57 protein-coding genes and 1 riboswitch (1 of these 58 cut by a window edge) are annotated in these 57367 nt (G+C 53.9%); of the genes, 9 read left to right on the top strand and 48 right to left on the bottom strand.

The genetic code is table 11. The features are described 5' to 3' along the window. Positions 1 to 103 precede the first annotated feature (103 nt). The 9 genes from K325_RS18745 to K325_RS0114625 all read right to left on the bottom strand — a co-directional run bounded on the left by K325_RS18745 (position 104) and on the right by K325_RS0114625 (position 8784). Positions 104 to 337 (bottom strand): hypothetical protein, encoded by a 234-nt coding sequence (locus tag K325_RS18745; RefSeq protein WP_029655019.1) that lies wholly within the window; start codon positions 335 to 337, stop codon positions 104 to 106. Then, a complete protein-coding gene (locus tag K325_RS0114660; protein ID WP_211218162.1) occupies positions 321 to 1118 on the bottom strand; it encodes a leucine-rich repeat domain-containing protein in 798 nt (265 codons plus the stop codon). The genes K325_RS18745 and K325_RS0114660 overlap by 17 nt, the downstream gene beginning before the upstream one ends. Before the next feature lie 930 nt (positions 1119 to 2048). Further along, positions 2049 to 2702 carry a leucine-rich repeat domain-containing protein gene (locus K325_RS0114650; protein ID WP_051146669.1) on the bottom strand — a complete coding sequence of 218 codons (654 nt, stop codon included), beginning with the start codon at positions 2700 to 2702 and terminating at the stop codon, positions 2049 to 2051. A 92-nt stretch (positions 2703 to 2794) separates the two neighbouring features. Further along, positions 2795 to 3958, bottom strand: coding sequence for a hypothetical protein (locus K325_RS0114645; protein ID WP_029655015.1), 1164 nt, complete (start codon positions 3956 to 3958; stop codon positions 2795 to 2797). Between the two features lie 287 nt (positions 3959 to 4245). Next, positions 4246 to 4788, bottom strand: coding sequence for a DinB family protein (locus K325_RS0114640; RefSeq protein ID WP_029655014.1), 543 nt, complete (start codon positions 4786 to 4788; stop codon positions 4246 to 4248). Positions 4789 to 4973: 185 nt separating this feature from the next. Next, positions 4974 to 5489, bottom strand: coding sequence for a YbhB/YbcL family Raf kinase inhibitor-like protein (locus K325_RS0114635; protein WP_420835452.1), 516 nt, complete (start codon positions 5487 to 5489; stop codon positions 4974 to 4976). Positions 5490 to 5603: 114 nt separating this feature from the next. Then, entirely contained in the window at positions 5604 to 6413 is an 810-nt protein-coding gene (locus tag K325_RS0114630; RefSeq protein WP_228128461.1) for a helix-turn-helix transcriptional regulator, read from the bottom strand. Positions 6414 to 6648: 235 nt separating this feature from the next. After that, the gene (locus tag K325_RS18450) at positions 6649 to 7539 is read right to left on the bottom strand and encodes a hypothetical protein (RefSeq protein ID WP_084694253.1); all 891 of its coding nucleotides are present in this window, start codon (positions 7537 to 7539) and stop codon (positions 6649 to 6651) included. 147 nt (positions 7540 to 7686) lie between these two features. After that, complete coding sequence (locus K325_RS0114625; RefSeq protein ID WP_029655011.1) at positions 7687 to 8784, bottom strand: DUF4241 domain-containing protein; 1098 nt, start codon at positions 8782 to 8784, stop codon at positions 7687 to 7689. A gap of 303 nt (positions 8785 to 9087) precedes the next feature. Here K325_RS0114625 and K325_RS0114620 point away from each other — a divergent pair, with 303 nt between their 5' ends. Together K325_RS0114620 and K325_RS0114615 are read left to right on the top strand one after the other, a co-directional pair. Continuing rightward, a complete protein-coding gene (locus K325_RS0114620) occupies positions 9088 to 9333 on the top strand; it encodes a type II toxin-antitoxin system CcdA family antitoxin (RefSeq protein WP_029655010.1) in 246 nt (81 codons plus the stop codon). Beyond that, the gene (locus K325_RS0114615) at positions 9333 to 9650 is read left to right on the top strand and encodes a CcdB family protein (protein ID WP_029655009.1); all 318 of its coding nucleotides are present in this window, start codon (positions 9333 to 9335) and stop codon (positions 9648 to 9650) included. The genes K325_RS0114620 and K325_RS0114615 overlap by 1 nt, the downstream gene beginning before the upstream one ends. 75 nt (positions 9651 to 9725) lie before the next feature. Here the strand turns inward: K325_RS0114615 and K325_RS18445 are convergent, their stop codons facing one another. The 14 genes from K325_RS18445 to K325_RS0114540 form a co-directional block, all read right to left on the bottom strand. Further along, positions 9726 to 10127 carry a GFA family protein gene (locus K325_RS18445; protein WP_084694252.1) on the bottom strand — a complete coding sequence of 134 codons (402 nt, stop codon included), beginning with the start codon at positions 10125 to 10127 and terminating at the stop codon, positions 9726 to 9728. Between the two features lie 394 nt (positions 10128 to 10521). Next, positions 10522 to 10746 (bottom strand): addiction module protein, encoded by a 225-nt coding sequence (locus K325_RS0114600; protein ID WP_029655008.1) that lies wholly within the window; start codon positions 10744 to 10746, stop codon positions 10522 to 10524. 152 nt (positions 10747 to 10898) lie between these two features. Next, complete coding sequence (locus K325_RS0114595) at positions 10899 to 11213, bottom strand: hypothetical protein (RefSeq protein ID WP_228128460.1); 315 nt, start codon at positions 11211 to 11213, stop codon at positions 10899 to 10901. Between the two features lie 271 nt (positions 11214 to 11484). Next, complete coding sequence (locus K325_RS18295) at positions 11485 to 12141, bottom strand: YkgJ family cysteine cluster protein (RefSeq protein WP_029655006.1); 657 nt, start codon at positions 12139 to 12141, stop codon at positions 11485 to 11487. A gap of 124 nt (positions 12142 to 12265) precedes the next feature. Further along, positions 12266 to 12790, bottom strand: a complete 525-nt coding sequence (locus K325_RS0114585) for a hypothetical protein (RefSeq protein ID WP_029655005.1) — start codon at positions 12788 to 12790, stop codon at positions 12266 to 12268. Between the two features lie 117 nt (positions 12791 to 12907). Further along, positions 12908 to 13300 (bottom strand): hypothetical protein, encoded by a 393-nt coding sequence (locus K325_RS0114580; RefSeq protein WP_029655004.1) that lies wholly within the window; start codon positions 13298 to 13300, stop codon positions 12908 to 12910. Positions 13301 to 13380: 80 nt separating this feature from the next. After that, complete coding sequence (locus K325_RS18930) at positions 13381 to 13800, bottom strand: GFA family protein (RefSeq protein ID WP_084694251.1); 420 nt, start codon at positions 13798 to 13800, stop codon at positions 13381 to 13383. Between the two features lie 136 nt (positions 13801 to 13936). Next, a complete protein-coding gene (locus K325_RS18610) occupies positions 13937 to 14614 on the bottom strand; it encodes an HNH endonuclease (protein WP_156836607.1) in 678 nt (225 codons plus the stop codon). Then, positions 14607 to 16226 carry an AAA family ATPase gene (locus K325_RS0114570; protein ID WP_051146667.1) on the bottom strand — a complete coding sequence of 540 codons (1620 nt, stop codon included), beginning with the start codon at positions 16224 to 16226 and terminating at the stop codon, positions 14607 to 14609. Before K325_RS0114570 ends, K325_RS18610 begins: the two co-directional genes overlap by 8 nt. 55 nt (positions 16227 to 16281) lie before the next feature. Further along, positions 16282 to 17112, bottom strand: coding sequence for a hypothetical protein (locus tag K325_RS0114565; RefSeq protein ID WP_029655001.1), 831 nt, complete (start codon positions 17110 to 17112; stop codon positions 16282 to 16284). Between the two features lie 852 nt (positions 17113 to 17964). Continuing rightward, a complete protein-coding gene (locus tag K325_RS0114555) occupies positions 17965 to 18336 on the bottom strand; it encodes a hypothetical protein (protein WP_029655000.1) in 372 nt (123 codons plus the stop codon). 102 nt (positions 18337 to 18438) lie between these two features. Further along, positions 18439 to 18747 (bottom strand): hypothetical protein, encoded by a 309-nt coding sequence (locus tag K325_RS0114550; RefSeq protein WP_029654999.1) that lies wholly within the window; start codon positions 18745 to 18747, stop codon positions 18439 to 18441. A 296-nt stretch (positions 18748 to 19043) separates the two neighbouring features. Further along, positions 19044 to 19817, bottom strand: a complete 774-nt coding sequence (locus K325_RS0114545) for a CLCA_X family protein (RefSeq protein WP_029654998.1) — start codon at positions 19815 to 19817, stop codon at positions 19044 to 19046. 33 nt (positions 19818 to 19850) lie between these two features. Then, positions 19851 to 20852 carry a 2-hydroxyacid dehydrogenase gene (locus K325_RS0114540; protein WP_029654997.1) on the bottom strand — a complete coding sequence of 334 codons (1002 nt, stop codon included), beginning with the start codon at positions 20850 to 20852 and terminating at the stop codon, positions 19851 to 19853. Between the two features lie 140 nt (positions 20853 to 20992). Here K325_RS0114540 and K325_RS0114535 point away from each other — a divergent pair, with 140 nt between their 5' ends. Beyond that, positions 20993 to 21586, top strand: coding sequence for a LysE family translocator (locus tag K325_RS0114535; protein WP_029654996.1), 594 nt, complete (start codon positions 20993 to 20995; stop codon positions 21584 to 21586). On the opposite strand, the gene K325_RS0114530 is transcribed toward K325_RS0114535, so the two are convergent. The 5 genes from K325_RS0114530 to nhaB form a co-directional block, all read right to left on the bottom strand. Then, positions 21548 to 22465, bottom strand: a complete 918-nt coding sequence (locus tag K325_RS0114530) for an AraC family transcriptional regulator (protein WP_338047446.1) — start codon at positions 22463 to 22465, stop codon at positions 21548 to 21550. The two genes, K325_RS0114535 and K325_RS0114530, sit on opposite strands and share 39 nt — an antisense overlap. Next, entirely contained in the window at positions 22466 to 23524 is a 1059-nt protein-coding gene (locus tag K325_RS0114525) for a ribonucleotide-diphosphate reductase subunit beta (RefSeq protein WP_029654994.1), read from the bottom strand. It lies immediately after the preceding gene. 28 nt (positions 23525 to 23552) lie between these two features. After that, positions 23553 to 26387: a ribonucleoside-diphosphate reductase subunit alpha gene (locus tag K325_RS0114520; protein WP_228128466.1), complete on the bottom strand. Its 2835-nt coding sequence runs from the start codon at positions 26385 to 26387 to the stop codon at positions 23553 to 23555. 53 nt (positions 26388 to 26440) lie between these two features. After that, positions 26441 to 26636, bottom strand: a riboswitch (cobalamin riboswitch). A 142-nt stretch (positions 26637 to 26778) separates the two neighbouring features. Next, positions 26779 to 27615 (bottom strand): substrate-binding periplasmic protein, encoded by an 837-nt coding sequence (locus K325_RS0114515; RefSeq protein ID WP_029654992.1) that lies wholly within the window; start codon positions 27613 to 27615, stop codon positions 26779 to 26781. An 83-nt stretch (positions 27616 to 27698) separates the two neighbouring features. Then, positions 27699 to 29204: a sodium/proton antiporter NhaB gene (nhaB, locus tag K325_RS0114510; RefSeq protein ID WP_029654991.1), complete on the bottom strand. Its 1506-nt coding sequence runs from the start codon at positions 29202 to 29204 to the stop codon at positions 27699 to 27701. Between the two features lie 164 nt (positions 29205 to 29368). On the opposite strand from nhaB, the gene K325_RS18605 reads away from it, so the two are divergent. Then, the gene (locus K325_RS18605) at positions 29369 to 29539 is read left to right on the top strand and encodes a hypothetical protein (RefSeq protein ID WP_156836606.1); all 171 of its coding nucleotides are present in this window, start codon (positions 29369 to 29371) and stop codon (positions 29537 to 29539) included. Here the strand turns inward: K325_RS18605 and fghA are convergent. Beyond that, positions 29536 to 30375 carry an S-formylglutathione hydrolase gene (gene fghA, locus K325_RS0114500; RefSeq protein WP_029654989.1) on the bottom strand — a complete coding sequence of 280 codons (840 nt, stop codon included), beginning with the start codon at positions 30373 to 30375 and terminating at the stop codon, positions 29536 to 29538. The two genes, K325_RS18605 and fghA, sit on opposite strands and share 4 nt — an antisense overlap. Positions 30376 to 30426: 51 nt before the next feature. Next, positions 30427 to 31545 (bottom strand): S-(hydroxymethyl)glutathione dehydrogenase/class III alcohol dehydrogenase, encoded by a 1119-nt coding sequence (locus K325_RS0114495; protein WP_228128465.1) that lies wholly within the window; start codon positions 31543 to 31545, stop codon positions 30427 to 30429. A gap of 144 nt (positions 31546 to 31689) precedes the next feature. Here K325_RS0114495 and K325_RS0114490 point away from each other — a divergent pair, with 144 nt between their 5' ends. The 3 genes from K325_RS0114490 to K325_RS0114480 all read left to right on the top strand — a co-directional run bounded on the left by K325_RS0114490 (position 31690) and on the right by K325_RS0114480 (position 35535). Continuing rightward, positions 31690 to 32565, top strand: coding sequence for a LysR substrate-binding domain-containing protein (locus K325_RS0114490; protein ID WP_029654987.1), 876 nt, complete (start codon positions 31690 to 31692; stop codon positions 32563 to 32565). Between the two features lie 171 nt (positions 32566 to 32736). Beyond that, positions 32737 to 34746 (top strand): alkaline phosphatase family protein, encoded by a 2010-nt coding sequence (locus K325_RS0114485; RefSeq protein ID WP_029654986.1) that lies wholly within the window; start codon positions 32737 to 32739, stop codon positions 34744 to 34746. Between the two features lie 132 nt (positions 34747 to 34878). Beyond that, entirely contained in the window at positions 34879 to 35535 is a 657-nt protein-coding gene (locus K325_RS0114480) for an HAD family hydrolase (RefSeq protein WP_029654985.1), read from the top strand. Between the two features lie 37 nt (positions 35536 to 35572). On the opposite strand, the gene K325_RS0114475 is transcribed toward K325_RS0114480, so the two are convergent. Continuing rightward, positions 35573 to 36586, bottom strand: a complete 1014-nt coding sequence (locus tag K325_RS0114475) for a putative 2-aminoethylphosphonate ABC transporter substrate-binding protein (protein WP_029654984.1) — start codon at positions 36584 to 36586, stop codon at positions 35573 to 35575. A gap of 191 nt (positions 36587 to 36777) precedes the next feature. On the opposite strand from K325_RS0114475, the gene K325_RS0114470 reads away from it, so the two are divergent. Together K325_RS0114470 and K325_RS0114465 are read left to right on the top strand one after the other, a co-directional pair. Then, positions 36778 to 39237 carry a metallophosphoesterase family protein gene (locus K325_RS0114470; protein ID WP_029654983.1) on the top strand — a complete coding sequence of 820 codons (2460 nt, stop codon included), beginning with the start codon at positions 36778 to 36780 and terminating at the stop codon, positions 39235 to 39237. A gap of 195 nt (positions 39238 to 39432) precedes the next feature. Beyond that, a complete protein-coding gene (locus tag K325_RS0114465; protein ID WP_029654982.1) occupies positions 39433 to 40842 on the top strand; it encodes an alkaline phosphatase PhoX in 1410 nt (469 codons plus the stop codon). A gap of 166 nt (positions 40843 to 41008) precedes the next feature. Here the strand turns inward: K325_RS0114465 and K325_RS18095 are convergent, their stop codons facing one another. The 17 genes from K325_RS18095 to mnmG all read right to left on the bottom strand — a co-directional run. Further along, the gene (locus K325_RS18095; RefSeq protein WP_036193631.1) at positions 41009 to 41617 is read right to left on the bottom strand and encodes a hypothetical protein; all 609 of its coding nucleotides are present in this window, start codon (positions 41615 to 41617) and stop codon (positions 41009 to 41011) included. A gap of 216 nt (positions 41618 to 41833) precedes the next feature. Then, positions 41834 to 43777: an ATP-binding protein gene (locus K325_RS0114450; protein ID WP_029654979.1), complete on the bottom strand. Its 1944-nt coding sequence runs from the start codon at positions 43775 to 43777 to the stop codon at positions 41834 to 41836. A 94-nt stretch (positions 43778 to 43871) separates the two neighbouring features. Continuing rightward, positions 43872 to 45704, bottom strand: coding sequence for a glutamine--fructose-6-phosphate transaminase (isomerizing) (glmS, locus tag K325_RS0114445; RefSeq protein WP_029654978.1), 1833 nt, complete (start codon positions 45702 to 45704; stop codon positions 43872 to 43874). Between the two features lie 29 nt (positions 45705 to 45733). Continuing rightward, complete coding sequence (gene glmU, locus K325_RS0114440) at positions 45734 to 47101, bottom strand: bifunctional UDP-N-acetylglucosamine diphosphorylase/glucosamine-1-phosphate N-acetyltransferase GlmU (protein WP_029654977.1); 1368 nt, start codon at positions 47099 to 47101, stop codon at positions 45734 to 45736. A gap of 148 nt (positions 47102 to 47249) precedes the next feature. After that, a complete protein-coding gene (locus K325_RS0114435) occupies positions 47250 to 47672 on the bottom strand; it encodes a F0F1 ATP synthase subunit epsilon (protein ID WP_029654976.1) in 423 nt (140 codons plus the stop codon). 38 nt (positions 47673 to 47710) lie between these two features. Beyond that, complete coding sequence (gene atpD / locus K325_RS0114430; RefSeq protein WP_029654975.1) at positions 47711 to 49105, bottom strand: F0F1 ATP synthase subunit beta; 1395 nt, start codon at positions 49103 to 49105, stop codon at positions 47711 to 47713. Positions 49106 to 49157: 52 nt separating this feature from the next. After that, the gene (atpG, locus tag K325_RS0114425; protein ID WP_029654974.1) at positions 49158 to 50021 is read right to left on the bottom strand and encodes a F0F1 ATP synthase subunit gamma; all 864 of its coding nucleotides are present in this window, start codon (positions 50019 to 50021) and stop codon (positions 49158 to 49160) included. Positions 50022 to 50091: 70 nt separating this feature from the next. After that, a complete protein-coding gene (gene atpA / locus K325_RS0114420; RefSeq protein ID WP_029654973.1) occupies positions 50092 to 51636 on the bottom strand; it encodes a F0F1 ATP synthase subunit alpha in 1545 nt (514 codons plus the stop codon). A 28-nt stretch (positions 51637 to 51664) separates the two neighbouring features. Further along, positions 51665 to 52201 carry a F0F1 ATP synthase subunit delta gene (locus K325_RS0114415; protein ID WP_029654972.1) on the bottom strand — a complete coding sequence of 179 codons (537 nt, stop codon included), beginning with the start codon at positions 52199 to 52201 and terminating at the stop codon, positions 51665 to 51667. 12 nt (positions 52202 to 52213) lie between these two features. Next, positions 52214 to 52684, bottom strand: coding sequence for a F0F1 ATP synthase subunit B (locus K325_RS0114410; protein ID WP_029654971.1), 471 nt, complete (start codon positions 52682 to 52684; stop codon positions 52214 to 52216). A gap of 88 nt (positions 52685 to 52772) precedes the next feature. After that, positions 52773 to 53000 (bottom strand): F0F1 ATP synthase subunit C, encoded by a 228-nt coding sequence (gene atpE / locus K325_RS0114405; protein ID WP_014423137.1) that lies wholly within the window; start codon positions 52998 to 53000, stop codon positions 52773 to 52775. 54 nt (positions 53001 to 53054) lie between these two features. Then, positions 53055 to 53909, bottom strand: a complete 855-nt coding sequence (gene atpB, locus K325_RS0114400; protein WP_029654970.1) for a F0F1 ATP synthase subunit A — start codon at positions 53907 to 53909, stop codon at positions 53055 to 53057. Between the two features lie 15 nt (positions 53910 to 53924). Further along, positions 53925 to 54317 (bottom strand): ATP synthase subunit I, encoded by a 393-nt coding sequence (locus K325_RS0114395; protein ID WP_036193630.1) that lies wholly within the window; start codon positions 54315 to 54317, stop codon positions 53925 to 53927. Between the two features lie 217 nt (positions 54318 to 54534). Beyond that, the gene (locus tag K325_RS0114390) at positions 54535 to 55413 is read right to left on the bottom strand and encodes a ParB/RepB/Spo0J family partition protein (protein WP_029654968.1); all 879 of its coding nucleotides are present in this window, start codon (positions 55411 to 55413) and stop codon (positions 54535 to 54537) included. Positions 55414 to 55473: 60 nt separating this feature from the next. Then, complete coding sequence (locus tag K325_RS0114385; RefSeq protein WP_029654967.1) at positions 55474 to 56268, bottom strand: ParA family protein; 795 nt, start codon at positions 56266 to 56268, stop codon at positions 55474 to 55476. A 31-nt stretch (positions 56269 to 56299) separates the two neighbouring features. Continuing rightward, positions 56300 to 56935, bottom strand: a complete 636-nt coding sequence (rsmG, locus tag K325_RS0114380) for a 16S rRNA (guanine(527)-N(7))-methyltransferase RsmG (protein ID WP_029654966.1) — start codon at positions 56933 to 56935, stop codon at positions 56300 to 56302. 1 nt (position 56936) lies between these two features. Further along, positions 56937 to 57367, bottom strand: the 3' end of a protein-coding gene (gene mnmG / locus K325_RS0114375; protein ID WP_029654965.1) for a tRNA uridine-5-carboxymethylaminomethyl(34) synthesis enzyme MnmG. It continues 1456 nt past the right edge of the window; 431 of the gene's 1887 nt are visible here — the last part of the coding sequence; the start codon falls outside the window, past its right edge — the gene reads right to left on this strand; it ends in the stop codon at positions 56937 to 56939.

Raw genomic sequence — 57367 nt, 5'->3', positions numbered from 1 at the left:
CGAACGCCGCGTCTTGCTAGCGGATAAATTCAGATATGGCCGCATCACTCGCAGTACCGCCGAACCAACCAACTGCTAAGAAACAGTCAACATCATAAGTGGCTCACAATACAATGATGGCTTCAATTTCTATCTTTAAATGTGGGGCAAAAAGCCCGGCCACATGAACCAACGAACTGGCCGGATGCAGACGCACTAAGATCATCAAAAGAAACTGTATTCTCATTGCCATTCCTTTGAATGTATAACCCCCTGACTTTGCGCCAGCGTCGGGGCGTCCGGCGGAGGCCCATCGGGCCGGAACAAATTTGATTGCCTTGTCAGCCTTGCGATTCATAAATATTGGGCTTCTCTTTTAGGAGACCCCACTTTAATTTAGGCAGTGCAGATAACTCATTATAAAACCTTTTCACGTCTCTATGACTGCGAAGGCTTAAATGCTCTAAATTAGTTAGCTCCAAGATTGGCGAATAATCCTTGTTTTTTAGCTGGATAGTCAGAAGATTTAGAAATCTTAGCTGTTTCATTTCTTTTAGGAAATCAATTGATTCCACCTTTACATATTGAGGGCCTAAGCCATCTCCGCATAGCGTCAGGCTTGTAAGCTCTTGCAATAGAGCTATTGAAGAGTAATCCTGAATCTTCTGAAAGTTCTCGATATAAAGACCTGACAACCTTTTAATTTTGCTAATAGGAGTTACTGATTCAACACCTGCACCAGATCCAATATATAAGAAGTCTAGATCTTGCAGGTTTTCAATCGCAGATAAATCTTTGTATGCACCCCATTTTATCTCTAGGTTTCTCAAGTTCGTTTGCCTGCATGCCGCATTGAACAGTTCTTGCGGCATTCTGGTTCCGAATTTTAACTTTTTGAAACGTGATGGATTTTTCTCTAGAAACTCACACCATTCATTTAATACTCGTTTCCTTTCTTTTTGAGAATATTCGCTGCCTAGTTGCGTGCAATTAATAACAAGCTCATCCCCACCGTCATAGTCGGCGAGCTCAGTTGCCCTGGGAATATCGTCCTTTCTATCCTTAAAGAAATGGTAGAATCCATATTGTACTTGCTCATCAGTTAGATTTTTCAATGCCATTCCTTGCGAGGCTAACACAGAGCGCACCGGCGACCTTGACACAGCGAAGCGGAGACGAGGGCGTCCGAATCCCGCGTTTGGTTAAATTGCTATCGTTCTCCTTCAAGGCCATGCCAAACCCGAAGAATAATGATGGCACTGGCATGGACTGAGTATCGAACGACGTATTTTCCCAAAACCATATCTCAAACAGAACCCGGCGGAGGCCCGCCAGGGCCGTAGCAAACTTGAACTGCTTGTTATGTGACTCTCTCGTATACAGTAAAACCATTTTGACCAGCGAAGACTTCAACCCAAGGTTCAGCACCTTCGAGAACCCATAGCACTAGCTCATAATCCGCCAACTCGTACCAATCACCGTCTGGCCACGGAAAGTGCCAGCCCCCGATGACAGCAACAATTCCGTCCACGTATAAGGCGCAGCTGCTCTGCCAAAGGCCCTCATATCGTTCAGGGATGTCACTAGGGAAATTTGAGTTGTATGGCTCGGTGCGTTCCCACCCATTATCTTGGAGAAATTTTTCGATGGCATCAGAGCCCCTCAAAAACACAGCCTCCAATGGGGGCAGCGATTCGCACTTCTCAGCATAAAGTGGCTCGGTAGATTCAAGTGGCTCCGCTGTAACTTCTACGACGGTTGAATTCGGCTCTTGGCCTAGGATCACTGTCAGCCATGCACCGCCTCGCCGAACACAGATTAACGGTCCGCCCTCCGGACGGTGCCCGTGCCAGTAACCCGAAGGCTCGCCGGTACCCGCTCGAGTAAAGTACAACGCACTTTTAGATAGGGCTTTCGCTTCTGCAATGAAATCGTCGTAGTTCATAGGCACAAATTAACATAAGGAGAAGCGCCAGAGCGCCCTAGCTGGTGGAAACGGCGACTAAAGCTGTCTGCAGCGACGTAGGTGGTCGCTGCAGACAGGCCGACCCAGGTCGCCGGGCTACAGGCTACAGCGCAGAAAACTCTGCGTGTTCTATTGCCGAGTCCAGAAAAATGTTGTTGATGCGATTCATAAACCGCTCCGGCATGCGCACGCGCTTAATGTGCTCGAGACCTTGAAAGCCTTGGGGGCCGATCTCTTTGATGTGGCGTGGGATCACCAAATCGACAAAGTTGTTGTAGGCAAAGCCACTCACACGAATCTCTACGACCGATTCTGGCAATGACAGTGATGTCAGCGCATTACGTGTGAAGCAATAGTCGGGAATGGTTTCCAGCGGCGCTTCAATTTTCAACTCTTCCAAGGCGTTTCTGGAAAACGCCCCATGACCGATGTAGGTAATTGCCTCTGGGATCACAAGGCTCTTTAACCGGTTGTTGTAAAACGCGTCCTGGCCTATGTAGTACAGCTTTTCGGGGAAAGAGATGCTCGTCAGCTGGTTTGTAGAGAAAGCTTCCGCGTGAATTTCTTCCAGAGTTGGAGGTAACACCACGGACTTCAGGCCTTTGTTCTTAAAGGCATAGCGGTATATGGCCCTGACCACCTCACCCTTGATTGTGTCGGGGATCACCAAATCGGTGGCATCTCCGTGGTAGTCGCCAATAACGACGCCGCCGTCTTCAACTTCATAACACTCAAACAGGTCCTCTGAGCTCGACATTTCTTAGCTATCCTTTTGGTTTTTTGGCGCTGAAAACAACTTAATCGCCATCATTGCGGATTATCACCATGGCATTGTTGTCACCCTGAAGCCTATTCGTGCAACTCGATGGTCGATTTCATTGATTGCCACTGGCGTGCGGGGAGAACCCGTTCGAGCAATTCCAGTTCATTGGCCGCCTCGAAATCCCGAGCGGTCACAAAAAAATCGTCGTCGGTTCTGATTAATGTTGCCAGTCGAGGGTTGTTCATTAGGCGGCGGCAAAATTCGACGTAAAACGTGATTACCAGTTCTTGTTGGCTCTCGAACTCCAAAGCGTCCAGCTGTGCATTGAGCTGGTCGAACAACGCACTGCAGCCTTGATGAAAGTCGACAGCGTCCAGGCCTCTTTCGCTGAAAAGCTCCGCGTCTGGAGCGTTCAGCCAGCTTAACGGTGCATACTCCGGATTATCGTCAACCTCGTGCGGTTGGATCAGCGCCAGGGTAGGGGGGAAGGGGCCCTGGAGCGAATACTCGAACAACACACAGCGTACTTCGACGCTTTCCAGCGATTCCTGGCTCAGCCCCGCCAGCAATCTGCTCTCAATAGCCTCGTTTGCCTGTTCCAACAGTTCTTCCAGCGAAAGCGAGTTCATTGCCCGGTCGTAGAGTATGTCGCCGTTGTCGAGTGACTCTATGCGGTCAACCGTGTAGCCGTCGTCTGCAAAATAGACCCGCTGTCGTTGCTGGCAGGTGTAATCGTGCGCCGGATTGACGCTCTCGCTGGTAATGTCACACATCCAGCGTTGGCCGTCAGCAGTGCCGCACTGCTGATACTGGTACCGCTGGGTTAAGCGCACGTGGGTGTCAACGCGCTCGTAGAGCAGCGGCAGCCCCTGGTCGTCGCGGGTTATTCGTTCAACCTCCACAGCGTTGACGTGACCGTCGTTGTGGTAAGCCTGCAAGCGGGTTTGGGAGTTCTCCTCGCGTTGGAAAAAGAAATCGTAGCGGATGTCTTCGCCATAAACCTGGGTGGCGTATTCGAGCTGCCCGTCATTCAATGCGAGAAGAAACCGGTCATCGCCTGGCACCTCTTCAACGGTGGGGTACAGGGCCACCTGAGCCGGGCTCAGGTGCAGCAATTCAACCGCAAAGGGCTGCAGCGTAAAGAAGTCCGCGCCGGCAAATACGATCTGTTCACTGCGGTTCGTAGCGCGTTCCAGCAATTGAGGATACTCTTGGGGCAACGCTTCAAACAATTCGAGTACATCCCTCATGGTGTAATCAACCTCATCCCGTAGTAGTGGCTATAAGCAAATTATCAATCGACGCAATGCCTCATTTATGACCCAAAATCTTGAGAAATAAAAAATATCAGACTGTTCAGTAAGTTACGATTTCTCTGTGCAATCATTCGTAACGTGAAGTTTTGGGCGGTTAAAAACACTGAACATTGAGCCTGAAGCCTCAGCGGCGCGCCCTTTGGGAGCTCTGAAGGAAAACCGGGACAGATTTATTTTCCCCCGGTGAAGCGGTGGAAAAATTGTCCGGCAACAGTGGCTGGTTATAGATGGGGCTCCTCCGGGATCTGAGCCAATAGGTCAGTAACCCCGATATCCACGCCCGCCTGCGATAGCAAAGTAGAAACTTGCCCTCGGTGATGAGTCTGATGATTAAAGAAATGAAGCATCAGGTTCGAATATCGCTTATTGGCAGGAATCCCTTTGGTGTTGTAGTAGCTGAGGATGAAATCCAGATCGCCTTCGGATAGCTGGGCTATCCAGCTAACAACCTGCCGGTCTAGCCAGATTCGCTGCTTAAATAAGCTCCCAAGATCGTCAAAGAGTATCTGACCTAGGCTTGTCGGATTTTGAAGTTCAGCGACCTCACGCAACGAGTTCAAACAGGACGGGTGGGTAGCAAAACGTTTGAGCCAGATGGTATCCCCAACGAGGATGTGGTTCAGAGTTCCCAGGATAGAGCCAAAAAAGGCCCCGCGGTCCTTCGCCAGATCTGTCGCAGAAAGCTGTCCCGCAGTTTCATACACCTTCGAGTTCATCCACTGGTTGTAACTGGCTAGCAATTCAAAGTGACATTTCAGGCTCATCGGAGTTCCATCTCACGGATAACGCCAGTGGTAATGGGCGCCAACGGAGCGCAGCGCAGTTGGCGTTCCGTTGACCATCTGGCTAGGAATCACCATGCGCGCTCCTCCTTAGGGAGGTGGAGCGCCTCGTCGTCAATTTTCTGGAGATCCATGAAAAAAACCCGTTCACGGATCGGTTTTTCTCTTTAACGCTTATATAACGCCTCAATGGAAGCTGAGCCCAAAGAGTGCGCATTAATCATATACCCAGTTAAGGCACCCGAAGCGTTTTCAGGTAATTCTAATTTCTTGGATAAAGCATGCACAGTAAATTGATACCTGTGTACACCATGACCTTCAGGAGGACAAGCGCCGCCAAAACCTTCAAAACCATAGTCGTTGTTAATTTGAAGACTTCCTTCGGGGGCGAGTTTATTGCTCTGATCACCAGAGCCCGCAGGCAGACTTGTCACACTTGATGGAATATTGACAATTTGCCAATGCCACCAGCCACTCCCCGTCGGAGCGTCAGGGTCATAAGCAGTAACCGCAAATGCTACTGTACCTTTTGGCGCGTTACTCCATGAAAGCTGCGGGGATTTATTACCCCCACTACATCCGAATCCCTCGAACTCCTGTGCTTTATCCATAAACTCGCCAAGAGCTATTTGCGTACTGTTCAGCGAGAAATTATCTGCCATCGAAGCCGTAGATAGAAGCATTGAGGAAAACAAAACCGTAAATTTATTAATCGACTTTTTCATTTGAACCTCCAATTGATCAGAGCGCTTATCATACGTTTCATCAGAAACGGGAATTAGCTCCAAAACAATCATTCATTCGCCCGATCCGTTCATCCTCGTCTTTCTTAATTCGGTAGGCGTAACATTAAAAAGCCGCTTAAATTTATCTGTAAAACGTGACTGAGATGAGTAGCCGCAGAGAGCTGCGATACGACCAATTGAGTTAGTACTTGTTTGTACCAGGTGCAAACCATAGCCAAGCTTTGCTCTATCTTTAATATCCTGAAACCTATCTCCCTCAGCACTTAACTTTCGACGCAATGTCGATTCGCTCATTGCGAGCATTGACGATATGACTCCTGCATCTAAATCGTTCGTTAAGTCTGAGGCGATAATTGTGTAGATTTTATGACTTAGAGTAGGCGGTTTCATAATGGACCTTACCTGTTCAAAGCCCAATGATCTCATAACCTGAAGAATTTCCTTACGACGAATATGCCACAGTTGAGGAGGCGCAAGTTCCGACCACTCTATAAACTGCTTCAAAGTATATTCCAGTGTTGGCTCTAATACTCCTTGAAAATACGTATTCGTCTCAGAGCTTCTGTGTTCAATGCACTCAAAATCAGAATATTCAAATTCGATGAGCAAGGCAAAATATTCTGAATTGCTTGGAATATTTCTCATCGCAATAGTTGGTTTGTTTGATAAAAAAACAAAGCTACCCGGCGGGCATACTAATTCGCCTTCGAAGCCCAATTCTTTACTTCCAGACAAAACCACTATTAACAATGGCTTAATCACCGGAACATTCAACATATGTTGCTCTTTAATAGAGCGATAAACAGAAAACGGTAAATTCCTGTTCTCAGATAAAGCTTTTTTTGCCAGATCAATCAACATTTGCATAGGTTCAAAAAGAAGGTTAAGCCGATGTTAAGCGGCCGACTTACCGGAGCACCGCGTAGGCAAGGCGGTCCGGTAGAGGGCCGTAGGCCCAGAACGGACTTGAACTACTTGTATGGCCAGACTCACTGGCGCGCGTTAGCGCGCACGCTAGTGCTTCGATTGCCCATATTTTTTATATGCCTTCATTATCATGATTAGCTATTAGGTCGGGTGTTAATAGCAATTTATCTTACCCACACCTCCAGTCAAAATCTCGATTTTTTATATCTAATTGGGCATTTCCAGAACCAAAGTTATATCCACCAAAAACTTCTTCAAACTCTATGTAATAGGGTGTTAGAAAATCTGGAATTCCTTGAGTAGGAAAAGTGGTTCCACCTAAATGATTAGGTGATATTTCATTTACCCAGCTTGGCTCATCTTCATAGGGATCAATATAACCCGTGCCCGCATCGTCAGTTGGTTGCGTTCCAGCGTTAGGGTCTTTAAAGTTCGGCTTTAGTAAAATTGCGCGACTATAACTTAATTCTTCTGTGGGTATACCACCAAGATCACGATATAAACCATATTCCTCAGGAGGTAAACTGAGACCTGGGGAATAAGTTTGTTTCCAAAAGCAGCTTGCACCACCTTTTTTTAGCCAGTCTGGAGAAGGAATATCATTCTCAAAATAACGAGTTAATAATTTGGGGGGCTCACAAAAATCTCCATTAAACTCTTCTTCGGTTAGTAACAATGTAGCGTAGTAACAACCTAGAATATCGGTAACGTATTTACATCTTGGATGTCCATTTTTGACCGAGTCCCAAAATTCTTTAAATGAAGGGTTTTCTGGCAACTGGTCGGATAGAACAGCTTCTTCAAGACCTTTTACATATTTTGGTCCGCCATCATTATGCTCTATAGCGATTGCAAAAAAACTAATCCCAACAATACCATCATAAACTCTATAGCCCTTAGGTAATTTTAATGTGAAACCATGCATCAAAGGGTAACCAGTATTGGGATCAATTGGCCATTGCTCTGATTTAATACCTGGTGGCAAACCAAATATCCACCCATCAAAACGCTCTGACTCAGTAGCAGGTTTTTTCAAAATTTCTATATTGTAAGCAATCATTTTCACCCCATATCTACAAATTTTTAGTCTTGCTGACTAACTTGGACACATAACGCTGAAATAAGCGTCGGCCCGTCAGGGACATCCGGTGGACGGCCGCCAGGCCGGGGGAACTCAAAGTCCGACAACATGCGCTTGTTAGGTGATTTAGATTGATTCATACAAGCCATTTTCATTCTCTTTAACGAGTATCATGAAATCGATATAAAGAGAGATTATTTCGTCTTTTTCATTGACGCCCCAGTATGCAGGATAAGCACCGTCACCAAAGCCACTCGTGGAAATAACGCAATCATTTTTTCCTGTCATTGAAACTAACTCTGGCTTACCTGACATGCACCATTCGTTAAAGATTTTTTCTTTTCCTATTCTGTTTAGCTCCATAAGATTATTCACATCAAATATGGCTAAATTCCCAGCATCTACGCCATAAACTCCATTACCGCTAGGAGTATTGGCAGCATGCCATTTCATAGGCTTTTCACTATCGGTAAATTTGACGCGAATTCCAGCAACCCGATCATGTATCGTGACTGTTTCTACTGGGTATTCCCCTGGCTTTACCTTTCTTTGTAGAGGTTCAAAGTCGTATATGTCGTAACCAAAATCTAAAATACCAACAACCCCAGAACTGATTCTTAGACTTCCTATCTGTTCTAGTCTCGCTACACCTTCATCTAAATGTGGAACTTTAACATTGCGATCTTTTTGAAAAAGCGTATTTTCATTGAGATCAATATGTTCCTCTCTATCCATGAAAGGAGCATCTTCGACACTCATAGCTAGTATTTCTGTATGCTTATCAAGATCGATAACAGGGCTCTTAGGAGGGTGAAATAGTGTAAATATCTCAGTTATTTTCCAGCCACTCTCTGCGTCACGCACAAGTTCATAGACATGATAGTTTGAGGACTTAAGTGCCTCCCGGTACAGCTCTGTAAATACTTGAGCGTTCTCACCATCAATTTCGCATTCTGTGATTTTTTCTGTTTTAGGATCATAATCAGCTGGTGAGCCAAAAGAATTTTTAGATCCTGAATTTCGGCCAGCAGCGAAGTGAGTCTCATCAACTTCTGATATTTGATTGCCCCAGTAATCGAAATCAACATCTTCGCCCATTTTTTTTTGGGCTTTTGACCACTGCTCATACCAGTGAGAAATAAACGCTTTAACCCTATCTTCAGGAGAATTAACTGAGTCGCCGTAACTATTCTTTTTCTTAAATAAATTAAATGTATTTTTCATACTCGATTTCAAATTCCGACTTCACCTAACGAATGATATGGACTCCCCCTGCTCCCACGGCCTCAATCGTGTGCCACATTGAAGGTGTCTGACACCTTTAATCCGAAGCAGGAGGAGTCATCATGAATGTTACAACCATTGGCATCGATCTGGCGAAAAGGGAGTCCATGTAGCTTTGGTTTAGCGGCGTGACGGAGCGCCAGCGGAGGCACGTCCGACAACGGCCATTGGTTAAATGCTTGAATGCGCATAGTTATGCGCATAACATCAGACTTTGTATTCTATATCTTCTGGGAGGCCCTCATGGCCCAACTGTATGACTCAGCCGCCCCCAAAAAAGCAGCAAATCTCTCCATCAATAGCGATCTTCTGCGTAAAACCCGGGAACTGAACATTAACTTGTCTGCCACCCTGGAACGAGCTTTGAAAGAAGAGCTCTCAAAACGCGAAGCCGCCCAGTGGGTTGAAGAAAATCGCGCTGCGATAAGAAGCTACAACGACTTCGTCGAGCAACATGGATGCTTCGGCGACGAATTCAGGGAATTTTGATGGCACAGTTCGATGTATACCCCAACCCAAGCAAGACCAGCAAAGCGCACTATCCTTACCTGGTCGATATTCAGAGCAGCCTGCTGAGCGAACTGGCAACTCGCATCGTCATCCCCTTGGGGAAACGCTCCGCATTTGGTGGTGAAGCCATGCAAGGAGTCACACAGGAAATCAGCTTTGCAGACGAGGAACTTCTACTGTTAACACCGCAAATTTCCTCGGTTTCGGAAAAGCACCTCAAAAACCCGGTTGGCTCGCTATCGCACTTCAGAAACCAAATTGTCGGGGCCTTGGACATGGCTATCACCGGCATTTAACGCCAGTGTTAATGGGCGACAACGGAGCGCAGCGTAGGTGCGTCCGCCAACAGCCACTGGTTATGTGATGGCAGCTCAATCTGGCAGCCCCTCGAACTTTGGCACCTCCCCTACCCCCCCATCCCAAGCAGCTTTGCTGGATGAAAAGATGTGCGCTGTTGGCGACATAGAGATTTCAGTGTCCAAACACCCTGCCGGAACGACGAGGAAACCTGCGGTCTGAGTGTCCGGCAACGCTGAGCCACACAGCTTACAAAAACTTTTGTTATGACGAGTGCCTGGAAGCGTAAAGGAAGTCACAGCATCTGCACCCGACCGCCAGACCAATTTAGCTGACTTTGAGAATAGATTTGCCGCATGAGCCGAACCCGTATCTTTTTGGCAATGCTGGCAATGACACAGGTAAAAGCTATCGAACTCACCTTTTACCTCAAAGCTCACGGTGCCACACAGACAAGAACCGAAATGATCAGTCATCAGAATTCCTTCCATGGCCTGTGGATAAAATACACATAACGCCCGGCTCACGCGCCGGTTTGGAGCAGCCAAGCGGCGGAAAATCGGTCGCTGTGCAGCCAATTGTTAAAGCCTGCCCAGCCAGTACTGCGGGCGCTGACGGTCATGGGCAACAGCTAGAACCTGAAAGCCGTCAGGCCTTTCCGGTAAACGATAGACAGGGGAAATCGGTGGAGGGGCGCTCTACGAATATCTGGCTGCAGCTCAACTTGCCAGGCTTGTGGTGACTCGCCAACCAAATTGGCTAGGGCCTCAAATTCCTCTATCAAGGCACCACCCAATCCCGGAACTTTTGATTCATAATAACCAACTGATTCCAGGAACTCGGCTTCCGCTGCCGGGTGAAAAGAATAGTTCATTTGATCAGTGCTCTAGCCTTCCTCATGACATCCTCACCAGACACTGCCTGAACTGTGCCATTATCGAGCTCTTCGCCCCTGCGCCTCGCCTCAAGCAACCAATCGGACCTGAGCTCTTCTTCTGGTGGGGACTCCAGACTCAATACCAGTCGCTGGATCAACTGCGCTCGCTCCTCTTTGGGAAGGTGCAGCGCCTCGTCTTCAATTTTCTGGAGATTCATGGACAAAACCTCTCGTTCACGTATCACCCAATTTTGACACGGATAGGTGTCAGGTGCCACGACTCGGCTTTTTCCGCTTTAACGCCAGTGGTAATGGGCGGCAACGGAGCGCAGCGTAGTTGGCGTCCCGTTGACCACCTTGTTATGAAGGCCTAGACCTCCAATTTATGAAACGCCGTGAGGAACTCCTTTTTGCCCTGATTGAACCTCACGTGCGAGTCATGGGTAATCGGACGACTGTCCTCTTCAAATGCTGGCGCAATTACTCCCCAGTTAGAATTTCTAGCAAAATAGACGACGCAATCGATATTGCTGTCTTTCCACTGATTGTGAACCACATGGTCATTGCCGGTGGCACCAACTGTTTTGACCTGGACCCTGAAATAGTTGGGTCCGTCTGAGATTAGGATATCCGTCTGATGGCCATGGTCGAGCACCGGTAAAAACACCTGCCAGCCATCTTGCATCAACCAACTTACGACCATGCTCTCGTACGAAGAGTTTTTTAGGGCTTGATGGGTATTCGGCTTAGTTTGAGTTAATCGTCTAGGCACATTACTTCCCTATACGTTGCCTGCACTGCGGCTTATGCCAGGTACAGAAGACATTTCCTTGTGGAATATGCCCCTTGATTAGCGAAGTGCCCCTTGTGGGATCAGTTCGCGGAATTCTTCATAACGCCAGTGGTAATGGGCGGCAACGGAGCGCAGCGTAGTTGGCGTCCCGTTGACCACATTGTTAGAGCATGATGCGCTCGGGCAGCAAGTCAAAAACCTGATCACCAGCCGCCCATCGAGCCTCAATACTAGGATCTTCCAGAGCCTTAAGTACCCCTTGCGAGAGCTCAACGGGATGCATGACGACACCTTTTTTCTTGTAAGTCTGGATGACTTCATTTGCCAAAACGTTTTCCGCGTTGCGAAGCTCTGCATCCTGAATCGCTGCTTTATTCTTTACGCAAGCAGACACGCTGCCAGAAAAGTACGCTCTGCATTTATGAGGTCGGACCGAATAGATTTCACATCCCCCAGCATCAGATAAAAAGGGGCAAGGATTCTCGTAATTTTTAAATTCTCTGCCAGCGGCGTAGCTCGCAGCTTCTTTCAAACTTTGGACGAATTTACTTCGTGTCTCTGACTCCAGACCTTGCAGATGTTTAGCAATGCGAAATACCTCCGGGGGAAGTGCCTCGACCCGCAATGAACAGCAATGGCTACAGCCCTTTTTACACTCAAACATTGGGGGATTTGGATCGCTCAGCCTAGCAGTAGCGAGCTCATCGGTAGCCTTATGGAACTTCGCTATGTTGTGCGCCAGAGCTTGTGGGGCCGGTGATCGCCGCAAGCTGCCACCGATGATCTTTTTATGCTTCTCAATAATTTTTCGCGAGTCCATCTGCCGACTTCAACTCCTTGGAAAAATGTGCTCTAACGCAGAGCTAAGCGGCGCCACGACAGTGGCGTCCGGTGACGGCCGAAGGCCGGAACAAACTTAAGCGACTTGTTAGAAACTGTCATTCTTAGATCTTTGTATGGCTGATTTCCTGCGATAAGCCGCTATATCTACACTGAATTCGCGGTTTGGATTCCTCATCTACAACCGTCATCTCGAATTCTGTATTTCGATAAACTGATTCATAAAGCTGGATTTCATATGAAAGCGGAGGAGACGAAGCAGGCATAAAATAGAAGGAATAAAACGTTTTTGCCGCTCCAGCGGCATCTCCTGCAAACTTAAAATGGTTCATGAAATTCTTGAGAGCCAACTGACAATAGAACTCCGTCGGCTCGGCCTCCACGCTAGAGTAAAACTCGAGTTTTTGAGCCTCATGGTCGTACCTAACTCCGGCATACCTAACATCGAAGGCTCTAAATTCCTTCATTTTTTCCTGCATCTCGAACTCGAAAGCCTCTTGTTTTAAGCGAATCATCGCTAGATCAAGGCGGCTCACACCCTGGGCGTCCAGCACCTCAAAAGAAGACTTTGCCCAAACAAAACTCGGTAGTATGAACAGGAGTAATGTTATTCTCAGGATCACCTTCATCTACCCCTCCATTTCTAACGCTGAGCTTAGCGGCGCCCTTGTAATGGAGGCGAAGCCGCAATGAAAAGGGCGTCCGGCGGCCATCGGCCGCGTACTACAGCGACTTGTTACACAAATTTAGAAGTGCTCACAAGTACCGTGATAAACATAACTATTGTTCAGGAACACAAAGGGCTTTATGGGCCCGTCCTGGAACTCCTCAATCGTTAGTACGTACACATTAGAGGTGATGTCATTTTTCATTAATGTGAGGACCTTGAAAGAATTTTCTTCAGATCCGCTATCAATTACTTTTGGAGAGGTGACATAGCTGTTCTTAAGGTCGCCCACCATAAGCCCTGAAGAACGATCCACTGTAAATTCAGCACCAATCATTGGGGCGAGAATTTCTTCATTTCGCTCGCCCTGTGTATTGACTTGGAATGCAGCAGAAACAAGGCATCGGTAATCCCCCGCAGCTTGCGCAGAGCCTACCCCAAGCAAAAAAAGGATCAGAACGCCACATTTCATCTCAGTTTCCCTCTGTGTAACGCCATTGTTTAGCGGCGCCCTGACAGGGGCGTCCGGTGGAGGCCGCAGGCCGGAACGAACTACAACAACTTGTTAAGTGATTCCAGGCTCTCAGGCCCACCGTCCAGTCGAACACACTCGGCAGACTCTTGCTCCCAAGGTGCAGCGGACTTTGTATGAAGATGAACAGATATCCTCGACGCGACTGGTTCATCAAGCAAGCCGGCAGGAATCCAAACCATTCCACTGTCTCTCAGGCTATTGGGAACCGGACTCCCACACACTGAACAAAAATCGCTTCGGAAACCACTGGGCTTTTTGTAGGACCTAATATCACTTTCACCTGACACCCAGCGAAAAGCGGCGGCCTGCACAAAGGTAGCAGCATTAGCTGCCGCTCCAGTGGCTTTGCGGCACAACGAACAGTGACATTGATAGAGGTTTCTAATCTCCCCCTCAATTTCGAACTTCACGTTTCCGCAGAGACATTCACCTTTCATCGATCAATCCTTTGACACTTAACGCCTGCTTCAGCTGCGACGAAACTGGAGTGTTTTTGTGTTAATGTTTGAGCGCAGCGAGTAACACAAAAACAGGGAGGTTTTGGCGTCAGACTGCAAGCGTTTGTTATACGTTTTATTGACGCAGATTTCTAATTGCATCCAATGTCGTGTCACTTCCAATTTTCTTTGAGTGCTTTAGCAATAACTCTTCCAAAACTTTCTCCTCATAAACTTCATAATTTTTTGAATCCATAAGTGCAGACTGCATCAGTTTTTGCACTTTATCGCTCCCCTTTTCTTCTCTACAAAGCCCCGCATCCATCATAAAGCGGTCTAAACCATAGATTCGATATGTATATCTTCCTTTGGGGGTTTTAATTCTATACAGTTTTCCCACGACAATAACTTCTAAGTGATCATCATAACTATCGAAATGCGGATGCACTATTTTATAGGCAGTAGAATTCTTTGGAAATCTAACTCTACTTTCTCTATCCAATACTCGACCATCTCGCTTTTCATTATTACAATCAGGGCACGTAATGCACAAATTCTTTGGCTCAAACATAAAACCTGGGTGCGTAGATTTTGAAATAATATGTTCAGCGTCCCAAGCTCTATTGCTATTCACTACCATTCTTTGCCTGCAAAAAAAGCATGTGTAGTCTTGTTCCTTTAAATAGTGATTCTTAATTATCTGCCGGACATGCGAATATTTTTCGTCGGACCAAGAAACAGATTCTTTATCTTTTAGGGAATTAAACTCATTAATTAGATCTAGGTCTTCCCCTAAAAATATTACTTCATTCACGCTCAAGAACCTCCAAAGCCTTCTTTAGCGTGGAGAGTAATTTTTTAACTGGATCCCCTTCACCAATAAACGAGTCAAACTCAATTAAGTTATTAATTTCGAGAGAAAAATCACTATCCAGCTTTTTCCCTTCGCTTAACTTAGATAGAACTCCTATTAACTTTCGGATTAGATACTCATTTTTATAACCCGGAGAATTAAAGGTTTCAGCAAGCTGATAGTCTGATGACTTAAACGCATACTCCTCACCACCAATCGCATCTGCAGGATTATTCTCTAAATTAACCACAAATGAGTTAGAAGATGGAATCGAGGAAACCATGCTCGGAGAGTGAGTAGCGAGAATAAAATGACAACTATTATAGTTAGAGAACATAGTTTGTATTAATGGCAAAAAGTCCCTCTGCCATTCAGGGTGTAAGCTTAATTCAGGTTCATCTAATAATACAATTGAGTTATCTGATATTGAGCCTGCTATTGCCAATATATTAAAAAGTATGCATAACTCGCCAGAGCTAGCTTCAGTAAGGAAAAATTTCTTATCTTCTAAGTCTTTAGTAAATTCAATATTGGCCAGATCTACTAGATCATAACTAGCAAGCACAGAGAATTCTTCTAGAAATTTTGGCTCAATACTTGTGGAGCTATCAATATCAAGTTCGATAGAAAAAGCCTCTTCACGGCGGTGGAACACATCGGTCTTCGAATTAGAATAAAGGCCATCGTAAAGTTTTTGCGCGTTAGCTAGAATTATTTCCTTATCTTCATCAGTTAAGTTCTCATCAGTCTCTTTACCTTTAAAGAATCTGACGCTCCGAACAGCTTCTATAGGCCCTCTACGATTTTCGTTTAGAATATCTTCGAATGAAAAATGGTCGGGAAATTTCAGGAAAACCGTGAATTTTGTTTTAAGTCCCAGGTATGAGAATAAAGGCTGTAATTCATTCGTTCTTTTTTTGGGTTTCAGGAAAAAGTTAACAAAAGATGCCCCAAGCTGGTCAAACTTTGAGCGCATATAACTTTTGCTAGATCTATCTTTAGTTCTTGCTCCACGGTAAAGGTAGTGGTTACCTAATACACTAAGATCAGAACGAATTCTCCTTTCGTCTAGCATAGGAAATTTATCAAATGGACTCGATGAAACAGCAATAATTTTGGGGAAATTCTCGATCTTTTCTTGTGGAGAGTCGTCAAGTATATGTTCTATTACAAGTTCTCTACTTCCAATATATTGACTGCGTAGACTTTCAATTATTTTCTCATGTAAATGCTCCGGTATCTCACTAAGATCAATATTTGGCGGAATAAATATAGGTTTTGTGATATGTATCTTCTGACATGTATTACCGTCAGAAAGAGTTAAGCATCCCGTTTCATCTAATCCGGTGAGTTCTCGCTGTTCATAGTAATCAAATAGATCTTGAATACGAAAATGATGCTTACTTTGACTTAAAAGTGAAGATATTGCCAAATGGATTATTTTCTGAAAAAGCCTACTTTTTCCTGATCCGTTGCGACCGACAATGATCGTAAATACATTTTTATCTTTGTCATAATCTTTAGAGCAAAGCTTAATTTCTCTGTTTTCAAACTTCACTTCACTGACAATCATTCAAATTACTCATTTATTGATGAAGACTACTGTATCTAGACGTGTAACGCCGCATTCAGCGGCTTGTCCGCTGCAATGCTTTGTTAGCCTTTCTCAATGTCTCGTCATCACGAATTGACGTCATTGCTTTACTAAATTCCACAGCATGACCCATGGCTTCTTTCGCCAGATCAGCGCCCGTTGCAATACTCTTCAAATGATTAGACACCCGGAACTGTAGAAAATTAAGAAGAGTTTGCACAGACCATTTTTCTTCTCGAAATTGTCGATACTCCTCTTCTAGCATACCCGCGCTCAATATTCTTACAACACCGTCATCATCCCTCCAGTCATAATCAGGAGTTTCCCCAGAACTGCACTTATTCAAGTAAAAGCAAAGTCGAGCTACGGTTGCGGTGTATGTGCCAAACAATTGATATATTGCATCGTCCATAAAAGGCCTTAAAATATCCGGGCCCTTTGGCAAAATGTCACTAATAGCGCCTATATCAGTGCTTTTCGCAAAGCCTGAGAATTTGGGGTCACTAGAGAATTTTCCATACTCCTGGTGAACAAGAATATCTAACCATATTATTTCAGACGGGGTCTTCTCTCGAAACTCAATAAAGCTCTTCCAGACCTCAGCAATTGCCTGAACCCGCCTCTCAGCAAACGCTTTCTTACTTTCGAAATATGTTGCATTAGTTAACAACAGGGAACTATGTAGGTCTTGGTTAGCAGATTTTAGCAACTCTAATTCTTGTGAATACTTAAACCTGTCTTGTTCTAATATTCTATTCGCCCATACTTTTCCAAGCCATGAGCTTAAACCTAAGATAATTACGGCCGCGCCACCGACCGCTCCTAAGGCTGCCGCCACTACTTGAAAGGTGTTTGCCCAAGTCATACTTGCTTCCTAATGGCTAACGCGAAGGTAACCGGCGCCGGAGCGCAGCGGAGGGAACCAAAAGCGGTACGCTTTTGGCGTCCGGTTGACCGCCTGGTTAGTGGCCGGTCACCACCAAGGTCTCCCCCGGCACCCCACGCTGTATGCCCTCTCCCGAACAGCTTGCACCAACCTAACGGATGGTGACAGGAACCAGAGCGCAAACTGCACTAACCCAATTACCATTTGAACTGGACCGCCCCGCGACTGGGGGCAGGCCGTGAATAACCATGCTGCCGATGATGTTGGCAACTAACTTCGACAGCAACCTTTCCGGCCTTGGCCATCGCCAACACAAGCGGCTTTACAACCAAAGCCGGTGCCAAGGCCTTTGCACTAAGCCCGCCAAAAATTAAAACGGCTTGGGCCATTAACGCTGAGGTAACCGGCGCCGGAGCGCCAGCGGAGGGAACCAAAAGCGGTACGCTTTTGGCGTCCGGTTGACCGTCTGGTTATGACTCAACCAGCCAAACTCCGTTGGAAAACAAAGCCTTAGTGGCAATGATAAGGCTGTGAACCTGCGTGACAGCATTGCCCAGGTGGGCTGTCTTTCCGGCAACCGCCACCATGAGCGAACGCCGTCGACGCGAACACAACAAGAACCAAACTTAGCATTATTTTTTTCATGGTCATTCTCCAGGATTGAGGTGCTAGCGCACTGTACAACCTCCATGTTCATTGCCCTCCAACTATCTTGGCACAACCCAGAAAATGTAGACGAAATGTACGTAAATCACCATAACGCCTTGGCTTTGCGGCGCACCGAAGCGCAAGCGTAGGTGCGTCCGACAACAGCCACTGGTTATATGCTGCTTACTCTTCTATTAGGCCTTGTTTTTTGAGTTCAGAGGTAATTGCACCATTTGTACGTCCAAACTCATTAGCAAGAACAGAGACTGATTTACCACTTTTAAATTGCTCTGCCACATAATTTTTTTGCTCTTCGGCCCAAGGTAAACCAGCATTTTTCGGCAAACCATTTTCTAGGTTTTCAGCCTGTTTTTGCTCAAGAGTCTTTTTAACTTTGGGCTGCTTTTTAGGTGGATTTTTTATAAAGTCCAATGTAGCAAATAAAGCTCTGATAGTATCAGGGCAATTGTATGGGGATTCATCAGGTAAAACTTCACCTGTTTGTGGATTTATACCGTTAGCTAAAGCTTCAATGATCTTTAGGTTTGCTTCCATACTATTTTAAAACTCCATGATTCGAAAAGCATATAACGCGGAGCACAGCGGCGACCCGACAGGGGCGTCCGGCGGCCATCGGCCGCGTACTGCTGCGATTTGTTAAGTTTTTGCGCGGTTCTTAATCGCAACAATGGGCATAATGATTACCAAGCTATAGAGAAGCATGCCAACAGTAAGAGCAGCAAACTCAAGCAATTCAATACCGCGGCCCGGTATGTCGAATACGGTATAACTCCATACTCCGGCACTCACACCAATGACAGAATAGATCAAGCCACGGACGTACGTTCCAATACCAGCCTTCTTGAGTAACGGCCCTCCAATGAGCGCGATAATTCCGGCGGCAAAAAATATCGGGATCGAGTTTACGGCAGCGCTTTCAAGCATGAATCCAATAATGCTGTTCACGGCTTCTCCCTATACTTAACAGCTAATTATACGAACGCGTTCGTATAACACCCATTCGTATAATTCCAAAAAATCCGGTTCAAAAACTCATTAATTTAAACCTGAAATCAATAAGTTAACAAAACCACCACGGCTACCGCCGGAGTTATACGCCCTTGTTTGAGCTACTCCTGCCCGAAAACCCGGGCGTATAACTCCGCCCGGCTCTTTATCCCTTTTCAAACCTATCAGAAGGTTAGCAACATTTCCTGCCGGTTTTCCGGAGTTTTGCGAACGCGTTCGTATAACTCCGCCCTTTAAGCCTGTGTTCGCTGCAACACCCTGCCCAATGTATGGAAGTACGCCAGGAAGGCTTGGTTAATGTTTTCGCGCTGTGCACCCTGTGGATAAAGCCCCAGCCGGGCTTCTTCGCTTTCTTTCGTGCCCTGTACCAGAAACGCGTTTTTCAGTGGTGCGTCCTGCACAAAGGCTTCGAAGGCTCTGGCGCACAGCTCTTCGGGCTGGCTGTAATAATGAACGCCTGCGGCTTGGTCGGCCTTTGCCGACTGCCGGAACAGGTCGCTGGGGTGGTCACCGGAGGTATCCAGCAGGATGGCTTTGAAGCAGGCTTCGAGCCGTTGGTTCAGCGGGTGCGGTATAGCATCCCGGCGGGTAAGCCACTGGCCGGAAGCAAACTGGCCGGGCGGCACCTGGCGGAACAGTTTGGTGCTGATGTAGTGGTCGAAGGCATGAAACCATTCATGGGCAATGCTGCCCGGGCCGGCGTTTTTGGCCAGAGCGAAGCTGCGGGTGGCGGGGGTGTAATGGGCCGAGACACCGGGGCGGCCGCCAATACCGTATTGCAGGGCCAGGGTGCCGCGCAGTGCGATCAGGGGTTCCGTGCCTCCCAGAATGCTCATCAGGTCGCACAGCGCGTCGTAGAACAGGGCCGCGCTGCGTTGTTTTTCTGGCTCGGTCACCCAGCGGCCGATCTCGACACTGCGAAACTCAAATCGGCGCCGAACGTCGAGGAACGTAACCGGTGCGCCGGCCCGGTGGTCCGGGCCTTTTCGATAGAACTGTCTGGCCATGGGGAGATTCTACGGGCAACGGCGGGGGTTGTCTCAGCCGGATGCGGTGACGCGGTTTGCGCACGGCCTCCGGGCTTCCAGTTCGGTGAGATTGCCAAGGGTGGTGCGGGCGATGTTTTCCAGTGCATTGCGGGTAAAAAACCCCTGGTGGCCGGTGATCACCACGTTCGGGAAGGTCAGGAGGCGGGCAAACACGTCGTCTTTCAGCACGATGTTGGACAGGTCTTCGAAGAACAGGTCGCCCTCTTCCTCGTACACGTCCAGCCCGAGGTAGCCGATCTGCCCGGATTTCAGGCCCTCGATGATCGCGGCGGTGTCGACAATCGCCCCCCGGCTGGTGTTGATCAGCATCACGCCTGTTTTCATGCGGGCCACGGCACCGGCATCAATCAGGTGGTGGGTCTCTGGTGTCAGAGGGCAATGCAGGGTCACGATGTCGGCCTGCCGGAACAACTCGTCCAGGCTGACGTAACGGCCTCCAAGCGCGGGCACCTCCGGGTTTTGGCGAGGGTCGTTGCACAGTACCTGGCACCCGAATCCACGCATGATACGCACCACTTCCATCCCGATCTGGCCAGTGCCCACAATCCCGACGGTCCGGCCCCGGAGGTCGAACCCCAGCAATCCGTCCAGCGCAAAGTTGCCGTCGCGAATGCGGTGATACGCCCGGTGGATCTGCCGGTTAAGAGTCAGTATCAGGGCCACGGTGTGTTCGGCAACGGCGTAGGGAGAATAGGCGGGCACCCGGACAACGTCGATGCCCAGCCGTTCGGCCGCTTTCAGGTCCACGTTGTTGAACCCGGCGCAACGCAGGGCCACCGCCCGGGTGCCACCTTCCGCCAGTTGCGCCAGAACGGGGGCATCCACCTGGTCGTTCACGAACACACACACGGCGTCGAACCCGTTGGCGAGTGCCGCCGTTGCGGCATTCAGCCGGGGCTCAAGAAACACCAGCTCGTGCGGGTGTCCGTCCTGATTGGCCTGCGTCAGGAAGTGCTCGTCGTAGGGTTTGGTGCTGTACACAGCCACTTTCATGGGGCTTTCTCTTCGGGTAAAACCAGAGGGCGTTAGTTAAAACATAGTTCAGCCTGGCCCGGCACCGCAATTTTATTCAATACCCGGAGTTGCCACTGGGTCAGACTGGCCACTCCTGTCGCAGAACGAGCCCGCTATTCATGAGTCTGTCTGTCATTCTTCCTATGTCGGCCTTTGCCCTGGTGGCCTCCATCTCTCCCGGGCCGGTCAATCTGGTGTGCCTGAGCAGTGGTACCCGGTACCCGGTCTATCAGGGCCTGATGTTTGTTACCGGTGCCACTCTGGGTTTTATCGCGTTGTTTATTGCGGTGGGCCTTGGCCTGCATTCGCTGCTGGAGCATGCGCCCCAGGTTGAACGGGGGTTAAGCTGGGCCGGGATCGCCTTCCTGCTGTACCTCAGCTACCGGCTGGCAACCGACGACGGGCGCCTGACCGAAGACGACGCGCGCCCGGCCCCTGGCTTTGTCACCGGCGCCCTGATGCAGTGGCTGAATCCGAAAGCCTGGCTGGCCTCGGTGGCTGGGATCGGGGCGTTTACTGAAGGGGGAGACACAACGCTGCTGTGGCTGTTTGCCGGCCTCTATCTGCCCATTTGCTGGGTATCTCTGGCCGGTTGGGTTTACGTGGGGGTAGGCCTTCGCCGGCTGGTTCAGCAACCGGGTATGTTACGGGCGTTTAACCGTTGTCTGGCGTTGTTACTTGCCGGCAGTTGCGTTTTCCTGTTGCTGGACTGAGGCTTGCCGGTACTGGTTTGGCGTGGCCGCCACCAAGCGTTTGAAGGTTCTCTGAAAGTGCGCCTGGTCGGCAAAGCCCGCATTCAGGGCAGCCTCGGCAATGCTGGCTCCCCGTTTCAGGTCGTTCTGTCCGTGCTGAATGCGGCGGTTGATCAGGTAGGCATGGGGCGTTAAGCCGTATGCCTTCCGAAACGCCCGCACCAGATGCCCCGGGCTGTATCCGCTCATCGCACACAAGTCGTCCAGTGACACCTCGGCGGTGCAATGCTGGTCGAGGTGGTCCGCCACGGCGGCCAGGGTGCCCGAGGGGCGCTGAATAGCCTGAGCCGGTGGTTCTGACAGGCTCTGCATCAGGTCCAGCAGGTACTCCGCCACCCGGCTTTGCTTTTCCAGCAGATCCCGCCCGGGGTCCAGCAGGCAGTCGGCCACGGCACAGTAGCCCCGGTACTGGCCGGGGTCGGTGATCACCGCCGTGTCCAGGTCCTGCCAGTCGCCGGTTGGCAGCAGGCCAGCCTCACACCGCAAACGGGTCAGCCAGCCGGTATCCACATACAGCATCAGGTAGGCCCAGGGCTGGTTATCAATCGGGTTGCAGGCGTGGGGCCATTCCGGGTTCATCAGCACCAGCGCGCCCTCCCGCACATGGTACTGGTCGTTGCGGTACAGGAAGGTGCTTTCACCGGCGGTAATCGCGCCCATCGACCAGTGCCGGTGGGTGTGCAGCGCATAACAAACCTCGCGCCCGTCCGCGACTTTGCGCAATTCCACATGGGGCATGCGGGCATCGCGCCAGAAGATGGGTTTGCGAGGGTCGGTCATGGTGGTTGCCTCAAAGCGAATCGGCCAGGCCAGTGCGTATGGCACTAGCCTAGCAGACATTCACCATTCCAGCTGCGCCCCGGTCTGATATTCAATCACCCGGGTTTCAAAGAAGTTCTTCTCTTTGCGCAGGGTGGCCTGCTCGTCCAGCCAGGGCGACACGTTTTTCGCCCCCGGGAACGGTTCTTCCAGGCCCACGGTGCGGGCCCGGCGGTTGGCCACGAAGCGGAACTGCTCGGTGTGGTATTCCGCCGAGTAGCCCAGGATCGGGTCCCGCAGCACGTAGTTGGCGTAGGCCATTTCCGCCGCTTCGGATTCGTCCCACATCTCGCGCACGGCTTTCGTGTCCAGGGTGATTTTCTCTTCTTCCAGAATCTGGTTGACCACTTTCAGGCCGAACGAGAAGTGCATGGCTTCGTCCCGCAGGATGTACTGCAATTGCTCGCCGGTGCCCCGCATCAGGCCCCGGCGCTGCAGGGCGAAGATAGGGCTGAAGCCGTTGTAGAACCAGCAGCCTTCAAATACCGCGGCGAAGAACAGGTAAGACATCACGAAGTCCTGCAGCTCGTCCGGGTTGCGCAGGTTCATGTCGGAGCGCATGGCAGCATCCAGGCGGCGGTTGGCCAGCTGAATTTTGCCGTTGATCTCGGGCACCACGCGGTAGCGGTTGTAGATCTCGCTCTGGTCCAGGTTCAGGGTTTCGATGCAGTGCTGGTAGGTCCAGGTGTGCAGCGCTTCTTCATATACCTGCCGGGCCTGATAAATCTGCAGTTCCGGCGCGCTCATCTTCTCCATCACCGCCAGGCCGATGTTGCGCATGGCGAGGATGTCGGAGGTGGTCAGGTACGCCAGCACGTTTTCATACACATGCTTTTCCGCCGGAGTCAGCCGGTGGTGGTAGTCGTGAACGTCTTGCGCCATGTTCACGTCCAGCGGCGTCCAGTGGTTCTTGTTGGCATTCATGAAGTACTCCCACGCCCAGGGGTACTTGAACGGTGCCAGTTGGTTAATGTCGGTCTCGCCGTTGATCACCCGTTTGTCGTCCACATTCACGGGCGCCGGGCCGCCGGTGGCGGCGGGCTTGTTGGCGGATTTGGATTCGTCATCCCAGTCCAGCATGATCGTTATCTCCTGACACAGTGAGTGGTTACTGACACGCTTCGCAGTCCGGATCGTCAATCGAACACACCTGCGGCTGCGGGGCGGCCACGGGGGCGGATTTCTCGGCGCCGGTGGCACCCAGCGAGCGCAGGTAATAGGTGGTTTTCAGGCCCCGCTCCCAGGCCAGCTGGTACAGAGCATCCAGTTTCTTACCACTGGGTTCGGCCATGTACAGGTTCAGGCTCTGGGCCTGATCCAGCCATTTCTGGCGGCGGGATGCCGCTTCCACCAGCCAGCGGGCGTCAATTTCAAAGGCCGTGGCGTAGCGGGCCTTGAGTTCGTCCGGTATGCGATCAATCTGCTGCACGCTGCCGTCGAAGTATTTCAGGTCGTTCACCATCACGTTGTCCCACAGGCCCTCGGCCTTGAGATCCCGTACAAGGGAGGGATTCACCACGGTGAATTCGCCCGACAGGTTCGATTTCACAAACAGGTTCTGATACGCCGGCTCGATGGATTGCGACACGCCCACGATGTTGGAAATGGTGGCGGTCGGGGCAATGGCCATCACGTTGCTGTTGCGCATGCCGTTTTTCGCCACCAGTTCCCGCACTGGCGCCCAGTCCAGGCGGGCGTCGGTGTTCACCGACAGGTCGCCCTCCCGGCGGGCTTCCTTCAGGTTCTGGATGGAATCGATTGGCAGGATACCCTGGTGCCACAGGGAACCTTCGTAGGTTTCGTAGGCGCCCCGCTCACCCGCCAGGGTGGCAGAGGCCCGGATGGCGAAATAGCTCAGTTGCTCCATGGCCACGTCGGCAAATTCCACCGCCTCAGCGCTGGTGTACGGCAGGCCGAGCTGGTAGAGCGCGTCCTGGAACCCCATCAGGCCCAGGCCCACGGGCCGGTGCTTGAGGTTGGAGTTGCGTGCCTGGGGCACCGCGTAAAAGTTAATGTCGATCACGTTATCGAGCATGCGCACGGCGGTGGTGACGGTGCGCTCCAGGCGTTGTACGTCCAGCTCGCCGTCCCGGATGTGCGCCGCCAGGTTCACCGACCCCAGGTTGCACACGGCAATCTCGTCGGCGCTGGTGTTCAGGGTAATCTCAGTACACAGGTTGGAGCTGTGCACCACGCCCTGATGCTGCTGGGGGGAACGCAGGTTGCAGGGGTCTTTAAAGGTAAGCCAGGGGTGGCCGGTTTCAAACAGCACCGTCAGCATTTTGCGCCACAACTGTTTGGCCGGGAGTTTCTTGAACAGCTTGATCTTGCCCTGCTCCGCCAGTGCTTCGTAGTGCTGGTAGCGTTCGCGGAATTCATTGCCATACAGGTCGTGCAGGTCGGGCACATCGCTGGGGGAGAACAGAGTCCAGTCGCGGTCTTCGCGCATGCGCTCGATCAGCAGGTCTGGTACCCAGTTGGCGGTGTTCATGTCGTGGGTGCGGCGGCGCTCATCACCGGTGTTTTTGCGCAGCTCAAGGAACTCTTCAATGTCCAGGTGCCAGCTTTCCAGATAGGCACAGACCGCGCCCTTGCGTTTACCGCCCTGGTTCACCGCCACGGCGGTGTCATTCACCACTTTCAGGAAGGGCACCACGCCCTGGCTCTGTCCGTTGGTGCCTTTGATGTGCGAGCCCAGCGCCCGCACCGGCGTCCAGTCGTTGCCCAGACCGCCAGCCCATTTGGACAGCAGCGCGTTGTCTTTGATGGCACCGTAAATGTCTTCGAGATCGTCACCAACCGTGGTCAGGTAGCAGGACGACAGCTGGGAGTGGCGGGTGCCGCTGTTGAACAGGGTGGGCGTACTGGACATGTAATCGAAGCTGGACAACAGCTCATAGAACTCGATAGCACGGGCATTGGGGTCGTCTTCACGCAACGCCAGCCCCATCGCCACGCGCATGAAGAACACCTGCGGCAGCTCCAGGCGGGCCTGATTCCAGTGCAGGAAGTAACGGTCGTAGAGGGTTTGCAGGCCCAGGAAGCCGAACTGCTGATCGCGCTCCGGTTTCAGGGCCTCGCCCAGGCGTTCCAGATCAAACGCGGCCAGGGCTTCATCCAGCAGCTCATAGCGGATACCGGCATGAATGAACGCCGTCAGCGCCTGTGGATAAGTCTCCGCCAGCGACTGGTTGCGGGGCAGCCCCAGGGCATCGGCATTCTCCAGGCGCAGTTGCTCCAGCAGCAGGCGGGCGGTCACCGCGCTGTAATCCGGCTCCCGTTCAATGCGGCCGCGGGCGGTCATGATCAGGGCGGTCAGCACTTCGGTGCTTTCGATGCCGTCGTAGAGGTTACGCAGGGCATCATCCACCAGGGATTCACCATCAATGCCATCCAGCCCGGCCGAGGCCTGCTCCACCTGCAGTTTCATCAGGCCCAGATCCAGCGGCGCGACACTGCCGTCGCTCTTCTTCACGGTCAGATGGGGGTGAGCTTCCACCGGCTCGTCAATAGCGCGCTTCCGGGCGTGTTCTTCCCGGTAGAGCACGTACGCCCGGGCAACCTTCTGCTCTTCGGCGCGCATCAGGGCCAGTTCCACCTGGTCCTGAATGTCTTCGATATGCACCTTGCCGCCCGCTTTCAGGCGCCGGCTGATGGCCTGTACCACCTGCTCGGTCACCCGATGCACGGCGTCGTTGATCCGGGCAGAGCCAGCCGCCTGATCACCTTCGACCGCCAGAAAGGCCTTGGTGACCGCTACGCTGATTTTGGCCGGATTGAACCCAACCAGGGTGCCATTACGTTTGATAACCTGAAGGGACTGGGTGTCGGTGGCCGAGGCGTCGGCCAGGGTGGCGGCAGTCATGGTGCTCTCCTGAATTCGCGTTGATTCCGTGTTTTCCTTCGCGAATGCAGAAACACACCTTGCCCGGGGTCTGGGCACCTGTGCCAGTCTGCTCACCCTGAAGTCGCGAAGGTGCAGTTCAGAAACCCATGGGGGGCTTCTGTTCCCTGGCAGGTCTTCGGACTCAGGGGCATGAACGTTTTGTTCTGCCTTGTGTGGCGACTTCCCGGCTTTCGCCAGTGTCTTAATGCCACACTCGTTCCCCAATACCGCTGCGCGTCAGTTCCGGATTCTCACCGGATTCCCGACTACCCTGTAAACAAGATGATCAGACTTTGATCACAATATATGGTAGTGAACCAAGGATGGCGTCACTATATACGCCCTAATAACCCAAAACAAGACGAGTCAGAAGGTTTAACCAATGATTAACAGAAACCCGATCTTCCGGAGCATGACGTGACCTTCCCCCCGCAGCCAGCCACTATCGCTAGCGATACGCAGCCGGAAACCCGGGCACCACATAGGTTTTCTGGAAGGGTTCAACCGGCGGCACTTCACCACGCTCTGCCAGACGGACATAGGCTTCATCAAAGGCCTCGCGCAGGACGGCCGCACGGGGGTTGGCGAGTGAGAACAGCCAGGCGCCGTGACGGCTGCGTATCTCCGATTCCCGGACGTCGGCATCCGTCGGGTGCACCAGAATATCCCGGACAGGTTGCCGGTAATCCAGAAGGTAGTCTCCGCGGTTGCGCTTGAGCATGTTCAGGGCCGACCGGTGATTGGGTGCTTCGGTAATGCGGATATCGGCCTGAGACAGCAGCCAGTCGCGCAGGCCGGCGTAGGTATAGCCGCTGATCAGAATCACCGTTTTATTCCGAAACTGGTCTAGATGATCAATCGGCGCCATCTTGTCGAGATACCAGGCGCTGAGCACCACCGGCGTCGGGCTGACCCAGCTTTCAAGGATATCGCCTTTCAGGCCGGGGATATCGGTCAGGGCCATCAGCATGTCGATGGTGCCGTTCCTGACGTACAGGTAGGCCCGCGCCACCGGCAGGTAGATGAGTTCCAGCTCGTACCCCGCCTCCCGGGCCACCTTCCGGGTGATATCCACCACATCACCAGCGGGCTCGCCACGGTCGTTGCGATAGGTAATGGGAGGGAATTCAATGTACGCCACCCGAATGGTGTTAACGGGGGCGTCCACGCCTGTCGAGGCGCCCGCGCTCGGAGCCAGAACTGCGGCAATCCACGCCACGATCAACACGGCCAGTGGCAGGGACAACCGGTACGAGCATAGATTGAATGGTTCAAAGCTGCGCATGGATATCGCTTTTTCTTATAACTGTTTACCTGAAGGTTAACAGATAGTTTGAAAACTGCGCGGCAAAATCTTAAAAACTTGACTCAGAACGCATGTGTGACCATGTACAGGCCCACGCCGCCCATCACCACCGTGTAGGGCATGGCCATAACAACCATGCGCCCGTAGGACAACCGCACCAGAGGCGCAATGGCCGAGGTCAGCAGGAACAGGAACGCCGCCTGCCCGTTGGGGGTGGCCACGCTGGGCAGGTTGGTGCCGGTATTGATGGCCACCGCCAGAGTCTGGAAATGTTCGTAGCTGATACTTCCCGCTTCCAGCGCCTGTTTCACTTCGCTGATATACACCGTTGCCACAAACACGTTGTCACTGATCATCGACAACAAGCCGTTGGCAATGAAGAACATGCCCGGTTGCTGGCCTTCCGGCAGACTGAGCACATAGTCAATTACCGGCTTGAACAGGTGCTGCTCGTGGATCACCGCCACCACGGCAAAAAACACCACCAGCAGTGACGTAAAGGGCAACGATTCCTGGAAGGCCTTGCCAATCTGGTGTTCATCGGTAACGCCGGTAAACGAGGTGATCAGAATAATCACCAGCAGGCCAATCAACCCGACCTCGGCAATGTGAAACGCCAGGCCGCAGACCAGAATGACGGCGGCAATCGCCTGAATCCAGAGGGCAGCCTGGTCAGATTTGGTCCGCCGCGCCCGCTCGTTGTCCGCAAATTCTTCCAGCACCCGCCGTACCGGTTTCGGCAGACGACCGCCGTAACCGAACCAGCGCAACTTTTCGAGCGCCCAACAGGTGGCCAGCCCGGCAAACAGCACGGGGATACTCACCGGCGCCATGTGCAGGAAAAAGCCCACGAAATCCCAACCCACCACTTTGGCAATCAGCAGGTTCTGCGGCTCACCCACCATGGTCGCGACACCACCCAGCGCCGTCCCGATAGCACCATGCATCAGCAGACTGCGCAGGAACGCCCGGAAGTTTTCCAGGTCTTCCCGGTGCAGCTCGATCACTTCATCGTCACTGTTGGTGTTATGGTCCTTCTGCTGGTAGCCCTTGCCCGACGCCACCTTGTGATACACCGAGAAAAAACCGACCGCCACACTGATGATGACCGCCGTGACCGTCAGCGCATCCAGAAACGCAGACAGCAGAGCCGACGCCCCGCAGAACAGCAGCGAAAGCGCTGACTTGGAGCGAACCCCCACCAGAATCTGGGTAAAGGCCACCAGCAGCAGCTCTTTCATGAAATAAATGCCCGCCACCATGAACATCAGCAGCAGAATCACCGGAAAATTGGTCAGAACCTCATGATAGACCGCATCGGCAGACGTCAGGCCAATCAGCAGCGCCTCCACCGCCAGCAACCCACCCGGCAACAGGGGGTAACACTTCAGCGCCATGGCCAGGGTGAAAATGAACTCGCCGATCAGCAGCCAGCCCGCTACCCCGGGGCCGAGCACGTACATCACAATCGGGTTGATCACAAGAAACAGCAGGATAATCTGCTTGTACCAGACGGGCGCCTTGCCAAGGAAGTTTTGGGTGAAGCCAGCAAATACGGTGTTGGGCATTGCTCAATTCTTCTGAAGATGACTGCCGGGGAAGTATGCGGCACAAGGCCGTTATCTTCCTTGATATTTGTGCCCGGGGTAATGGCTCGAAGGTGGTAGAACAGCCCATATTTAGGCTTAGGTTGGGGGCACGCCCCGGCGCAGCGACCATAGTGTACCGGGAATTGACAGAACGTGCGAGCCTGGGGCAACTGCCCCCTACCCTGCATGGCGCGGAGGTGGGCTTGTCGGTCAATCATCCGACCGACAAGCGATACGACTGCTGTTTCCACAGCGACAACGGCTGGTTCGGAGAAGAGCGGACCATTGAGGCCTCGCTTTCCTGCACCTTTTAATGGTTCAGGTGCCGGGCGTGGAACCGCAGGTGTTCGTCGATGAAGCTGGCGATGAAGTAATAGCTGTGGTCGTAACCTTCATGGCGGCGAAGCTCCAGGGGATAACCACTGGCTTCGGCGGCCGCTTCCAGCGCCTCCGGTTTCAGTTGTTCGTCCAGGAAGTTGTCCGCCTCACCCTGGTCCACCAGCGCCGGAACCGGATGCTTCGCGTCACGCATGAGCAGGCTTGCGTCATAACTCTGCCAGACGGTTTCATCCGGGCCCAGATAGGCGCTGAAGGCCTTCCGGCCCCACGGGCAGTTCACCGGGTGGCTGATCGGGCTGAATGCCGATACCGAGCGGAACCGCTCCGGGTTGCGCAGGGCCAGCACCAGCGCGCCGTGGCCGCCCATGGAATGGCCGGCCAGAGACCGACGGTCTGAAACCGGAAACACCGATTCAATCAGTGCCGGTAATTCGTTCAGCACGTAATCGTACATCTGGTAGTGACGGTTCCAGGGCGGCTCGGTGGCGTTAACGTAAAAGCCCGCCCCCTGGCCCAGATCGTACCCGTCATCGTCGGCCACATCGTCGCCGCGCGGGCTGGTGTCAGGCGCCACAATGGCCACCCCCAGTTCCGCCGCCATACGATGAGCCCCGGCTTTCTGCATAAAGTTTTCATCCGTGCAGGTTAGCCCGGACAACCAGTACAACACCGGGACTTTCTGGCCGCTGGACGCCTGCGGGGGCAGGTAGATGGCAAACCGCATGGCGCAACCAAGCCGCTCCGAGACGTGGCTGTACTGCTTGTGCCAGCCGCCAAAACTCTTCTGACTGCTGAGGTTCTCAATGGTCATGACAAAGCTCCATCAGGGCGCCGTTTGCCCGGAGACAAACGGCCAGCCGGATTACTGATCGAAATGGATCACGCTGCGAATGCTCTTGCCCTCATGCATGAGCTCAAACGCTTCGTTAATGTCTTCCAGCCCCATGGTATGGGTGATGAAGTCGTTCAGTTTGAACTCGCCCCGCAGGTACTGCTCAACAATACCCGGCAACTCTGAGCGACCTTTAACACCACCAAACGCCGAGCCTTTCCAGACCCGCCCCGTAACCAGCTGGAACGGACGCGTGGAAATCTCCTGGCCCGCGCCAGCCACCCCGATGATGACAGACTCGCCCCAGCCTTTATGACAGCACTCGAGCGCCGAACGCATCACATCAACGTTACCGATGCACTCGAAGGAATAGTCCACGCCGCCATCGGTCAGTTCGACAATCACTTCCTGAATGGGTTTGTCGTAATCTTTCGGGTTGATGCAGTCAGTCGCACCCAGCTGGCGCGCCAGGTCAAACTTGCTTTCGTTGATGTCGATGCCGATGATCCGGCTGGCTTTTGCCATGGTCGCGCCAATGATGGCCGACAGGCCAATGCCACCAAGGCCAAAAATGGCAACCGTAGCACCCTCTTCCACCTTGGCGGTATTCATAACCGCGCCCATGCCGGTGGTGACCCCGCAACCCAGCAGGCAGACCTCTTCCAGCGGCGCCTCTTTATTAACCTTGGCCAGGGAGATCTCCGGCAGCACGGTGTATTCAGAGAACGTGGAACAGCCCATGTAATGGAAAATCGGCTGGCCGTCCTTATAAAAACGGGTGGTGCCATCCGGCATCAGGCCCTTGCCCTGGGTCTCGCGGATTTTCTGGCACAGGTTGGTTTTACCTGACAGGCAGAACTTGCACTCACCGCATTCCGGGGTATACAGGGGAATCACATGGTCGCCCACGGCTACACTGGTGACCCCTTCGCCCACAGCAGCCACCACACCGCCCCCTTCGTGGCCCAGAATGGCAGGGAAGTTTCCTTCGGGGTCGTCACCCGACAGGGTGAATGCATCGGTATGGCACACGCCCGTGGCCACAATACGGACCAGGACTTCACCCGCTTTGGGCGGCATGACGTCCACTTCTTCAATCGACAACGGTTGCCCCGGGCCCCAGGCAATCGCGGCTTTGGATTTGATCATGTCAGACATCGTTCGCTTCCCCATTGGTCAGTGGCGGCAGTCTCCTGCCGGTCGTACTCTCATTGTATTTATAACCACATTATTGACAATCACGCCCACAGACAAATAACTTTTACCTGAGCGTAACAATAAGGAAAGCATCGAATGTCCTCCTGGGAAGGCGTCAACGAACTGGTCGCGGTGGTTGAAACCGGCAGTTTTACCCGTGCTGCCCGGCGTCTTGGCGTCTCAACCGCCCAGGTCAGCCGACAGGTCAGCGCCCTTGAAAGCCGGCTGGCCACAAAATTGTTGTACCGGACCACCCGCCGGGTGTCTGTGACCGAAGCCGGCCAGGTTTATTACCAGCAATGCCGACAGATACTGGATGCCCTGGAAGAGGCCGAACGATCCATGACGGATCGGCAGGGTGTTCCCAGAGGCAGGCTTCGGCTGACCGCCCCGGTGACCTACGGAGAGACCACCATTGCACCGCTGGTGAACGACTTCGTCTCGCAGTTTCCTGAACTGGAGGTGGAGATGCGGCTCACCAACCAGAAACTGGACCTGGTGGCCGACGGCTATGATCTGGCGATCCGCCTGGGCAAACTGGAGGATTCCAGCATGATTGCCAGGCGCCTGGCGTCCCGTTCCCTGTATGTCTGCGCGTCACCTGCCTATCTGTCGGCTCACGGCACCCCCCACGCTTTGTCAGAGCTTGATCACCATAACTGCCTGCTGGGCAATCTGGATTACTGGCGCTTTCAGGACAACGGTAAGCCAAGGAATATCCGGGTTAAAGGGTCCCTTCGCTGCGACAGCGGGCGCGTTCTGATGGACGCCGCTCTCAAAGGCATCGGCATTGTGCAGCTACCGGACTACTACGTTCAGCCAGCGCTCGACAGTGGCGACCTCATTCCTCTGCTGGCCCACTACCGGGAAGACGACGACGGCATCTGGGCGGTTTATCCCCATAACCGCCATCTCTCACCAAAGGTGCGCCTGTTGCTCGATTTCTTCTCGGCGTCTCTGGGCCGCTCGTGAATTCTGGCTGACACCGCCGCGCATCATCTCAACACAACGCATCACACGGTTATGACAGTCTCGACACAAGACTGAAACACCACCGTCAAAGAACGTCCTTATATTCGAAAATCTGGACTATACCAGATGACGCGATTCACTAGCCTTAGATAACACCCAAGGACGTCGATTATGACACGTGACACCAAGACCTTCCCCCGCTCCAGAATGTACTTGTTGCTGGCTACCACAACCCTGTTCGGGCTCGCCGGCTGCGGGAGTGACAGTGACAACGATAGCAAGACGGAACCCGATATCACCAAACCGGACATCGAAACACCCGCGGAAGCCCCAACCCGTAAAGTTCTGGTGATTGGCATTGATGGCCTGATGTACGAATACATCGACGCCGTTGACGACCCGGAACTGAACGAGCCCCCGACGCCGAACTTCAGCCAGTTCACACTGACTAAAAGTTTTGCGGGTGGCCTGCTGAACACCAGCTCCCACCAGCCTTCCTATTCCGGCCCAAGCTGGTCCAGCATTCTGACCGGCACCTGGGTGGATGCCCATGGCGTCAACGCCAACAACGGCAAAGCCGTGGCAGTACCAAGCATTTTCAGCACCCTGAAGCAACGCGACCCTTCCCTCAACAGCGGCAGTTTCGCAGCCTGGACTCCCATCAACAGCGGTCACCTGGTGAAGGAAATGCCGCACATTGACCGCCGGGTCGACGGTGCCTACCGGCCAGACGGTGAATCGCTTGATAAGTTCATCACTGACCAACTGGTTGCCGAACTCGAGACCGAAGACAGCAATCTGAATTTCATCTTCACCCACCTGGACGAAGTGGATGGCGCCGGCCACGCCTGTGGCTGGTGTGAGCGTTACGAAACCAGCCTGAGCACCACCGACGAACACCTGGGACGCGTGATGGCAGCCATTGATCAGCGTGAACTCAATTTCAATGAAGAGTGGCTGGTGATGGTTGTGTCCGACCACGGCCATCGCCCGGCCGGCGGTCACGGCGGTGATACGGTGGTGGAGCGCACCAGCGTGATCGGCGTCAACAGACCGGAGCTGTTCAACGAGTTCCTGACCACACCTGCCGCCCCGCTGCCCCTGTCTGACAGCGAAGAGCAGAACACCCTGATGGGCTATCCGGCAATTACCACCGTGGTGCCCACCGCCATGGCCTATCTTGGACACGATCCGGTCCGTGAAGATCAGTTTGCCAGCCCCTCGCTGATCGGCGAACTTGGCGCCTACAAACTGATTACCCCGGTGGAGCAGGACGATATGACCGCCGCCAGGGTCAATCTGAGCTGGCAGACCAGCGACGAGGTATCCAAAGTTACCGTGTACCGGGGCGATGAACAGATTGGTGAAGTATCAGCGGCCGAAACCCGCTTCACCGACACCGTCACCGTGGAAGACATGGGTGAAGGTACCCATACGTTGGTGTACTCCATCCAGGGCGACATCGGCAACCCGGTGAGCAGCCGGGCTCAGGTGTCACTGGCCGAGCCGGTTGACCTCAGCGCCCTGCTGGCCGAACGCGAAAGCCTAGCGAGCTTCAACGGCACCATCGCCCCCTATGGCTGGGTGTCTGAAGCCTCCGCGACCCCGACTTACGTTGATGGTCCGTTTTCCGGTGTCAAAGCGGTAAACCTGAAACGAAGCCAGGGGTATCTGAGCCAGGCCAAAGACCTGTCTGGTTATGACCAGATTTCCTTCGGCTTCCGGTTCCGGGTTAATGGCAGCGTAAACGGCGATCCCAACATCCTGTCCAACAAAAACTTCGCCAGTGGGCTCTACCGCGGCATGGTGGTCACTGCTCGCAATGACTCCATCAAGCTGAACATTGGCGACGGTTCACATCGGGCCGACACTGCCTGGATGCCGCTGGCCAAAGACCAGTGGGTATTCGCGGTCGTGTCCATTGACCTGACCAATAACGAGGCCACGCTGTTCACTCAGGATGCCAAGCACGGTTTCCAGGCGGCACGGGTAGATACCGGATCTGTCTCCAGCCTGAGTTCACCGTTCCCGCTGAACGTGGGCGAAGGTGGCAACGGAACCTACAACGTTGGTCGCGGCCTGAACCTGGACATGGCTGATCTGGTTACGTTTGACCGCGCCCTCACCGAATCTGAGGCACGCGCTCTGGCAAATACAACAGCCCCGCTCGGCGGACTGTAATCCCCACAGCCCCCTGCCTGAACCCATTCAGGCAGGGGTTTTCCCCAATTTATCCCCTTCGTTTGATCCTCAACAACACAAAATTGTCATACTTCTCTGACAAAATCTGGTGTATACCAGAAGGACAAACCTATGCTTGCTATTTTTGATCTCGACGACACTCTGATCCGCGGAGACAGCGCCAACCTGTTCACCGCGTTTCTCCGCTGCCAGAGCCTGCAGCCAGACCCAATGGCCTCAGCCCGGGATATCGCTTTTCTGCAGGACTATCAGAACGGAACTCTGAACCTGGAAGACTACATGCGCGTCAGCCTGGCCCCCCTGAGAGGCTGGAACCGGCTGAAGGTCGAAGACCTGGTGACCTCGTTCATCCGGCGGGTCATTCGGCCCAGAGTCTGCACCAAAATGCAGAAACGGCTGGACTGGCACCGGCAGAACGGACACCAGTTACTGGTGATCTCCGCAACCGGCGAACACTTAGTGAGGCCAATCGCAGCGGCTCTCGGGGTTCCGGAGGCTCTGGGTGTCGAACTGATCTGGGATAAAAGCGGGCTGACCGGTGAAATCGGTACCCGGCGCCCGTATCGGGAAGGCAAAATCGAAGCGCTGCAACAATGGCTGGCAGCACAGGAGAATGACCCCGAGGCGACCTGGTTTTACTCAGACTCGCACAATGACCTTCCTTTACTGGAATGGGTGGACTATCCGGTTGCGGTCAACCCGGACCCCACCCTGCTGGCCCGTGCAAAGGCCGAGGGATGGCCTGTGATGGGATCGGCACGAGCATAAGTTTCCGGCCCGGTTCCCGGACCGGAAACTCCCCGCCTTACTTCGCTTCCGACTTACCGTCGTAACGACGCTGCCATTCAGCCAGAATGGCCTCACGGTTCTCTGCCGCCCAGGCGAAATCGTTATCGATGATCAGCTCCTCAGCGTTTGCCGGAAAATGCTTCACAGGCTTCGCCACACCCGGCATAGCCACGATCGCAAACCCTTCGTTGTACATTTCCATCGCTTTACGGCTGATCGCCCAGTCCACCAGAGTCTGAGCCGCTTCCAGCTTGTCTGTGCCTTTCATGATGCCAGCCGCTTCAACTTCCCAGCCCAGACCTTCCTTCGGGAAAACCATTTCAAGAGGCGCGCCCTGTTCTTTCAGGCGGGCACCACGGAATGCAAACGAAACACCAATGGCAGTCTCACCGGATGCCGCCATCTTGCACGGCTTGGAGCCAGAATGCGTGTAACGGCTGATGTTCTTGTGCAGGCCATCCATGTAATTCCAGGCGTTGTCTTCACCCATCATCTGCAGCCAGGCAGACACGTCCAGAAAACCGGTACCAGAGGAGTTCGGGTTCGGCATGACAACGTGGCCCTTATACACCGGCTTGGTCAGGTCTTCCCAGCTGGTCGGCATCGGCAGGCCTTCTTTTTCGGCCTCAATGGTGTTCACACACAGCGCACCCATCCACGCATTCGTGCCAACCCAGGCAGGCTCTTCATCACGATCCCGGAACTTCGGAGACAGCTGGTCCAGACCTTCCGGTGCGTACGGTTCCAGCATGTCTTCGTTTTTCAGCATCAGCAGACTGGTGCCTGCCAGTGCCCAAACCACGTCCGCCTGCGGATTCTCTTTTTCGGCCAACAGACGGGCGGTCACAATGCCGGTGGAATCCCGCACCCAGTTGATCTTGATGTCCGGATGGTCTTCGTTGAAACGCTGGGCGTATTTTTTCAGGTCGTCCGCTTCCAGCGCGGTATAGACCGTCAGTTCTGTCTGAGCCTGGGCTCCCATCGCTGACGCACAAAGAGCCAGTGCAAGGGCGTGTTTCAGTTTTTTCACGTGGTTATCCTCGGTTCGTGTTATGAGCTTGCTTTCTGGTCTATACCAGATAGACCTCTCCACGATAAACACGACAGATGTCATGGTTGTGACAATGCCATGACGATTTCTTTGCCCCTCTTGTCATTCCCCTGCAACCTTCCAGCGCTATCTTAGGATATATATATCTGGTATATACCAAAGGAGAAAGTATGCAACTCAAACACCGATCAACCTTGGCACTTGCGCTGTCAGCGATCCTGCTCGCTGGCTGCGGTGGTTCCTCTGACGGCAGTGGTTCTGGTGATAATGATTCCATTCCGGATACCGGCGGTACCAATCCCGATACCGGGGGCAAAGACCCGGACCCGGTGATTGTGGAACCACCCCAGGCCGATGCAGAACCGGAATTTATCGTACGCCCATACTTGCAGGCCCCCGGCTCTGACACCATGACCGTCATGTTTGAAACGGAAAACACCGAACCTGAAGTCTGGGTCCGCCCTTTCGGCACCGGTGGAGAATTCCAAAAAGTTGCAGGCGAAGTGCATTCCGAAGACGGGCTGGTTTATGCATCACGCCTGATGGGCCTCGAATCGAATACACTCTACGAATACTATGTGCTGACCACCGATACCGAAAGCCAGCTCAGAGCAACCCAGCCTTTTGCTTTCAAAACCTGGCCAGCCCCTGGCGATGACGTTTCCGAAGCCACATTTATCGCCATCAGTGATACCCAGCTCGACCAAACGGTTTATGAACCCGTCCTGAAAAACATCGTCAGAGACGGCATTATGTCCAAAGAATGCAGCCTCTCTCAGCCAGAAACCTGCGCCGAAAACATTGCCGCCATTACCATCTCTGGCGATGTCGTACAGACTGGTGGCAATCGCGGGCATTGGCGCAATCAGCTGTTTGGTCGCATGGCCGACATTACTCCCTACGTGCCACTGGTCACCGTACCAGGAAATCATGACTACTATGGCAACGCCGAGCTTCAGCTGTACCGGACCTACATGAATCCGCCTGAAAACGGGTCGGTCGGCTATGAGGATCACTGGTATTTTCTCGACTACCTTGATCTCCGGCTCATCGGTCTCGACAGCTACCTCATCAGCGGCGCCCACGGAAAGTTCAACAGCGACACGCTGGCGGTGCAGCGTCAGTGGCTCCGTGAAACGCTGAAAGACGCGGAAATCCAGCAAAAACAGTTTGTTATGGGCATGTTCCATCACGGCTGCCTCTCTGAACTGTGGAGCTCGGGCGAAAGTATCGGGTCTTGCGAAATGGTCAGCGAACTGGAGCAATACAGTGATCGCACTGGCGCGATTTCCGGGCACTTTTTTGGCCATACCCACAGCTACTCCCGGGGGCAATCTCTCGATACCCAGCATCTTTGGCTGAACGCAGCCAGCGTGTCTGGCTACATCGAACCCTTGGACAACGAAAACCTCCAGAAGAACCAGATCAGCGACTACGATACGTATGAAATCAGCCGGAGTGAGTTCGGCTACAACTTGCTTACCTACCAGTTTGGCCCGGAACCATCCGTCAGCCTGGTGCGCAAAAAGGGCGGCTACGATGGCGATCTCGATTTTGACATCGTTGACGAACTGAGTTTCAAGCAGAACACCAACAGTAATTTGCCGCAGGCCACCGCTGGCACCGGCGAGTACAGTGGCGCAAATGTAAAGCTCGCGATTCAGGTGGGCGCACCGGATTCTGTCCACGAAGTTCATTGGCAGGTTTCCGAGAGCCAGGACTTTTCCGGCCCTGTGTTTGATATCTGGGGCAATGATACCCGTCGGCAGAACCTGTTCTACGATGAGGCGTCTCAGGTCGGTGGTGACAAATATGTCGGGTTTGAAACCATCAACACTCAGGAAGGCGTCGACATATTCCAGCTCGACCTCTCCGAACTGCTGACCCGACGTAGCATTCGCCCTGGCGCCGATGACCATTACCGGTGGAACAAGCGCTACTCCAGCCTCAATACCCATGCGTCAGACTACAACGATTATAAAGGCCAGAAGCGTCCAACACTGAGCCTGAAGCCAGGCACCACCTACTATTGGCGCTCCCGCGTGCGGGATCAGCAAATGAACTGGTCAGCCTGGAGCGAGCAATACAACTTCGCCATCGAAGGCACACGCACGCCCAACCTGCTGATCAACGGAAATGCTGAAACCGGTGATCTGACCGGCTGGACACTGGAAAGTGGCGCCATCAACGTCGTTTCCAAGGTCAAAAATCCTGGTTTCCTGGCGGCTGCAGAAGGAGATTACTATTTTGCGGGCCGGGGCTTTGGGCAGGGACAACCAGCGGACTGCTGCACTGAGAAGGCCTCCCAGCTGGTGGATGTGTCTGAGTTCCAGACCCAGATTGATGCGGGGGAAGCCTATCTGCAACTGTCCGCTCAGATCACCACCTGGCAGAGCATGGATCAGCCAGAACTGACGATCGAGCTCTACGACCAGAACGGTAATCAGATTGCCTGGGACAACGCTGGGCCCTACACCAGCAAGACGGCGAAAAACTGGGAAACCATTACGGTGCTTGGCCAACTTCCCAATAATGTCCGCGCTGTGAAGGTATCTATCGGGGGCACCCGGAAACAAGGCAGTGACAACGACATCTATTTCGATGATCTCTCACTGAACCTGCTTTACTGAGGCAGAGCCAACCAGGCCAGACGCCTTTCCCGGCGCTCTGGTCTGATACCTGAGTTCAGATAAGCCCCTTGCCCGTTCAGACAGGCAAGGGGCTTTCTGTTATGCGACTCAAGAAACAACAGCCAGAGCCGTGTCACCAGAACATCATCTTGCCCTACTAATGTTTAGGATTTTAAAGATGAGGTAGTACACGCCATGGCTCTTTCTCGCAGACAAATGATCCAGTTGATGTTCCTGGGCGGCAGTGCAGCGGCACTTTCGGCCTGTGGTGGCGGGTCGTCCAGCCCTTCGCTGACGGGCGGTAGCGGCAATGAAAAGCCCAACAAGCCAGACCCGATTTCTCCCCCTGAGCCGGTTCCCGAGGCGCGGGAGCTGCCGCTCGAGGCAGGCCCGTTGGCTGACATTGGCCCACTGGTAGATTCCGGGGTCGATGGCATTCTGATTCCGGCAGGGTTTTCCTTACGTTTGGTCGCCACAGCAGGGCGCAAGCCAGTGTCCCACGCATTCGGGTACCTGTGGCATCCATTGCCCGATGGTGGCGCGGTATTCCCGGTGGGTGATGGCGGCTGGGTTTACGTGTCCAACAGTGAATTCCTGCCCGGCGGGGTTGGCGCGCTTCGCTTCGGCGCCGATGGAGAGATCGTGGATGCCTATCCGATCCTGAAAAATACGCGGATTAACTGTGCCGGCGGTGCCACCCCCTGGGGCACCTGGCTGTCCTGCGAAGAGATCTTCGACGGCAAGGTCTACGAATGTGACCCTCTGGGTACACCGCAGCAGGCCCAGTCGTACCCGGCGCTCGGTTTGTTCAAGCACGAGGCTGCCGCCGTCGATATGGAGACCGCGTCGGTGTTCATGACCGAGGACGAGGGCGACGGCCGCCTGTATCGATTTGTTTCCACAGGTCGAACCAGTGCCATTAATGGAGCCGACGGTCTTGATCTGGCCAACGGCCGCTTGCAGGTACTCGAAGTGAGCGGTTACGAAAACGGCGCCTACATGGAGGACCTGGAAGCCGCGCGGGAAATTCACCGGGTAAGTTGGGTGGATGTCCAGTCTCCGGACCGGCCCCAAAGTCAGGTCCGGAACGACATCCAGAACAGCACCGGCAAAGGCGCGCCCGGTACGCAATTCAAGGGCGGCGAAGGTATCTGGATTCAGTTCTGGCCCGAAGGTGCCCAACAGACTGTGTCGGGTTACGAGCACCCGCTGCGGGCCGTGGTTTTCTTCGCCTGCAAACGAGATAACCGGGTCTACGCCCTGGACGTAGACAACGACCTGATCGAGGTGGTGTTCGACAACGCCCAGCTGGAAGGGTCTGGCGAAGCTGGCTTCGACGACGTGGATAATCTGGTGGTCAGCCCCGCCGGCGACGTAGTGGTGGCCGAAGACGGCGATGCCATGCGATTAATGGTGATGGTGCCGAACCAGCCGGCCAAAATATTACTGCAGGTACCCGGTGGCGGCAGTGAACTGACCGGACCAGCCTTCACTCCGGACGGCTCGCGGCTGTATTTCAGCTCACAGAGGGCTCCTTCCGGCTTAACGGGACTTATGAAACTGGGCCGCACCTATGAATTGACCCTGCCCGAAGCCTTTCGGTGACCGATATACCGGAGGCGGCACATTGAGACGGTGAGCATGGCCGCCTGGCCATGCGTTAACCTGCCGCTGGGCACGGCCGGAGGAATCCAACAACTGGACAGAGACTGTTGATACCGCCCCGCGATTGGGCGGCATGGTCAGTTCGTTGGTAAAAATCCCGTATTCGTTATCGATATCGATATCGATATCGACTGTGTTGGTCAAACTCGCTCCACCAGCGAACTCGCACAGGCTCCTTGTTCTCACGACCAGCATAGCCAATCAAAATGGCCTCCAGTGGCACCCTCGGGGCGTCAGCGCTAATGTACAGAGTCTCGCCGGTCGACGGATCGTATCCTGCCAATTGTGTGCCCAGCACCAGATGCTCAAATGCATACTCCCAAAGCACATTCCCCGCATCCTGGTTCAGATACAGCCGCATCGACAGGAAATCCTCCGGGTCGAGACCCGCCAGATGTTCGATATTATTGAAGCGCAAAGTATTGTCTTCACCCACCTCAATACGGGTCTCGTGTTCGCCGATGGCGAGGATCAGGTCCTGGCCGCCGTCGATGGGGGTGAGGCGGTCGAACTCGGGGCCGATCAGGGAGTACAGCACCTCGATCAGGTCATCGCTGGAGCCGATGACCGGCGTGGCGTTGTCCGGGTCTTCGCCGGCCTTGAGCAGGCGGCGGTACTCGCGGTAAGCCAGCCAGTGCTGTTCCTCATCATAGTGTGGGGTGAGGATGGGAGCGATGTAACGTGGCCGGGTATCCAAGGGTGCGGATACACCCACATCAGAGCCCAGGTAATCGAAGCCGGCACAGCTGCCGCCAGTGCAGGGTTCCTGATTCTTGGCCTTACCGATGACGTGAATGTAGTAGTGTTCGGGGTTGCTCAGGCCATCGTTAAGCTAGAGGATCTGGCGAAAGGCGGTAGCGCAGCCTATGTCACCCAGCTCCCGCATTACCAGTTGAGACTCATCTTCATCAGTCGTTCAGAGAAAATATCATTATCTATTTGAGTTTTCCCAATTTGGATCAATGCCTTGCTCTCGCAACCACTGGATACCTTTTTCTGTAGTTTGGTACGCCTGATCCGGATGATTCACCACTTCAGCGAAGAGATAAGCCAGCATCTTTTCTCGCTCACGCAGAACGTTCAGATGAGTACTTTTGAGCGACTTGACTGAACGTCCACCCAGCAGACTGGCCAATTGTTCTGCTTTATAGGGTCGTAGCGCACACAGCCACAGAACCACCGGCCAAAGTTTATCCTTGCGTGTTTTTGGGGTGAGTTCCTTTATTCGAAGAGCCAAAGCACCGGGCAGGTCACCCTCATTTGCACCGAGGTCACCCTCATTTGCACCGAGGTCACCCGTATTTGCTCCCAAGTCACTCGTATTTGCCGCTTCCTGGCTTCCAAATAAAGGTAATTCACCTGAGTCCAATGACCGGTCGGCTAGCTGATAGTAGGTTGCGGGGCCTGCTCCGCCTTTTACCAACAAACCATGCTGATGGTGCAAACGTCCCAACACCTGACTGGCCGATAAGGTATCCAGCCCGGTCACTGCACGCAGGCCAGCATTATCAACCGCACCTGTCTCCTTCGCCAGAATCAGGGCCCTGGCCTCATCGTTGGTTAACTGCAGGTATTTGAACTGGCTCAACCATGCAAGCTGGTCTTCACCCAATAGCTGGTGCAGCAGATAGGTTGCCTGAAATTCGTTGGCTATCACATGGCTTGAAAACACCGGAGCAGCTAAGCCGACCTGCTGCAACAAAGAACGCATGGTACGGATACCCGATCCTTTAGTTTCAGCAAAGTTCAGGTCATACAACACTGCAGCCAATACCGGGTTACGTAGTTTAGACCCCATTTCGCCCAGCATAGCTTCCGGCTTCAGCGAATAACCCGCATTACGAATATCAATGCGATTACTGTATCGCACCACCAGAATCGGCTGCTGCACTTGGTAATCCCGATGCATCAGGGCATTCACTACCGCTTCCCGCACCACTTTTTGCGGCAACAGCGGTTGATCACTACGCTGGGTACTGCCTTCATCTAAACGAAAGTGCTTTGGCAAATCATCCAGAATCGTGGCTTCGAGTTTTGGGATCAGGCGTAATAGTGGTTCACGTAAATCCAGCGTGGTTTGGAAACGCTGCTCAGGGTCTTCAACCCACTGGATGCCACTGATACGCACATAGTCCACACGCACCGAGGGCAACAAACGCCGCAACGCTAGTGGCTTGCCCATCAGCAATAATCCGGCGACATTTGGCAGCCATTCACCGTTGTGCTTTTTAGCCAGATTCAGTGCGCGCAACATCTCCTGATCACTGACCTGCAGCTCCTCGGCATGAGGGCGCACTCGTGCCCGTAACTGGCGATACAGGGCAATGACATCCGGATCGAGGTCATCCCATTCCGCACCCGGCAATACGACCTGCTCAAACCCCAAACCACTCTTGGCCAACAGCAGGGGTTCCAGCTCAGCCTGGGTGCACTCATAATCGCCGTTCAGGCCACGACGCCAGACACCAGTTTTGCGTTTGTTTTTCTTATCGAATTTACCTTTGAAAGCACAGGGCTTCGCAACCGGCTCAAGCTCCGGGACAAACACCAGAATCACGGTCTTACCCTGTAGCTGCACGGTTTCTGCCGAAACCGGGATACTCTGCTCAAACTGTTCTCGACAGTTGGTTTGCAGCTGTCCTAGTATCTGATCAACATTGTTAATACCCGAAACATAAAACTGCTCATGCTCATCGTCCGGCTCCGAAACACCGAGCAGCAAATAACCGCCACCTAGACCCGGTTCATTGGCATACGCACAGACCGTCTGCATCACGGAACCACCGATATCGCTACCCTTTTTAGCTTCAATACGAGGGCACTCGTCCACTAGTTGCAGCTGGTCCAGCAACTCTTCGGCAGTAAATTCGTGCATCGGCGATCAACCTCCCTGGTACTGAATTTTTCCCGGCTCTTGCTCGTGAGTAACTGCGGCATCAGGGCTTCTTTTTGGCTTCAGATAAGACGAATTACTCCACCGTCACACTCTTCGCCAGGTTCCGCGGCTGATCTACATCCGTGCCTTTCAGAACCGCCACATGGTATGACAACAACTGCAGTGGCACGGTGTAGACAATAGGCGCGGTGATTTCGTGCACGGACGGGATCTGCATGACATGGAGCCCTTCCTCCGCTTTTACATCAGCCGCCTTATCGGCAAACACGAACAACTCGCCTCCCCGGGCACGCACTTCTTCCAGGTTGGATTTGAGCTTTTCCAACAGGTCGTTGTTCGGGGCCACCGTCACCACAGGCATTTCACTGTCCACCAGAGCCAACGGACCGTGCTTGAGCTCGCCGGCGGGATAGGCCTCGGCGTGGATGTAGGAAATTTCCTTGAGCTTGAGCGCCCCTTCCATCGCCACCGGGAACTGGGAACCACGGCCCAGGAACAGGCTGTGGTTCTTGTCCATAAACGCCTTGGACATCTCTTCAATGTCGGCATCCAGGGCGAGGACGTCACTCACCTGCTTGGGCAACTGATGAATGGCGGCAACGATCTCTGCTTCTTTGTCTTCACTCAGGCCATTGTGGCGGGCCAGGGCAACGGTGAAGATCAGCAAGGCCGTCAATTGGGTGGTGAAGGCCTTGGTGGAAGCAACACCGATCTCCGGGCCGGCCTGGGTCATGATCACCAGATCAGACTCCCGCACCAGGGAACTGCCCGGCACGTTGCAGATGGCCAGGGCCGCACGGAAACCGGCTTTTTTGGCCTGACGCAGAGCCGCCAGGGTATCCGCCGTCTCGCCTGACTGGGAAATGCACAGGAACAGGGTGTCCGGCTGAATGACGTGCTTTCGGTAGCGGAACTCAGAGGCGACCTCAACCGAGCACGGCACCCCCGCAAGATCTTCAATCCAGTATCGGGCGACCATTCCGGCGTGGTAAGAGGTGCCACAGGCAATGATCTGAACGTGTCTGACGTTGTCCAGAAGGTTAGCCGCGTCGGTTCCCAGAGCCTGTTCCAGAATCCGGCTGTCGGTAATCCGGCCTTCCATGGTGGCCTTGATCACTTTCGGCTGCTCGTAGATTTCCTTGAGCATGAAATGGCGGTATTCGCCTTTGTCCGCTGAATCCGCGCCGTGTTCGAAGCGCGTGACCGCACGCTCTACCCGCTGCCCCTCACGGTCACAGATCTCAACACGATCCTTACGGATATCGGCGATGTCGCCCTCCTCAAGGAACATGAAGCGGTCGGTCACCGGCAACAGGGCCAACTGGTCAGAGGCGATAAAGTTCTCGCCAATTCCCACGCCCACAACCAGGGGACTGCCTTCCCGACAGACCACCAGATGGTCGGGCTCATCGGCGTGTACGACGGCCAGGGCATAGGCGCCACGCAGGCGCTGAATGGCGGCTTTAACCGCGTCATAAAGCTTGCCCTGTTGGCGGTAGTGCTTTTCAATCAGGTGAGCCACCACTTCGGTGTCGGTCTGGGAGGTGAACACAAAACCTTCGGCTTTCAGCTCATCTCTCAGTTCCTGATAGTTCTCGATGATGCCATTGTGGACGATGGCCAGGCGATCCCCGGACATGTGCGGGTGGGCGTTCACCTGAGACGGCTCGCCATGGGTGGCCCAACGGGTGTGGGCAATACCCAGCGCACCTTCCAGAGGACTGGAGCCAATCGCGTCAGCCAGGGCTGCAACTTTACCCACTTCCCGGGCACGCTTAACCTGTGATTCCCGATTGATCACGGCCATACCGGCAGAGTCGTATCCCCGGTACTCAAGACGACGCAGGCCCTCCAGCAGAATACCCTGGACATCCCGTTCGGAAACCGCTCCTACAATCCCACACATGCTGTTGTCACCTGTTAGTTGATCCGTAATTAACTGGACTTCTGCGGCCGTTGCCAGCCTTCAATGTTGCGCTGCTTGCCACGGGCAACAGCCAATTCGTTCCCGGCCACGTCCCGGGTGATGGTAGAGCCGGCGCCAATGGTGGCTTGCTCCGCCACGGTTACCGGGGCGACCAGCGAGGTGTTTGAGCCAACAAAAACGCCATCGCCAAGCACCGTCTGATACTTGTTCACACCATCATAATTGCAGGTGATGGTTCCTGCACCCACATTCACGTTACGGCCCAGAGAGGCATCACCCACGTAACTCAGGTGGTTGATCTTACTGCCCTCACCCACCACCGCTTTCTTGGTTTCGACAAAGTTGCCCACTTTGGTATTGGCCGCCAGTTCGGTCCCCGGGCGCAGGCGCGCAAACGGGCCGATCTGGGCGTTGGCTCCCACCGAGGCCCCCTCAATCACACTGTTGGCCTTGATTTCGGCGCCGTCGGCAATCGTGGCATCCTTGATGACACAGTTCGGCCCGATCACTACGCGGTTGCCCAGACTGACCGTGCCCTCAAATACGGCATTCACATCAATCCACAAATCGTTGCCAATGGTCAGCTCACCCCGTACGTCCACGCGTGAGGGATCGGCCAGCGTAGCACCTTCGGTCATCAGGCGCTCCGCCTGCTGGCGCTGGTACCAGCGTTCAAGCTCGGCCAGCTGGACCCGGTTGTTCACCCCCTGAACCTCAAACGGATTGCCCGGCTGGGAGACTGCCACCGACAGCCCGTTATCCACCGCCATAGCAATGATATCGGTCAGATAGTATTCGCCCTGGGCATTGCTGTTCGACAGCGTTGGCAGCCAGCTCTTCAGATGACGAGCAGACACCGCCAGAATTCCGGTATTCACTTCCGTGATGGCCTGCTGCGCGGCGTTGGCATCTTTTTGCTCCACAATCGCCTGCACCAGCCCATCGGCATTACGGACAATGCGGCCATAGCCGTGAGGGTTGTCCATATTCACGGTCAACAGGGCCAGGGTGTGCTCGTCGAGATCACGGACCATGGTTTCCAGCGTATCGGTTCGGGTCAACGGCACATCCCCGTAGAGCACCAGCACCCGCGCATTGTCCGGCAATTCCGGCAGGGCCTGAGCAACCGCATGACCGGTACCAAGCTGTTCCGTCTGCAACACCCAATGGACATCGGGGTCATCCAGAGACGCCCGGACCTGCTCTGCTCCATGGCCGATCACCGTGTGAATTTTCTCCGCGCCCAGCTGCCTGGCAGTGTCAATGACATGATGCAGCATGGCTTTTCCCGCCACCGGGTGCAGGACCTTGGGCAGGGCAGATTTCATACGGGAACCCTGGCCAGCCGCCAGGATCACAACGTGTAACGGACTCATGGGCAATCAGCTCCGGTATTCAGATGTCCATAAATAAAAAAAACCGCGTCCCGGTGAAATTGCCGCTGCTCCGTTTCCGGAACACCGGACCCTCCACCTGAGGATGCGGTTCACTGTCAGGCCAGTCCGAGACCGACGCAAGCCCGGCTTATCGCAGGTGCTTGCGCAGCTTCTGGATGGTACGCAGCTGAGCGGCTGCTTCGGCCAGCTCGGCAGCAGCACGAGAATACTCGAACTCGCCTGTCTTGTTCGCCAGTGCCTTTTCGGCTTGCTTCTGGGCTTCCAGAGCCGACGCTTCGTCCACATCCTTTGCACGAACCGCGGTATCGGCCATCAGGGTAACCAGGTTGGGCTGCACTTCCAGATAACCTCCGGATACGTACAGAATCTCCTCACTGCCACCCTGCTTGATGATCCGCACTGCACCGGGCTTCAGCCCGGTCAGCAGCGGAGCATGGCCATACTGGATGCCAAGCTCACCCTCGGTGCCGGTGGCGATCAGCATCTCCACCAGACCCGAGTAGATTTTTTCCTCGGCACTTACGACGTCACAATGTACGGTCATAGCCATTTCATACGCCTCTTGGGTCAGAAAGGAAAGGAGGTGTCTTACTTACCTTCTTTCTCTTTCATTGCCTTAGCTTTCTCAATCGCTTCGTCCATGCCGCCGCACATGTAGAACGCCTGCTCTGGCATGTCGTCGTAGTCGCCGTTGAGAATGCCTTCAAAGCTGGCGATGGTCTCTTTCAGAGACACGTACTTACCCGGAGAACCGGTAAATACTTCCGCAACGTGGAACGGCTGCGACAGGAAACGCTCGATCTTACGGGCACGGGATACGATCAGCTTGTCGTCTTCAGACAGCTCGTCCATCCCCAGGATCGCGATGATGTCTTTCAGTTCCTTGTAGCGCTGCAGAACGTTCTGAACACCACGGGCAACATTGTAGTGTTGCTCACCAATCACCAGCGGGTCCAGCTGACGGGAAGTGGAATCAAGCGGATCGATCGCCGGGTAGATACCCTTGGAGGCGATGTCACGGCTCAGTACCACGGTCGCGTCAAGGTGCGAGAAGGTGGTGGCTGGTGACGGGTCAGTCAAGTCATCCGCCGGTACGTAGACCGCCTGGATGGACGTGATAGAACCGTTTTTAGTGGAGGTGATACGCTCCTGCAGCTGACCCATCTCTTCGGCCAGAGTCGGCTGGTAACCTACCGCAGACGGCATACGGCCCAGCAGTGCAGATACCTCGGTACCCGCCAGGGTGTAACGGTAGATGTTGTCAACGAACAGCAGAACGTCACGGCCTTCGTCACGGAACTTCTCGGCCATGGTGAGACCGGTCAGGGCCACACGCAGACGGTTTCCAGGGGGCTCGTTCATCTGGCCGTAGACCATGGCAACCTTATCGAGAACGTTGGACTCCTTCATTTCGTAGTAGAAGTCGTTACCTTCCCGGGTCCGCTCACCAACACCGGCGAATACGGAGAGACCAGAGTGCTCTTTCGCGATGTTGTTGATCAGTTCCATCATGTTGACGGTCTTACCAACGCCGGCACCACCGAACAGACCAACCTTACCACCCTTGGCGAACGGGCAGATCAGGTCGATAACCTTGATGCCGGTTTCCAGCAGGTCAGCCGAGGCTGCCTGGTCGGCATAGCCCGGTGCTTTGCGGTGGATAGCCCAGCGCTCTTCTTCGCCAATGTCGCCCTGTTCGTCGATGGGACGACCCAGAACGTCCATGATCCGGCCCAGAGTCTGGGTACCAACCGGTACGGAGATCGGCTTGCCGGTGTTTTCTGCTTTCAGGCCACGCTTCAGGCCCTCGGTGCTGCCCATGGCGATGGTACGAACAATGCCGTCACCCAGCTGCTGCTGGACTTCCAGAGTTGTTTCGCCACCTTCAAGCAGCAGTGCGTCGTAAACGCTTGGAACGGAGTCACGTGGAAATTCCACGTCGATAACCGCGCCAATGATCTGAACGATGTGTCCGCTACTCATGCTCGGTTCCTCGTTATCTTGATAGTCAATAAAACCAGTAGGTCAGTGAGCGTTAACCAATCGATGCCGCGCCGCTCACAATCTCCGAAATCTCCTGCGTGATCGCTGCCTGACGGGCCTTGTTATAGGCCAGTTGAAGCTCGTCAATGATGCTGCCAGCGTTGTCTGTCGCGCTCTTCATGGCAATCATCCGGGCAGCCTGCTCACAGGCCAGATTTTCTACCACACCCTGATACACCTGGGATTCGATATAACGTGGCATCAGCCCGTCAAGGATCGGACGGGAATCCGGCTCGTAGATGTAATCCCACTGGTGACCGATGTCTGCATCATCGCCTTCCGGCAGGGGCAACAGCTGCTCCGCCTTCGGGCTCTGAGTCATGGTGTTCACGAATTCGTTACTGATCAGGAACAGGCGGTCAATCTTGCCGTTCTCGAACGAATCCAGCATCACCTTGACGCTGCCAATCAGCTGATCCGCACTGGGGCTGTCGCCCATGTGCGTGACGGCTGCCACCACGTTTCCGCCGTAGTTGCGGAAGAAGGAGGCACCCTTCTGGCCAATGGCACAGATATCGGTCGCTATACCTTTCTGTTTCCATTCACGCATTTCTTTTACGAGCAGTTTGAACGCGTTGGTGTTCAGACCACCGCAAAGCCCGCGATCGGAGGAGACCACAATGTAGCCAACCCGTTTGACCTCGCGCTCTTGCATGAACGGATGGCGGTAATCTTTATTGGACTTCGCAATGTGTCCGATTACCTGACGCATCTTTTCGGCGTACGGGCGAGTCGCCTGCATACGCTCCTGAGCTTTACGCATCTTGCTCGCGGCCACCATTTCCATGGCGGACGTGATCTTCTGCGTGCTCTTGATGCTTCCGATCTGGTTACGTATTTCTTTTCCGACGGCCATAAGTCACTGCCTTTTCAAGTTAGACACTCAAATGGACCAGCAGGCCCGCACAACGGCGGGCCTTTTGGATTTACCAGCTCTGAGTGGTCTTGAATTTCTCCAGAGCAGCTTTGAGGCCGGCAGTGATGTCGTCGTTGAAGTTACCTTCAGGGCCGATCTTGTCCAGAAGCTCCTTCTGCTCGGACCGCATCCAGTCCAGCAGTTGGGCTTCAAAACTCACAACCTTGGTGACATCCACATCGTCCAGGAAGCCTTCGTTTGCTGCGAACAGTACGGTACCCATTTCCGCAACGGTCATCGGGCTGTACTGGTTCTGCTTCATCAGCTCGGTGACGCGCTGACCATGCTCCAGCTGCTTACGGGTTGCTTCGTCAAGGTCGGAAGCAAACTGGGCGAACGCCGCCAGTTCCCGGTACTGGGCCAGGGCCAGACGGATGTTACCGCCGAGCTTCTTCATGATCTTGGTCTGGGCTGCACCACCTACCCGGGATACAGAGATACCGGCGTTCATGGCCGGACGGATACCGGAGTTGAACAGGTTGGTTTCCAGGAAGATCTGACCATCGGTGATGGAGATTACGTTGGTCGGTACGAACGCAGACACGTCTCCGGCCTGGGTTTCGATGATTGGCAGAGCGGTCAGGGAACCGGTCTTGCCTTTCACTTCGCCGTTGGTGAACTGCTCAACGTAGTCGGCGTTCACGCGGGACGCACGCTCCAGCAGACGGGAGTGCAGATAGAAAACGTCACCCGGGAATGCTTCACGTCCTGGCGGACGACGCAGCAGCAGGGAGATCTGACGGTAAGCAACGGCCTGCTTAGACAGGTCATCGTATACGATCAGCGCGTCTTCACCGCGGTCACGGAAGAATTCACCCATGGAAGTACCGGCGTACGGCGCCAGGAACTGCATGGCGGCCGGATCAGCAGCACCAGCGGCAACCACGATGGTGTGGTCCATGGCACCGTGCTCTTCCAGCTTGCGCACAACGGCCGCAATGGAAGACTGCTTCTGACCAACGGCAACGTAGATACACTTGATGCCGGTGTTCTTCTGGTTGATGATCGCGTCGATCGCAACGGCGGTTTTACCGATCTGACGGTCACCGATGATCAGCTCACGCTGGCCGCGACCGATGGGAACCATGGTGTCGATGGCTTTCAGGCCAGTCTGCACCGGCTCGTCAACCGACTGACGTGCGATAACACCAGGAGCAACCTTTTCAACCGGGGAGGTCAGGCTGTTGCCCAGCTCGCCCTTGCCATCGATCGGGTTACCCAGAGAGTCAACTACACGACCCAGCAGTTCGTTACCAACGGGTACTTCCAGGATACGACCGGTACAACGTACCTTCTGACCTTCGGCCAGGCCTTCGTAATCACCCAGAACAACCGCACCCACCGAATCACGCTCCAGGTTCAGAGCCATGCCGTAGGTGCCGTTGGCAAATTCAATCATCTCACCGTACATAACGTCGGCAAGACCGTGGATCAGCACGATACCGTCAGAAACGGACAGGATCGTACCTTCGTTCTTTGCTTCGGAAGAGATGTCGAGTTTCTCGATTCTCTTCTTGATGATGTCACTGATCTCGGATGGATTCAGTTGCTGCATGCCTTTGTCCTCAAACCTTGTGCTGAAATCAGGAGCCCAGAGCCCTGGCCATTTTGGCCAGCTTGCCACGGACTGAAGCGTCGATAACCAGGTCGCCTGTTCGTACGATCACGCCACCGATCAGGGACTGATCCACGGTGGTTTCGAGTTCGACCTTGCGCTCCAGCTTTTTGGACAGTGCGTCGATCAGTTTCTGCTGCTCGTCGGAAGACAGTTCGAAAGCGGAATCGATTGTCAGGTGTACAGACTTTTCGAGATCTGCACGGTACAGACGGAACAGGGCAGAAACCTCCGGCAACAGGGCCAGACGCTTGTTTTCAGCAAGAATCAACAGGAAGTTTCTGAGTGCTTCAGGCAGCGGCTCTTCAAAACACTCTGCGAAGAGTTCCGCCTTGCGTTGCTCAGACAGGCCGGGGTTGGCCAGGATGTTCTTTACCTCTTGGTCAGCCGCAACCTGCGCTGCAAAAGCCAGTGCCCGATCCCACTGATCAATAGCGTTCTGGTCCTGCGCGGCATCAAAAACGGCCTTCGCATAGGGTCGGGCTAACGTCGTCAGTTCTGCCATGATGACCCTCGTTTAGAGTTCTGCGGCCAGCTTGTTCAGCATCTCGCTGTGAGCTTTGGCGTCTACAGAGGTTTCCAGAATCTTCTCGGCACCAGCCACGGCCAGAGTGGCCACTTCTGCTCTGAGTGCGTCGCGAGCCTGAACACGCTCCTGTTGAATTTCCGCCCTGGCCTGCTCAATAAGCTTTTCGCCTTCACTGCGGGCATCCTCTTTAGAGGCTTCCACAATCTGGGCGGCACGCTTGTTGGCCTGGTCAATCAGGGCTGCAGCTTCTTCTTTCGCCTTTTGCAGTTCTTTGGTGGCTTTTTCCTGGGCCAGTTCCAGATCGAGAGAAGCCCGATCGGCCGCGGATAGGCCATCTGCAATTTTCTTCTGGCGCGCTTCCATGGCTGCCGTAATCGGCGGCCATACATACTTGACGCAGAACCAGACGAAAATAGCGAAGGCAATCGATTGCCCTATCAACGTAAGGTTTATATTCACGGCGATATACCTCTTGCTATTCGTTGCGTCCTGGTTTCCGGGAAGAAGGGCGCACAACCACGGCTGGCGCCCTCAGTTCTCGGTTTAATTAACCAGCAACAACGAAGATCAGGTACATCGCGATACCAACACCGATCATGGGAACCGCATCAAGCAGACCCGCCATGATGAAGGCTTTGGTTTGCAGTTGGTTGGCCATTTCCGGCTGACGGGCAGTGGACTCAAGCAGTTTGCCGCCCAGCAGACCGAAACCGATACCAGCGCCCAGAGCGCCCAGACCGATGATCAACGCAGCTGCGATAAATACCATTTCCATTGAAGACTCCTCAGTTTTTTCAGATAGTTAAGGGTTTGTTTATTAAAGGGTTAATCAGTGATCTTCGTGCGCCGCACTGAGGTATACCACCGTCAGTACAGTAAAAATAAAGGCCTGAAGCGGGATCACCAGAATGTGGAAGATCGCCCAGGGAACGTTCAGCGTCCACTGAACCCACAGCGGCAACAACGCGATCAGGATAAAGACAACCTCACCAGCGTACATGTTACCGAACAGACGCAGTGCCAGACTGATCGGCTTGATGATCAATGCCAGGATTTCCAGCAGCAGGTTGAACGGGACCATAATCCAGTGGTTGAACGGGTTAAAGGCCAGTTCTTTGGTAAAACCACCTACGCCTTTCACCTTGAAGCTGTAGAACAGGATCAGCAGGAAAACACCGATGGAAATACCGAACGTACCGTTGGGATCGGTGGTTGGAACAATTTTGAAGTAGCCAAGCCCCAGAGCGGAAGCAATGGACGGGATATAGTCGATCGGGATCAGCTTCAGAATGTTCATCAGCAGAATCCAGACAAAAACCGTCAGTGCCAGCGGGGCAATCAACGGGTTCTTGCCGTGGAAAACATCGCGAACGATGCCCTGAACAAATTCAAAGGTCATTTCGACCAGATTCTGCAAGCCGCCCGGCGCGCCTTCGGTGACCCGGTTGGCCACGAAGCGGAACAGCCCCAGGAACAGGAGGCCCATTGCGATGGACCAGCCCATGGTATCCACATGGATAGCCATGAAGCCCATGTCTGCGGCTTCCTGACCGGTACGCGCGAAGGTCCAGGAGGCCTCCTGCACGACACTGCCATCCGCACGCTCATAGCCTTCCGGGAGCTTGCCATAGGTAAGGTTGGTAAGGTGGTGTTTTATATACTCTACTGGGGTACCAGCTGCCATACTGTTCTCATCCAGTCATCGCTGTGGTCGCGGCCGGATGAGCCAGCGCAATGCCGTACCCAACACAACCATCACAGCAAAAGTGAATAACAGAGCCGGTACGTGTACTGGCTCCATTAAAGTGAAAACGGCCGCAAAAAACACTGCGGTAAGGGCCAGCTTGATACTCTCGGCCCTGAATATGTTGCTCACTGCCAGGTGCATGTGTCGGGCACCCTGATAACGATAAGCGCGGTGAGCAAAGTACGCGTTTGGTATGACAAAAATAAGACCGCCAATCAGTGCGGAATACCCGGCCAAACGACTTTCCAACAACCACAACAGGCTCAGAACAAACAGAACCGCCATCTCTATGATCAACCACTTGCCAAGTGGTACGTACGTGATGGCTTTTGAAGAACGGTTCATATCATCAGCTGTCATTCCAAGCGCGCGGAATTATATGTGTTAACCGATAGGTGTTCAACATGGCCCGACGCAAATGCTGGCGGAAAAGTAAACAGACCACCCCCTGAAAACCCGAAGTTTTACACAGATTGTGTTACACACCAAACCCCACAACCACATGTGGTGTTTCTGGTGCTATACGGGACTTTAGGATGATTTTCAGGTTTTATTCGGCCGGTTACCGGATGTGGCCCAGAATGCCATCGAGCTCATCCAGCGAACTGTATTCAATTACCAGTTTGCCTTTGCCCCTGGTGCCGTGGTTGATCGCGACCCTGGCCCCCAGGCGTTCTGACAAATCATCCTGTAATGCCCGGATGTTCGGGTCCAGAGCAGGTGCCGCCGCCCCCTTCCCGTCATCGGGGCTGGCCTGCTGAATTCGACGCACCAGCGCTTCGGTCTGGCGTACAGACAACGATTTGGCCACGACCTGCCGGGCCACCAGCATCTGCTGTTCCGGCGGCAGAGTGAGCATCGCACGACCATGGCCCATTTCCAGATCACCGTGTTCCAGCATGAGACGCACGTCTTCGGTAAGACCAATCAGGCGCAGCAGGTTGGTGATGGTGGTTCGGGATTTCCCCACCGCTTCCGCCACCTGGGCCTGGGTCAGGCCAAATTCATCCTGCAGACGCTTTAAAGCAAAGGCTTCTTCAATCGGGTTGAGATTTTCCCGCTGGATATTCTCTATCAGCGCCATGGCAATGGCGGCTTCGTCCGGTACCTCGCGAATAATCGCGGGAATCCGGTCAAGCTCAGCCAGTTGCGTCGCCCGCCAGCGGCGTTCACCGGCGATCAGTTCATAGCGTCCTTCGCCCACCGGACGGACAACCACCGGTTGCATGACGCCCTGCTGACGAATGGAGTCGGCCAGCTCCTGCAGTGCCCCCGGGTCCATATCACGACGGGGCTGATAACGGCCACGCTGGATCAGATCGACCGGGATCTCACGCAGTTCACCATCGTGATCGCTGGTCTCCTGATTGAGATTCACCTTGGAGCCCTGGAGCAATGCTCCCAGACCCCGCTCGCCCAAGCCTCGCTTTTTCGCCGCCATGGTAGTTGTCATTCGTCCTGTAGAAATAAAGGGTGCCTGATTGCCTGACGGCGAACCATGTTACACCGCAACCGCAGAGGATGTCTTTTTTGATCCGTGCCGGCGCACCATCTCGCCAGCCAACGCCAGATAGGCCACTGCGCCCTTGGAAACCCGATCGTATTTGAGCGCTGGCATGCCGTAGCTGGGCGCCTCAGCCAAACGCACGTTCCGGGGGATAACCGCCCGGTACACCTTGTCGCCAAAATACTCACTGAGCTGGCCCGACACATCCAGTGTCAGGCTGTTGCGGGGGTCGTACATGGTGCGCAGAATGCCTTCAATCTCCAGGTTGGGATTAACCGTCTCCTGAATCTGCTCCACCGTATTCATCAGAGCCGCCAGCCCTTCCAGTGCATAGTACTCGCACTGCATCGGAATGAGCACCGAATCGGCTGCGGACAGCGCGTTCACCGTCAACAGACTAAGAGACGGCGGGCAATCGATCAGAATGTAATCGTAGTTCGCCCCGACGGCATTGAGCGTGAGACGCAGCCGGTGCTCCCGCCCGATCTCGTTCATCAGCTCCACCTCAGCGGCCGTAAGGTCGCCGTTGGCTGGCAGCAAATCAAAACCTGACGCCTCGGCATGAAGGATTACCTCGGCCGGGGTCGCTCGCTTGGTGAGGACATCGTACCCGGAGAGCTCAAGGGTATTTTTATCCACACCACTGCCCATGGTCGCGTTGCCCTGGGGGTCCATATCCACCAGCAGTACCCGTCGCTTGGTGGCTGCCAGAGACGCAGCAAGGTTCACGCAGGTGGTGGTTTTGCCCACACCGCCTTTCTGATTGGTCACTGCAATCACGCGTGCCATGCTTTGCCTCCTGATATTGGGGTTGCCGGTGTCACCTGGCCCGGGCGACGACCAGCAAATGCCGTTCGCCGTCTGATCCGGGGACACTCAGGGAATGACGGGATTCTACCTGCCAGCCCGCCGGAAGGGCAGCCACCTCATCATCCGGATACTGACCTTTCATGGCAAGGAACTCACCGTCTTTCGCCAGCAACGCATCGCACCAGGTCACCAGGTTCGCCAATGCGGTGAAGGCCCGGCTGCTGATCTGGGCGTAGGGCTGCACCGGCCGACAGTCTTCAGCCCGGCCATGAATCACATCGACGTTACGCAACCCCAGCTCCAGCACACACTGGTTCAGGAACCGGGTTTTCTTGCCGTTGCTGTCCAGCAGAGTAAATTGCTTGTCCGGGAAAACGATGGCCAGCGGTATTCCCGGCAAGCCGCCACCGGCCCCGACATCCAGCAGGTGGCTTGTGGTTATCCAAGGGGCGATGCTAAGACTGTCGAGCAGCTGGCGCGAGACCATCTCGTGCTCGTTCCGGACCGCCGTCAGGTTATACGCCCGGTTCCATTTGTTCAGCAATGCCAGGAACGCCAGTAACTGTTGTTGCTGACCGTCACTCAGAGACAGATTCATTGTCGCCAGCCCATCGCGGAGCTGGCCCGGCCATTGTGGATAACTCATCTCAGGCGCTCTGCTTTTTCAACAGGTCGCGTTTTTTCAGATAAACCAGAATCTGGCTCACCGCGGCCGGGGTTACGCCCTGTATCCGGGAAGCCTGGGCCACCGTCTCGGGGCGCACATCCTTGAGTTTCTGCTTGATCTCATTGGACAGACCACCGATGACGTCGTAGTCCAGATCCAATGGCAAGGCGGTATTCTCGTTCTTGCGCAGGCGCTCGATTTCGTCCGCCTGGCGCGAGATGTAACCTTCGTACTTGATCTCAATTTCCACCTGGTCGGCCACATTCGGGTCGTCGGCCCGCTCAGCACCAATCTCGGCAATGTGGTCGTATACGATTTCCGGGCGGCGGAGCAATTCGGCCAGGGACTGGTCCCGGGTCAGCGGCTGCTTCAGGTAGCCGTTGGCCCGCTCACCAGCGTCGGTGTTGGGGT

Origin of the sequence: Marinobacter daepoensis DSM 16072 (assembly GCF_000421165.1) — a bacterium.
Taxonomy (GTDB): Bacteria; Pseudomonadota; Gammaproteobacteria; order Pseudomonadales; family Oleiphilaceae; genus Marinobacter; species Marinobacter daepoensis.
Note: the sequence above shows the minus strand (reverse complement) of the source record. Positions and strands in the feature narration are given on the sequence as shown.

Bases quoted from the DNA above. Each gene is read 5' to 3' on its own strand.
- K325_RS0114630 (WP_228128461.1), bottom strand. From the start codon at position 6,413: ATGTTGATTGATCTGGCAAAAAAAGCTTTATCTGAGAACAGGAATTTA.
- K325_RS0114515 (WP_029654992.1), bottom strand. From the start codon at position 27,615: ATGCGCAGCTTTGAACCATTCAATCTATGCTCGTACCGGTTGTCCCTG.
- rsmG (WP_029654966.1), bottom strand. From the start codon at position 56,935: ATGAGTTATCCACAATGGCCGGGCCAGCTCCGCGATGGGCTGGCGACA.
- K325_RS0114615 (WP_029655009.1), top strand. From the start codon at position 9,333: ATGGCACAGTTCGATGTATACCCCAACCCAAGCAAGACCAGCAAAGCG.
- K325_RS0114635 (WP_420835452.1), bottom strand. From the start codon at position 5,489: ATGCTTCTATCTACGGCTTCGATGGCAGATAATTTCTCGCTGAACAGT.
- glmU (WP_029654977.1), bottom strand. From the start codon at position 47,101: ATGAGTCCGTTACACGTTGTGATCCTGGCGGCTGGCCAGGGTTCCCGT.
- K325_RS0114525 (WP_029654994.1), bottom strand. From the start codon at position 23,524: ATGCTGGACTGGGATGACGAATCCAAATCCGCCAACAAGCCCGCCGCC.
- K325_RS0114600 (WP_029655008.1), bottom strand. From the start codon at position 10,746: ATGAATCTCCAGAAAATTGAAGACGAGGCGCTGCACCTTCCCAAAGAG.
- K325_RS0114395 (WP_036193630.1), bottom strand. From the start codon at position 54,317: ATGAACCGTTCTTCAAAAGCCATCACGTACGTACCACTTGGCAAGTGG.
- K325_RS0114490 (WP_029654987.1), top strand. From the start codon at position 31,690: ATGTCCTCCTGGGAAGGCGTCAACGAACTGGTCGCGGTGGTTGAAACC.
- K325_RS0114585 (WP_029655005.1), bottom strand. From the start codon at position 12,790: ATGAAGGTGATCCTGAGAATAACATTACTCCTGTTCATACTACCGAGT.
- K325_RS0114620 (WP_029655010.1), top strand. From the start codon at position 9,088: ATGGCCCAACTGTATGACTCAGCCGCCCCCAAAAAAGCAGCAAATCTC.
- K325_RS0114640 (WP_029655014.1), bottom strand. From the start codon at position 4,788: ATGAGCCTGAAATGTCACTTTGAATTGCTAGCCAGTTACAACCAGTGG.
- K325_RS18445 (WP_084694252.1), bottom strand. From the start codon at position 10,127: ATGACTGATCATTTCGGTTCTTGTCTGTGTGGCACCGTGAGCTTTGAG.
- nhaB (WP_029654991.1), bottom strand. From the start codon at position 29,204: ATGCCCAACACCGTATTTGCTGGCTTCACCCAAAACTTCCTTGGCAAG.
- K325_RS0114465 (WP_029654982.1), top strand. From the start codon at position 39,433: ATGGCTCTTTCTCGCAGACAAATGATCCAGTTGATGTTCCTGGGCGGC.
- K325_RS0114530 (WP_338047446.1), bottom strand. From the start codon at position 22,465: ATGTCTGCTAGGCTAGTGCCATACGCACTGGCCTGGCCGATTCGCTTT.
- K325_RS18450 (WP_084694253.1), bottom strand. From the start codon at position 7,539: ATGATTGCTTACAATATAGAAATTTTGAAAAAACCTGCTACTGAGTCA.
- atpD (WP_029654975.1), bottom strand. From the start codon at position 49,105: ATGAGTAGCGGACACATCGTTCAGATCATTGGCGCGGTTATCGACGTG.
- K325_RS0114470 (WP_029654983.1), top strand. From the start codon at position 36,778: ATGCAACTCAAACACCGATCAACCTTGGCACTTGCGCTGTCAGCGATC.
- K325_RS18930 (WP_084694251.1), bottom strand. From the start codon at position 13,800: ATGAAAGGTGAATGTCTCTGCGGAAACGTGAAGTTCGAAATTGAGGGG.
- K325_RS0114480 (WP_029654985.1), top strand. From the start codon at position 34,879: ATGCTTGCTATTTTTGATCTCGACGACACTCTGATCCGCGGAGACAGC.
- K325_RS0114570 (WP_051146667.1), bottom strand. From the start codon at position 16,226: ATGATTGTCAGTGAAGTGAAGTTTGAAAACAGAGAAATTAAGCTTTGC.
- K325_RS18295 (WP_029655006.1), bottom strand. From the start codon at position 12,141: ATGGACTCGCGAAAAATTATTGAGAAGCATAAAAAGATCATCGGTGGC.
- K325_RS0114385 (WP_029654967.1), bottom strand. From the start codon at position 56,268: ATGGCACGCGTGATTGCAGTGACCAATCAGAAAGGCGGTGTGGGCAAA.
- K325_RS0114555 (WP_029655000.1), bottom strand. From the start codon at position 18,336: ATGGAAGCAAACCTAAAGATCATTGAAGCTTTAGCTAACGGTATAAAT.
- K325_RS0114545 (WP_029654998.1), bottom strand. From the start codon at position 19,817: ATGGCCAGACAGTTCTATCGAAAAGGCCCGGACCACCGGGCCGGCGCA.
- atpE (WP_014423137.1), bottom strand. From the start codon at position 53,000: ATGGAAATGGTATTTATCGCAGCTGCGTTGATCATCGGTCTGGGCGCT.
- K325_RS0114650 (WP_051146669.1), bottom strand. From the start codon at position 2,702: ATGTCGAGCTCAGAGGACCTGTTTGAGTGTTATGAAGTTGAAGACGGC.
- K325_RS0114450 (WP_029654979.1), bottom strand. From the start codon at position 43,777: ATGCACGAATTTACTGCCGAAGAGTTGCTGGACCAGCTGCAACTAGTG.
- K325_RS0114535 (WP_029654996.1), top strand. From the start codon at position 20,993: ATGAGTCTGTCTGTCATTCTTCCTATGTCGGCCTTTGCCCTGGTGGCC.
- fghA (WP_029654989.1), bottom strand. From the start codon at position 30,375: ATGACCATTGAGAACCTCAGCAGTCAGAAGAGTTTTGGCGGCTGGCAC.
- K325_RS18745 (WP_029655019.1), bottom strand. From the start codon at position 337: ATGAATCGCAAGGCTGACAAGGCAATCAAATTTGTTCCGGCCCGATGG.
- K325_RS0114495 (WP_228128465.1), bottom strand. From the start codon at position 31,545: ATGATCAAATCCAAAGCCGCGATTGCCTGGGGCCCGGGGCAACCGTTG.
- K325_RS0114595 (WP_228128460.1), bottom strand. From the start codon at position 11,213: ATGCAAGATGGCTGGCAGGTGTTTTTACCGGTGCTCGACCATGGCCAT.
- K325_RS0114390 (WP_029654968.1), bottom strand. From the start codon at position 55,413: ATGGCGGCGAAAAAGCGAGGCTTGGGCGAGCGGGGTCTGGGAGCATTG.
- atpB (WP_029654970.1), bottom strand. From the start codon at position 53,909: ATGGCAGCTGGTACCCCAGTAGAGTATATAAAACACCACCTTACCAAC.
- K325_RS0114580 (WP_029655004.1), bottom strand. From the start codon at position 13,300: ATGAAATGTGGCGTTCTGATCCTTTTTTTGCTTGGGGTAGGCTCTGCG.
- glmS (WP_029654978.1), bottom strand. From the start codon at position 45,704: ATGTGTGGGATTGTAGGAGCGGTTTCCGAACGGGATGTCCAGGGTATT.
- K325_RS0114625 (WP_029655011.1), bottom strand. From the start codon at position 8,784: ATGAAAAATACATTTAATTTATTTAAGAAAAAGAATAGTTACGGCGAC.
- K325_RS0114645 (WP_029655015.1), bottom strand. From the start codon at position 3,958: ATGAGGGATGTACTCGAATTGTTTGAAGCGTTGCCCCAAGAGTATCCT.
- K325_RS0114540 (WP_029654997.1), bottom strand. From the start codon at position 20,852: ATGAAAGTGGCTGTGTACAGCACCAAACCCTACGACGAGCACTTCCTG.
- K325_RS0114565 (WP_029655001.1), bottom strand. From the start codon at position 17,112: ATGACTTGGGCAAACACCTTTCAAGTAGTGGCGGCAGCCTTAGGAGCG.
- K325_RS0114435 (WP_029654976.1), bottom strand. From the start codon at position 47,672: ATGGCTATGACCGTACATTGTGACGTCGTAAGTGCCGAGGAAAAAATC.
- K325_RS0114485 (WP_029654986.1), top strand. From the start codon at position 32,737: ATGACACGTGACACCAAGACCTTCCCCCGCTCCAGAATGTACTTGTTG.
- K325_RS0114415 (WP_029654972.1), bottom strand. From the start codon at position 52,201: ATGGCAGAACTGACGACGTTAGCCCGACCCTATGCGAAGGCCGTTTTT.
- atpA (WP_029654973.1), bottom strand. From the start codon at position 51,636: ATGCAGCAACTGAATCCATCCGAGATCAGTGACATCATCAAGAAGAGA.
- atpG (WP_029654974.1), bottom strand. From the start codon at position 50,021: ATGGCCGTCGGAAAAGAAATACGTAACCAGATCGGAAGCATCAAGAGC.